Raw genomic sequence first — 57,671 nt, forward strand, 5'->3', positions numbered from 1 at the left:
TTCTCCCCGAAATAGCTTTAGGGCTAGCCTCAGGGGTGAAAAATATGGAGGTAGAGCACTGAATGGACTAGGGGCCAAAAAGGTTACCGAACCCTATCAAACTCCGAATGCCATATTGAGAACCCTGGGAGTCAGACTACGAGTGATAAGATCCGTGGTCAAAAGGGAAACAGCCCAGACCGACAGCTAAGGTCCCAAAGAGCATGTTAAGTGGAAAAGGAAGTAGGATTTCCAAGACAACCAGGATGTTGGCTTAGAAGCAGCCATACATTCAAAGAGTGCGTAATAGCTCACTGGTCGAGAAATCCCGCGCCGAAAATAAACGGGGCTAAAACATGCCACCGAAGCTACGGATTCATAATGAATGGTAGGGGAGCGTACTGTACAGGGAGAAGGATAAGCGAAAGCGAATCTGGACAGTACAGTAGAGAGAATGCCGGTATAAGTAACGAGAGTAAGGCGAGAAACCTTACCGTCGAAAGCCTAAGGATTCCTGGGGAAGGATAATCCGCCCAGGGTAAGTCGGGACCTAAGCCGAGGCGAAAGCGTAGGCGATGGAGAACCGGTAATAAATCCGGTACCACCGAAATCCGCTAAAAGAGAAGCAAGGACGCAGCGAGATAAGAAAAGCGTGCGGTTGGTAGAGCACGTCCAAGCAGCGACGAAAAGAGCTTTGAGTGAAGTACCAAAGCTCATAAGAGCTGTGAAGGGGAGCCGAAAGGCGAAGTTTCGAAGGGGCTGCCAAGAAAAGTTGCTATCGAGGATAGAGGTGCCCGTACCAGAAACCGACACAGGTAGGCGAGGAGAGAATCCAAAGACGAGCGGGAGAACCCTCATTAAGGAACTCGGCAAAAAGACTCCGTAACTTCGGGAGAAGGAGTGCCGAAAGGCCGCAGAGAAGAGGCCCAAGCGACTGTTTACCAAAAACACAGGTTTCTGCTAAGTCGAAAGACGAAGTATAGGAGCTGACGCCTGCCCGGTGCTGGAAGGTTAAGGGGAAGGTCAGGAGGAAATCCAAAGCTCTGAACTTAAGCCCCAGTAAACGGCGGCCGTAACTATAACGGTCCTAAGGTAGCGAAATTCCTTGTCGGGTAAGTTCCGACCTGCACGAAAGGCGTAACGACTTGGGCGCTGTCTTGATGGGGGACCCGGTGAAATTGTAGTACTCGTGAAGATGCGAGTTACCCGCGACAGGACAGAAAGACCCCATGGAGCTTTACTGCAGCTTGTCACTGAATTTTAGTAATATCTGTACAGGATAGGTGGGAGGCGGAGAAAGATGGGCGCAAGCCTATCTGGAGCCGACGTTGGGATACCACCCTGATATTACCGAAATTCTAACATAGGAGCCGTAAGCCGGCATATGGACACTGACAGGCGGGCAGTTTGACTGGGGCGGTCGCCTCCCAAAGAGTAACGGAGGCGTCCAAAGGTTACCTCAGCGCGGAAGGAAATCGCGCGTAAGAGTGCAAAGGCAGAAGGTAGCCTAACTGCGAGAAAGACAATTCGAGCAGGGACGAAAGTCGGGCTTAGTGATCCGGCGGTAGAGAATGGGATTGCCGTCGCTCAACGGATAAAAGCTACCCTGGGGATAACAGGCTGATCTCCCCCAAGAGTCCACATCGACGGGGAGGTTTGGCACCTCGATGTCGGCTCATCGCATCCTGGGGCTGAAGTAGGTCCCAAGGGTTGGGCTGTTCGCCCATTAAAGCGGTACGCGAGCTGGGTTCAGAACGTCGTGAGACAGTTCGGTCCCTATCCGTCGCGGGCGTAGGAAATTTGAGAGGAACTGCCCTTAGTACGAGAGGACCGGGGTGGACAAACCGATGGTGTACCAGTTGCGAAGCCATTCGCACAGCTGGGTAGCCAAGTTTGGAAGGGATAAACGCTGAAAGCATCTAAGCGTGAAACCCACCTCAAGATAAGATTTCCCATCTGGCACTCAACTATACTTACTGAAGGAAAAAAGCACTATGTACAAATGTTAGGGAATGAAATAAAATAGATTACAGTAGGTAGAGTTGAGTGCCAGAGTAAGACACCTTGGAGAAGACGAGGTAGATAGGCCGGAGGTGTAAGAGTAGAAATACTTTGAGCTGACCGGTACTAATAAGTCGAGGACTTGACCAAAGAAGCATTGTGCAGTATTCAAAGTTCATTAAAAAAAGCATATAGCGAAAAATATTATCACCGTTCACAAATTGTGTTTTCTATATACTAACGGCTCACTACGTTAGTTCGGCTAAAGCCGTCTATGCGTTGTGACGGCTTTTAACGCCTCACTGCACTGCGTTCGCCGAGTATATAACGAAAACGCAATTAATAGTTCACTTGTGATAATATTTTTCGAAAAAAGTATTTATTAGATAAGATTTTTCGAAAGATGTAAAAGGACAAATGAACAAAAGATTTCCGGTGGCAATAGCGGAGGTTAAAAACCCGTTCCCATTCCGAACACGGTCCCAAATCGGGGTCCCCCGAAAAGCCGCAAGACTTTTTGGGGTGATAGTGAAGCCCTCCAGCGCCGATGGTACTGATTACTCGGGAGAGTAGGTCGCTGCCGGTAAAAATTTATAAAAGAGGTAGTCTGTTTTAAATGGACTATCTCTTTTTTGTTTATAATTTTTATAAGCAATAAAATAATAGACACATATATTGTATAAAAGAGTTATAATGATAATTAAAGATTATATATTTTATGGTGATGAAATGATTATGAAAATTAAAGAAGACTTTGTAAATAAGATGAGATTTCTGTTAAAAGATGATTTCGAGAAGTTTATGATGGAATATGAAAAAGAGCCTTATAGGGGACTTAGAGTCAATACGCTAAAGATTTCTGTTGATGAGTTTTTAAGGATTTCTCCATTTAGATTGATATCTGTACCATGGTGTGATACAGGATTTTACTATGATCAAAATGATAAACCAGGAAAGCATTATTACCACGATGCTGGTTTATTTTATATTCAGGAACCGAGCGCTATGGCGGTAGTAGAAGCATTGAATCCTGTGCCAGGGGATATCGTATTAGATTTAAGTGCGGCGCCAGGAGGTAAATCTACACACATAGCTTCAAAGCTCAATGGGGAAGGCTTATTAGTATCAAATGAGATTAATTCCAAGAGAGTAAAAGTTCTTGCAGAAAACATTGAAAGGATTGGTATAAGAAATGCTGTTATTTTAAATGAGTCACCAGAAAAACTTGAAAAGACATTTAAAGATTATTTTGATAAAATACTTGTTGATGCCCCATGTTCTGGCGAAGGAATGTTCAGAAAAGATGAAACGGCAAGAGATGAATGGTCTTTGGAAAATGTGTTAAGCTGTGCCTATCGCCAGAAAAAGATATTGGATAGTGCATCATGCATGTTAAAGCCTGGCGGAATAATGGTATATTCAACGTGTACATTTTCTCCGGAAGAAAATGAAGGTGTAATCGACCATTTTCTAAAAAATCACAGCGACTTTGAATTAATAGAAATTTATAAGCATGAGGGATTTGATAATGGACATTCAGAATGGGTCAATGGGTGCAGTGACTTAAGAAAATGTGTAAGGCTTTGGCCACACTTATTAAAAGGTGAAGGTCATTTTATAGCTAAACTCAGAAAAAATGGCATCTATGATAAGAGCAGCAATAGCAAAGTAAAATTTAAACAAAGAAAGGGCTTTGTTGACAAACTTTTTTACGATTTTATTGACAATTATCTCAATATAGATGTGGAAAAATTGAATTTACAAAAGATAGGTGATCATGTTTATCATATTCCTGAAGAAACGATGGACTTATCTGGAATAAAAGTGTATAGATGTGGATTTGATCTGGGACAGTTAAAAAAAGGAAGGTTTGAGCCATCTCATTGGCTGGCAATGGCTTTAAAAAAAGATGAGACCAAGAGAATTTATAATTTGAGAGCTAATGAAATAGAATCATATATTCATGGTGAAACATTAAATATCGATATCGATGATGGATGGATACTTCTTTTAATTGATGGCTATTCAATTGGTTGGGGAAGAGCAGTTAAAGGAGTATTAAAAAACTATTATCCTAAAGGCTTAAGAAAATAAAATAAATTTTTAAAACAAGGTACATAATAATATTTACCTTGTTTTTATTTTTATGAGAAAAAAATAATAGGAAATTGGGAATAATAATTTTGTCACTATATTTTGGGATAAAGGAGATGTGTTTTTCTTGGAGTTTACTACATTTGTACATATATTAATAGGAGCTTTATTGATATTATTTTTGTTAATGATTTTCAATAGGTATTTAAAAAAGAATAATTATGAAGAAAGGGATTTACATGATGTTTTGCTGAATCATGATGAACTAATGAAACATGCTCAAGATTTAGCGCAGAACCATTATGTAATGAAAGACACTAAGCTAAATTATATGCTTATACCACGTATGAACAAAAGCTATAGCTACATAAAATCTGTTTACAGAAACATTAACATGGCTGGAGAAACACAATCAATATCACAAGATGCTGAATGGCTTTTAGATAATTTCTATATCATTGAAGAACAGGTAAAAGAGATTAGAAAAAGCCTATCGAAAGGTTATTATTCAGGGCTTCCAGGACTTAAAAACAGCATATTAAAAGGTTACCCAAGGGTATATGCTATTGCGTTGGAACTAGTGTCACATACAGACGGAAGAATTGATGAGGATACAATCGTAGATTTCATTAATGCTTACCAGTCGAAGTCGCTTTTGTCAAGTGGTGAACTGTGGGCACTGGGCTTGATGATAAGAATTGCATTGATTGAAAATATTAAGAGAAGCTCAGAAAAAATAGTTATTACACAGAAACAGTGGAATAAAGCCGATGAAGTTGCAAATATCATATTTGCAAATAAGAACATGACGTTTGATGATGTTAAAAAATTAATACACGATAAAGTGCTGACTGTAGGAAGAATACCTACATCCTTTTTTGAGAGATTGCTGCAAAGAATAAGGATGGAAGGTGATGATTCAACAATACTAGTACAATATATAGATAGAATTCTCCAAGAATACGATACGAATATATCCGATATAGTCGAGCTAGACCATCAAATATTAGCTGCAAGACAGGTGGCAATCGGCAATGCTATAACCAGCCTTAAATATGTTTCAACATTAGATTGGGCGCAGATATTCGAAAAGCTTAGCAACGTAGAGCAGATATTGAGGCAGGATCCTGACGGTACATATGAGATGATGGATTTTGAATCGCGGGATTATTACAGACATGAAATTGAAGAGATAGCGAAAAGATACAATACGTCAGAGACATATGTTGCCAGAAAAGCTTTGGAGTGTGCAAAGGAGGTATTAAATGACAACAACAAGCCAGGATACATAAATCATGTAGGATTTTATATAATAGGCAAGGGTAGAAGCATATTAGAAAGCAAAATAGGACATAAGAAAAACAATTTGAAATTAAATCGTATCGTAAAAAAACACATAGCCGTCTTTTATATATCATCTATCATTGCATTGACAATATTGATTGCAGCTGCTTTGTCAGTTCTTTTAATCATGAAAGGTGCAAATGTCGCTTATGCTGCTACTATAGCAGCTATATCTATAATACCTGTAAGCGAGATTGTTGTACAGGCAGTTAATTGGGTGATAATACATGTTAAAAAGCCTACAATAATACCAAAGATAGAACTTAAAAACGGTATACCTGAAGAATCTGCGACTATGGTAATTATACCAACACTGCTAACAAGCGTTAAAAGGGTTAAAGAGTTATTGTCGCAGTTGGAAGTAATATATATATCAAATAAAGAAGATAATCTTTACTTTGCTGTTGTTGGAGACTTTAAAGATACTAAAAAAGAAAAATTAGATGACGATGAGGAGATAATAAACAGTGCTCTTCAAGGCATAAGAGAGCTTAACGAAAAATACTCCAAAGGGAAAGATATATTTTTCTATTTCCATAGAAAGCGAGTATTTTGCGAAATGCAAAATGCGTATATGGGCTGGGAAAGAAAAAGAGGTGCCATAATCGAGTTTAATGAACTTTTAAATGGTTCAAAAGAGACAAGTTTCTACATAAAAAGTGTAAATGTTGAAGATTTGCCAAGTATAAAATACGTCATTACACTTGATGCAGATACAAATTTAATAATGGATACTGCTAAAAAACTTATTGGGACAATGATGCATCCACTTAATAAAGCAGTGATTGACAGAGAAAGAAATATAGTAGTTGAAGGATATGGACTTCTTCAACCGAGGATTGGGGTGGACATTGTCTCTTCCAGTTCGTCTATTTTTTCTACGATATTCGCAGGATATGGCGGTATTGATCCTTATACGACTGCAGTTTCTGATGTTTATCAGGATCTCTTTGGAGAAGGCATTTTTACAGGGAAAGGAATATACGATGTTGCGGTATTTAGAAATATTCTTAAAGATTTGATACCTGATAATTCAGTGCTAAGCCATGATTTGCTTGAAGGTTCTTTTGTGAGAACAGGGCTTGTGACAGATATTTTGTTAATTGATGGTTTTCCGTCAAAGTACAATTCGTATATGATGAGATTACATAGGTGGGTAAGAGGTGACTGGCAGCTTTTACCATGGCTCGCAAAAAGGATTAGAACAAGAAATGGCGATTACATAGAAAATCCTTTGTCGATAATCTCAAAGTGGAAAATAATCGACAATTTGAGAAGAAGCCTTGTAGCGCCATTTACTCTGCTTCTGTTGTTTATTGGTATTTTGTTGCCAATAAACAGCATGTTAACATACTTACTGGCGCTATTAGTCATGTTTGCACCTTTTATCGCTGGTGTGATTGATATATTGGTAGGAAAGATTAGATCAAGGTCAAACAACCGCGACAATTTACTTACAAACAGCATTAAAAATACATTTTATACAGGCGCACTGCAGTTTGCGTTTTTGCCATATCAAAGTTATATGATGATGGATGCGATAATTAGGACTCTATACAGAGTCTATATATCAAAGAAAAATCTTTTAGAATGGATAACAGCGGCAGATATGGAAAGGCGGCTTAAAAATGATTTTTTGAGTTTTTTAAACAAAATGTGGATATCGATATTAGTAGGGTTCATTTTTATTCTATCGAGCGCATATTTTAAACCGGGTATGCTGTATTATTCTGTAATTACAGCATTAATATGGATTGTATCGCCTTTCATTGCATATAAGATAAGCTGTCCTATAGTAGAACACGAATCAACTTTGGAAGAATCAGATATTAAAGAGCTAAGGAGATTAGCGAGAAAAACCTGGAGGTATTTTGAGGATTTTGCAACGGAGCAGGATAATTATTTGCCTCCTGATAATTTCCAACTAGATCCTTATGCAGGAGTAGCAAGGAGGACTTCTCCAACAAATATTGGTTTGTATCTTTCATCTACAATATCAGCTAGAGATTTTGGATATATTACTACTTCTGAGATGGTAGACAGAATCGAAAAGACGGTATCCACCATAGAGAAAATGGAAAAGTGGCATGGACATCTTTACAATTGGTATAAAACAGATAGTCTAGAGCCACTTAAACCATACTATGTCTCTACAGTTGACAGCGGAAATCTTGTTGGATATATGATAGTACTTAAAGAAGGATTAAAAGAGGTCTTAGACAAGCCTTTAACTGAAAATTTACGGGATGGATTGTTAGACTTGATAAACATATTAAATGAAGGCGTAAAAAACAAAAAAATAAAATTTGAGATGCCTAACAGAGATTATACTGTCTGCGATTGGTATCAACACCTTAAGCGGCTAAAAAGTGAATTGGATGGTATAAAATTGGATGACGAGGATGGATGGTACCCAAAAACTGTAGAAACTGTCGATTCATTCATTAAAGAATTGGAAGATTTATTGCCAATTGTCAAGAAAGAAAATGAATACGAAAAATTGTTTGATTTAAATAATGATATTTCATTAAATAGTTTAAAAGTCAGTTATAAAGAAATTATAGATTCACACGCATCTATGGAGGCAGAAGAATTTATAGAGCCATATAAAAAAATTACATCTTTGATAGACAGGGTACACGATTTGATAGGCAGATTAAGCAATCTTGTTGAAAAGACAGAGTTTAGACCTTTATTTGATACAAGAAGGCAGCTTTTTTCTATAGGCTACAATATTGAAGATGAAAAATTGACAAAGTCCTATTATGATTTGTTTGCATCAGAGGCAAGGCAGGCTAGTTTTATAGCTATAGCAAAAAAAGAAATTGATGTGAAACATTGGTTTAGAATGGGAAGGATGGTAACAGTAGAAAATTATTTAAGGGGCTTAGTTTCTTGGTCAGGAACCATGTTTGAATATTTTATGCCTCTTTTGATAATGAAGAACTACAAAAATACGCTTTTAGACCAGACATATAAGTTTGTCATCATGATGCAGAAAAAATATGCCCAAAAGTATGACATACCCTGGGGGATATCTGAATCAGGTTTTTACTCTTTTGATATCAAGCTTAATTATCAGTATAAGGCGTTTGGAGTGCCTTGGATGGGCCTTAAAAGAGGACTATCCCATGACATTGTGATAGCACCGTATGGAACAATGCTGGCTTTGCAGATAGATCCTCAATCTGTTGTGAAAAACATAAAAAAATTAAAAGAACTGGGAATGGAAGGCAAGTATGGTTTTTACGAGGCGATTGATTTTACGCCAGAAAGGATGCCTTATGGGAAAAAATATGCTATAGTTAAAAGCTTTATGTCGCACCACCTGGGTATGAGCATGTTAGCTTTAAATAACTTCATAAATAAAAATGTGATGCAGAAAAGATTTCATTCAGATCCTTATATAAAATCAGTTGAAATATTGCTACAAGAGAGAGTACCAGATGGTACAATGCTGCTTAAAGAAGAAATAGAGGCACAAAGGGAATTTGAAGAGCCAAAGAGGGAAGAAGTAAAGACAGTGAGAGTGATAGAGGAATTAGATAGCTTTCTTCCACAAGTCCATATTCTCTCAAATGGAGATTACTCTGTGCTTTTAACAGATAGAGGTACTGGTTACAGCAAAAAAGAAGGAACAAATATAACAAGGTGGAAAAATAGCCTGGATGAGATTCACGGAACATTTATATTTGTGCAAAACATAAACTCAAATACTACTTGGTCTACAACGTATGCTCCATTTTATGCAAAAGATGAAAAGTACAAAGTAGTATTTAAGCAAGACATGGCCAAGTTCATAAAGAAGGTTGGTAATATTGATACTGAGACAGAGGTGATTGTTTCTCCTGAGGATAATGTGGAGATAAGGCGTGTCACATTGAAAAATCATAGTAGTAATTCAAGGACACTGGAGGTGACAAGCTATTTTGAACCAGTTTTAAGCGATATTAATGCTGATATAGCCCATCCGGCTTTTAATAAGTTGTTTATAAAAACAGAGATTTTGCTTGACAGTGATATGATAGTTGCTAACAGAAGACCTAGAGATTTGGGAAAATCATCTTTGTGGGCTGCTCACGCTGTTTCTGTTGAAGGCGGTGAGACAATAGGTGATACACAGTTTGAGACAGACAGAACAAAGTTTATAGGTAGAGGCAGGACTCTTAGGAATCCCAGGGCTCTTGTAGCAGACAGACCATTATCGAATTCAGACGGTCCTGTCCTTGATCCTGTCATGTCTTTGAGAAAAAGAATAAAATTGGAACCAAATCAGACAGCTAAAGTAATTTTCATTACTGCTGTGGCAGAATCGAAATCTGAGGTTGTAAAACTGGCAAACAAGTATAAAAATGCCGGAGCTACCGAAAGGGCATTTGAAATGTCAGTATCCCGCGGTAAAGTGGAGTTAGACTATCTCAACTTAAAGTCAGACGAGTTAGGTCTTTTTCAGCAGATGCTGCCCCACATAATATATTTAAGTCCTGTTAGGATGAAAAAGGCAGATTACTTATTGAAAAATAGAAAAGGCCAGTCTGGACTGTGGGCGTACGGTATATCTGGCGATATTCCAATAGTGCTTTTAGAAATCAGCAAAAAAGAGGAGATACCAATATTGAAGCAACTGCTGAAGGCTCATGAGTATTGGAGGATGAAAGGATTATATGTAGATTTGGTGATTTTAAATAATGATAAAGGCGGTTACATTGATGCATTAGGCGACAAGATTAAGGATGTAATAAGCGGCAGTTTTGCATACAACATAATAGGAGAATATGGTGGTGTATTTCTGCTTAATAAAAGCAATTTAAAAGATGAAGATTACATTTTATTAAATACTGTTGCAAGGCTTTCGCTTACAGCTGGCATGCCTATTGAAAAGCAACTTGAATATGATGCTGGTGAAAAAGATAGTAAATCCAAATTGCTTGATATAAAAAATGAAGAAAAAAATTACCCTGTTTCGCTGCCAGAAAATATACCACTGTATTACAGCAATGGATATGGTGGGTTTTCTATGGATGGACATAAATACGTGATAGATTTGGATGGTGACAAGGAGACGCCTATGCCGTGGTTAAACGTAATTTCAAACTACAAATTTGGCTTTCAAGTTTCTGAATCAGGCAGTGGCTACACCTGGTCAGAGAACAGTAGAGAATACAAGATTACACCATGGTCAAATGATCCTGTTTTAGATGAAAGCGGGGAAATCTTATATATCAGGGATGATTTAACAGGTGCATTTTGGACGATTACAGCTAAACCCATAAGAGATGGTGGACAGTATATTGCAGAGCATGGATTTGGACATTCATTATTCAAACATGTTTGCTCAGGAATAAGCCATGAAATGTTAGAGTTTGTACCAATGAATGATACCGTGAAAATATCGCTTGTAAAACTTAAAAATATTAGCGGCGAAAAAAGGATGTTAAGTCTATACTATTATGTAAAACCTGTATTGGGTGTCTTTGAAAATTTAACGTCCCCTTATATAGTGACGGAAATGAACAAAGATATGAATGCGCTGCTTATGAGAAACGTATTTAATGAGGATTTTCTTGGCAGAATATCTTTTGTAAGTGCGTCTCATAAAATACAGTCATATACAGGAAATCTGTCGGAATTTCTGGGACCTGATTTTGACACCAAGCGACCCGAATCATTAAAAAGAGAATCTCTATCGAATAATGTTGGAGTTGGGTTTAGTCCATGTGCTGCAGTACAAATTAATGTCGATTTAGAAGAAAATGAGGAAAAAGAGCTGGTGTTTTTGCTGGGAACAGGCATGTCGACAGATGATGTCAATCGCATAATAAATTATTACAAAAATCTGGATAATGTGAAAGAAGCTTTGAGTTATGTGGATACGTTTTGGAACAATTTTGTTGGAACAATACAGGTAAACACGCCTGATAAGTCTATGGACTTACTATTAAACGGATGGCTCCTTTATCAGACCATATCCTGCAGAATATGGGCAAGATCTGCATTTTATCAGTCAGGAGGTGCATATGGTTTTAGAGATCAGCTGCAGGATACTATGAATGTGGTATATGTGGCACCGGAACTTACGAGGGCTCAAATATTAAATGCCTGTGCACATCAATTCAAAGAAGGAGATGTTCTCCACTGGTGGCATCCGGGGACAGATAGAGGCATAAGGACAAAATATTCAGACGATCTTCTCTGGTTGCCATATGCTGTAGCGGATTACGTAAGCGTGACAGGTGACACGGAAATACTAAATGTTAAAATGCCTTTTTTGGACGAAGAACCACTAAAGGATGAAGAAGACGAAAGGTATGGCAAACCAGTAGTATCAGATGAAGTTGCGACAGTTTATGAGCATTGCATAAGAGCCATAGAACATTCATTGAAATTTGGTCAGCATGGAATACCACTGATGGGTTCTGGCGACTGGAATGATGGAATGAACATGGTGGGCAACAAAGGAAAAGGCGAGAGCATATGGCTTGGGTGGTTTATGTATGTTACACTTAAAAAGTTTATACAAGTTTGTATTGAAAATAACGACTACGAGAGGGTTGAAAAATACAAAAAGGTTGCCGATGATATTATCGAATCAATTGAAAAACATGGATGGGACGGAAGCTGGTATAGAAGGGCATACTTTGACAGCGGAATTCCGCTTGGTTCTAGTCAAAACAATGAATGCAAAATAGATTCAATAGCACAATCTTGGGCAGCAATATCTGGTGCAGCCAAATGGGAGAGGGTAAAAGAAGCGCTTGATGCATTGGAAAATTACTTGATCGACTATGACAATGCTATCATAAAGCTTTTGTCCCCACCTTTTGACAAAGGTGATCTAAACCCCGGCTACATTAAAGGATATGTACCTGGTGTTAGAGAAAATGGCGGTCAGTATACACATGCAGCAATATGGGCTATAATGGCATATGCTGTAGTTGGCGATGGGGATAAAGCGTATAGGCTTTATTCCATGATAAATCCAATAAATCATTCCAGGACGCCTATTGAAAACTCCAAGTATAAAGTTGAGCCTTATGTCATGGCTGCCGACGTCTACGCAGTAGAGCCAAATACAGGCAGAGGCGGCTGGACATGGTACACTGGTTCTTCTGGATGGATGTACAGAGTAGCAATTGAACACATATTAGGATTTAAGAAAGAAAAAAATATGCTTATTATAGATCCATGCGTGCCAAAGGATTGGACGAAGTACAAAATAGAATATATATACAAAAATAATACTAAATATATCATCCAGGTAGAAAACCCTGAAAGGATAAACAGAGGTGTACAGGAAGTCAATGTGGATGGAAAGATAGTGGATGGCAATAAAATTGCTCTCAAGGATGACGGACAGATACATCAAGTATCTGTGATGATGGGAACGAAAATATCAGTTAAAGCGTAAACAAAATTAGCAGATGAATAAGCTACATCTGCTAATCTTTTATTTAAAGTGGAGAATGGCATTGACTTTATGTGATATCTGTTATATTATATATATTACAAATATCACATAGGAGGTGAAGTTTAATATTGCTATTAAGAATAGAATTTGAGTCAGATATACCTATATATATGCAAATAAAAAATCAGATAATAGAAGGGATAGCGTTGGGGATGCTTAAAGAAGGTGATGAATTGCCTTCTATACGACAGTTGGCAAGTGATTTTGGAATAAATCTTCATACGGTAAAAAAAGCCTATGACATTTTGAAAGATGAAGGATTTTTAAATGTTCACAGGAGGAAAGGGTACGTTGTAACTAAAAATGCTACTGCCGATGATAATTTTATTGAAAGCTTAAAGAAAGAGATTCACCCTATACTGGCAAATGCATACTGCAGAGGCATGACGCAGGATGAGATATTAAGAATATGTAAAGAAATTTTAGAGCAGTTTAAAAATAAAGTATAGGAGGTTTGCTGAAATGAATACTCTATATTATATTAATCTTCTAATACCATATGTCATATTAATTGTAATAGGATCTATTACACCGTTTATTACGCGAAGAACTATTATATTTGGCGTTTACGTGCCTAAAGAATTCTCATCTGATAGAGAGATACAAAAAATAAAAAGAGCGTATTTAGTTAATTTTCTAGTTACAAGTATAGTTTTTTTAGCATTTATATTGTCCAAAATCAACAATATAAATATTGCAATTGGAGGAATTTTTATTGAAATAATACTGATGCTTATGATGTATATGAGGGCACATTTGCAGGTAGCTGCTTTAAAGTCTGAAAAAGAGTGGAGTAAAGGGAAAAAAGAAATTGCGGTTGTAGACATGGATTTTAGGAAAGAAAAGGTAGTTGTATCGCCTTTATGGTTTTTATTGCCGATAGCAATAATTATTTTAACTGTAGCTGTAGGAGTTTACAGATATCCCAACATGTCATCTAGGATACCTATTCACTTTGATTTACAAGGAATACCGGATTCGTATGCATCAAAAACAATTGCTTCAGTTTTTTCACTCAGTATTGTACAGGTGATTATGACGATTTTGATGTTTGTTTCATATAAAATGATAGAATTAGCAAAACAACAGATAGATCCATCAAATCCAGAAATATCGAAAGAAAAAAATCTTAAGTTTAGAAGAATATGGTCTGGTTTTGTTGTGTTTATTTCTATCTTAATAAATGTCATTTTAATGGGCACAGCATTTATTGTTTATGGAGCAATAAAAGACTGGCAAAGCAAAATAGCTATTTTTTCTATATTGCCGGGGCTAATTATAGCAATTGCTGCAATAGTTGTATCTGTAATGACTGGTCAAGGAGGTGAAAGGATCAAGATAGATAGAGAAAATAATAAGCCGAGTTCGGTCGATAGAGATGATGACAGGTATTGGAAAGGAGGCTTGATTTATTATAATCCGGACGATCCGGCATTATTTGTTGAGAAGAGGTTTGGCGTAGGCTGGACTGTCAATTTTGCAAGGCCGTCTATATGGGTCGGTATAATAGTTTTGATATTGATAATCATGTCAATAAGTATGATAAACGTAAATGTGATGAAATAAAATTGTGAGGGAGAAATTTATTATGGTTAATGGTTTAAAAATAGCTTTTATTATTATTTCAATAATCTTCTCGATCTTGATTCCTGTCTTTGCTGTTGCTTACTCATATAAAAGGTTTAAAATTTCATTTAAGGCTTTGTTTACAGGTGCTTTGATTTTTATTGTATTTGCTTTGATTTTAGAATCAACACTTCACTCTTTTATATTCAAATATACTGCCATAATACATCATCCTTATGCGTATGCATTTTATGGTGCATGTGCTGCTGCTATATTTGAGGAATTTGGAAGGTTAATAGGTTTTAAGACTATACTTAAGAAGTATCGAAATTGGAAAGACGGTTTAAGTTATGGCTTAGGACATGGCGGAACAGAGGCTATCATTATCGGTGGAATCAGCAATATCAATAATTTAATATATTCATTCATGATAAATTCTGGTTCACTTGAAGCCCTAAAAGCAAAATTACCGTTTGGAACAGTTGATCAAATAAAGAATGCAATAATTAATACACCTTCATACATGTTTTTAATCAGCGGTTTTGAAAGATTGTTTGCTTTTACACTGCAAATAGCACTCTCGATTTTAGTTCTTTATAGCGTAAAAAGTGGCAGATATAAGTATTTTATATATGCACTGTTACTGCATTTCATAACGGATATATTTGCTGCATTATATCAAGCAAAAGTTCTTAAAAGTATTTTTGTTGTAGAGATTATTGTCTTTGTGATAGCTGTATTTTCATTTGTGTTTATTGTCAAATCAAAAAAGATTGTAGAGAAAATTTCGTAGAAAAATTAATACTTTATTTACAATTTGTTCCATATGAAACAATTTATTAAAATAGCTTTTCAATAAAAATTAATACAAAATTTATATTTTAGTGCTTGAAATTGAAAATTAAATGGTTAATATTAGAATTAGAGATAATATCAAGAAAGGAGATGCATAAATATGGATGCATCGGTAATTTCAATCCTAAGTACGGTTTTTATAGTTGTATTTGCCATTGAGGCTATATGGTGGATTGTGTGGATGGCAATATCTGTAACCAGAAAGATTTTCGCTAACTTCTATTTCATGCTTGTAACATTTATAATTTGGGGTGTTATAGGGATAGTAACAATCATAAGAATGAATCCTAATAATGCAATAATTGATGTCATATTGGCTATCGTACCATTCATTATACTTCCAGGTATGGTAAAGATTATCACAGAATATCAAAGAGGTGTTTTATTTCGTTTTGGTAAATTATCTGGCTTGCTGGGACCCGGTTTTAACGTGATATTTCCATTTGGTATAGATAAGGTAATAAAAGTTGATTTAAGGACATTTACAATCGATGTTGCAAAGCAAGAAGTCATTACAAAGGATAATGTTCCTGTAAATGTTGATGCTGTCGTGTACTTTAATGTTTTAGATCCTATCCTTGCCATAACAAAGGTTGCGAATTATACACAAAGTACGACGCTTCTAGGTCAAACTATATTGAGATCAATTCTTGGTCAACATGAACTTGATGAAATGTTGGCAAAGCGAGCTGAACTGAATGAAAAGCTCAGAGAATTGCTGGATGAAGCGACGGACCCTTGGGGTATCAAGGTTACAGCAGTTGAGATAAAGAGCATTGAGCTTCCAGATACGATGAAAAGGGCAATGGCAAAACAGGCAGAAGCAGAGAGAGAAAGGCGAGCAAAAGTCATATTTGCAGATGGCGAATTTCAAGCATCGCAAAAACTTAAAGAAGCGGCTGCTGTCATATCGGCAGAACCTGCTGCACTGCAGTTAAGGTACCTTCAGACACTCCCTGAAATAGCAGCAGAAAAGAATTCTACGATTCTGTTTCCAATACCTATAGAGCTTTTTAATATTTTTACTAAACTGACAGAAAGCAAAAAAGACGAATAAAATAGATAAAACTTTATGGGATCTTAATTAAAAGGTCCCGTTTTTGTTTTACATAATTTAGCATATAATAAATGAGAATATAAATTGAAAATGAAGGGATTTTTATGATATTAACTATTATGACTTATAATATTCACGGTGGAAAAGATATCGATGACAATTTGACCATATACGGCATTTCAAACTTTATAAAACAATCAAAAGCCGATGTAATAGGTTTGCAAGAAGTCGACACATATTTGGGGCGCTCATATTTTTTAAACGAAATAAAATATTTAGCTAAAAGGCTTAAGATGTATTACGCATTTGGACCAAATATAAAAATTGGCTTAGGTTCATTTGGCAATGGAATATTGTCGCGATATCCCATTGTAAAGAAAAATAATTATCACCTGACTTCTACTGGCGAAAGAAGAGGTGTATTGTCAGTACTGATAGAATTAGATAGTTATAGAAAAATATGGTTTCTAACAACTCATTTGGGGCTTAATAGCAAAGAAAGAGTAATTCAATCACAGGAGATATTAAAGATTATTAAAAGATTAGATTATCCTGTGATTTTAACAGGTGACTTTAATGAAACACCTGAGAATGAAGCATATTCAATAATTAATCATGTACTTGTTGATGGAGCATTTAGTGCTAATTCTGATTATTATTCATATTTAGATGGTGATGAGCCTGTTAGAATAGACTATATAATGCATTCTAAGGATATAAGCGTTGAATCTATAAAGGCAGTTGATTGCAATCTATCAGATCATTTTCCTGTAATAGCTTCTGTCAGGTGCAATTTTGATTAAAGTACTTGACACATGGACAAAAATAAATTATTATGTAAATAACAAGTCATTACTTTATCACTCTACAAAGATAAAGTAATTTAGATGGTTAGCGAGGTGCTTTGATGAAAAATTTACCTGATGGAGTACAGGATTTTTTGCCTGAGGAATTAAGATTTAAGCACAGTATAGAAAATATATTGAGAAAAACATTTGAATCGTCTGGATATGAAGAAATAATGCCTCCCACATTTGAATACATGGAAAATTTCAGTAATACTTCAGGCATTTTTTTTGACGAAAATAATCTTTATAGATTTTTTGATAAGAAAGGAGATCTTCTTGCATTAAGACCCGATGTTACAACACAAGTTGCAAGGATAGCATCTACAAAATACAATGAATATCCTCTTAAATTTTGCTACATCGCTAATGTGTACAGATATGACAATCCACAAGTTGGCAGGATGAGGGAGTACACGCAAGCGGGAATAGAGCTTATTGGGAAAAATCATGAGTATTCTGATGCGGAATGTATATCTGTCGCGGTAGAAGCGCTGAAAAACATAGGCATAAAAGATTTTAAAGTTGACATAGGTCAGGCAGAGTTTTTTAAATCATTGCTGGATGATTTAGGATTAGCTCGGAATGAAGAACAGGTTTTAAAAGAATTGCTAGAGCAGAAAAATCAATCGGAGATAGAGTATTTTCTCAAAAACAATAATATAACGGGCCATAATTATGAATTAATAGTTAATCTGCCTCTGTTTTTTGGAGATATAGAGATAATAAAAAAAGCAAAAGATGTATATAAATTTGAAAAAGCTAATAGGACTTTAAATTATTTGGAAAGAGTCTATGATATTTTGAAAGACTTTGGGATGGACAAATATATAACATTTGATTTGGGCATGGTTCAAAGCATCGATTATTATACAGGACTCATATTCAGAATATTTGTAAAAGATTTGGGATACGCAATTTGCGCAGGAGGCAGGTACGATAATTTGCTTAAAAATTATGGGAAAGATTTGCCTGCAACTGGTTTTGCTATCAGCGTAGAGAGAGCTATGCTGGCGGTGCAAAATCAAAGCGAGAAATTCACTAAGAAGCCAAAAAGTGTAGCGGTACTTTGCAATGATAGTAGCAGAAAAGAAGCCTACCATATAGCATTGAAATTGAGAAATGAGGGGAATATAGCAGAGCTTGTAATCAAGGGTAATGAAGATTATCTAAAGAAAAAAAGATTTGATGAGATTATTAAGGTAGGTGTACAAGATGGATAGCATAACAGTTGCGCTGCCGAAAGGAAGAATGGCAGATAAATCTTTCGAAATTTTTGCGTCATGTGGTATATCAGAAAATATTCAAAATGAAATGTCGCGAAAGCTTTTTATATGTGATATTGAGAGAAATTTAAAGTTTATACTTGTTAAACCTACAGATGTGCCGACATATGTTGAACATGGAGCAGCTGATATAGGCGTTTGCGGAAAAGATGTGCTTTTAGAGCTTAAAAGGGATTGCTATGAAGTGCTTGATTTAGGATTTGGAAAGTGTAAAATGGTGGTCGCTGGTCCCACCAATAAGAAGAATACTTTTTTAAGCAACAAAAGAGTTGCAACGAAATTTCCTTCAATAGCTGAAGAATTTTATAAGAAAAAAGGAGAAAATGTAGAAATCATAAAGCTAAATGGCTCTGTCGAATTAGCTCCATTGGTAGGGTTATCTGAAGTGATTGTGGACATTGTAGAAACGGGTACAACGCTTAGAGAAAATGGGCTTACTGTATATGAAGAAATATTTCCATCAAGTGCAAGGCTTATTGTGAATAAAGCCAGCATGAAGACAAAAAGCGATAGAATAAAAGAGATAATATATAAATTAAAACAAGCTACAGAAAACAGTTAGATGAAGAGTCATAATAAGAGCACAAAAGCTACGGAATTATATGTTTGAAGGGATTGATGCTAAATGATAAAAATCTACGATTTTAGCAATTCGATTGATAATACAGTCATTAAAAATTTGACCAATAGATCAAAGCTTGAGAATAAAGATGTAGAGTCGACTGTGCCTGAAATAATTTATAATGTCAAGATGCATGGAGACAGAGCTTTATTTGATTATACATTAAAATACGATGGTATAGGAATAGATGATAAAAACATAATGGTTGAAAAAAGAGAGATAGATGATGCTTACAGCAAAGTAGATAAGGAATTTATAAGTGCTTTAAGGAATGCCATTAAAAATATTACAGAATATCATGAAAATCAAAGGCAAAAAACATGGTTAGATTTTAAAGGCGGTATAGTATACGGCCAAAAGATAAGGCCTTTAGAAAAAGTAGGCATATATGTGCCTGGTGGTACTGCTTCGTATCCTTCGTCTGTTTTGATGAATAGCATTCCTGCAAAAGTGGCAGGTGTTGATGAGATAGTAATGGTTACGCCAGTGAAAGCTGGATTAAATCCATTTGTGATTGTGGCAGCTAATGAAGTTGGAATCAACAAGATCTACAAAATAGGTGGTGCACAGGCAATTGCAGCATTAGCATTTGGTACCGAATCAATACCTAAAGTAGATAAAATAGTTGGGCCGGGAAATATATTTGTTGCCATGGCTAAAAGAGCTGTGTATGGGTATGTAGATATCGATATGGTGGCTGGGCCCAGCGAGGTTCTTATCGTGGCGGATGAAAGCGGAAATCCGACGTATTTAGCAGCGGATCTATTGTCGCAGGCTGAACATGATGCTATGGCGTCTGCTGTTCTCATTACTACTTCAAAGAGTATAGCAGAAAAAGTAGCAGAAGAGGTAAGTAGACAGACTTTATACCTTGAGAGAAAAGATATAATCAATAAATCGCTAGAAGATTATGGAGCAATAATCATTGTTAATAATTTGGAAGATGCTTTAAATATTGCAAATGAGATAGCGCCTGAGCATCTAGAGCTTGATATAAAGAATCCATTTGAGATGATTGGAATGGTGAAAAACGCAGGAGCTATCTTTCTAGGAGAGAATTCGCCGGAGCCTCTTGGAGATTATATTGCAGGTCCCAATCATGTGCTGCCTACAAGCGGGACATCAAGATTTTTCTCACCACTGTCTGTGGATGATTTCATAAAGAAGATGAGCATTTTATATTATGATGAAAATTCGCTAAAGAATGTATCAGATGATATTGTAAGATTGGCGGAAGCAGAAGGACTTACAGCACATGCCAACTCTATAAAAGTGAGGTTTAAAAGATGATCTATGATTTGTTGAGAGATGAGATAAAAGGATTTAAAAATTATGAAGTTTCAAATATCGAATGTAAATATAAAATGGATGCAAATGAAGTTCCATTCAGCCTTCCTGAATCCACGTTGGAAAACCTTCAAGAAATAGTGAAAAGCGCAAATGTCAATAGATATCCAGACCCTGTAAGCATAAAATTAAGAGATAAATTAGCAGAAAAATGCAGCGCATCAAAAGACAATATCTTAGTTGGAAACGGATCTGATGAAATTATACATATTATAATGAATGCATTTGTTTCTCCAGATGATTTTGTCGTATATCCAGTGCCTTCTTTCAGCATGTACAGAGTATATTCAGAGATAGCAGGTGCAAATAAAGTAGAAGTAAGTTTAGGCGAAGATTATCACTACGATGTAGGCGAATTTATAAAATCAATTAAGGAATATGATCCAAAGTTAGTGATTTTATGCAATCCTAATAATCCGACAGGTACTACAATTAGTAGGGATGATATAATAAAGATACTGGAAGTGAACAGAGGCATTACTGTTGTTGATGAGGCATACTATGAGTTTTTTGGAGAAACTGTAATTGATTTAATTAATAAATATAAGAATATGATAGTTTTAAGGACGCTTTCTAAAGCATACGGTCTTGCTGGACTGAGAGTGGGCTATGCAGTTTCAAATCCTGAGATGATAGGATGTCTCAATTTGGTCAAATCTCCGTATAATGTAAATAGCATTTCACAAGCAATTGCTTTAAGCGTGTTGGAAGCGGATACTGTGAAGGATAGAGTTGAATATATCAAAAATGAGAGAAAGTTTTTGATGGACGGATTAAGTAAAATAGATGGCTTGAAAGTTTACAATTCACAAGCTAACTTTCTACTCTTAAAGTTTGACGATGCTGATTATGTATATAATAAGCTTTTAGAAAAGGGCATACTTGTAAGAGATTTTTCAGGTGATAATGAGTTAAGCGGTACGCTTCGCGTGACTATTGGTACAAGAGAAGCAAACAGTTATTTTATAAAATGTATTAAGGAGATATTATCATGAGAGAAGCAGAAGTCAATAGGAAGACGGCGGAGACAGAAGTATACGTAAAGATTAATATCGACGGAGCTGGGAAATCTCATATCAATACAGGAATAGGATTTTTAGATCATATGTTAAATTTGTTTTCAAAGCATGGACTTTTTGATCTGCAGGTAGAAGCGAAGGGGGATTTATATGTAGACTCCCATCATACAGTGGAGGACATAGGGATAACATTAGGACAGGCATTTTTAAAAGCTCTTGGTGATAAAAAGTCCATTAAGCGTTACGGTTTGTCGTATGTTCCAATGGATGAGGCACTTATTAGAGCAGTTGTGGACATAAGTGGAAGGCCATACTTGTACTATGATTTGGAGCTTAAAATGCAGGTTTTGGGGAATTTTGAGACAGAAACAGTTGAAGATTTCTTTAGGGCATTTGCATATAATTCATATATTACCCTTCATATAGAACAACTTCATGGGAAAAATACCCATCATATAATAGAAGCAGCATTTAAGGCTCTTGGTCGCAGCTTAGATGAAGCAACTAAAATCGACGATAGAATTGAAGGCGTACCTTCTACAAAAGGCGTATTATGATTTAAAAGGTGGTGTAATTTTGATAGGCATTATAGATTACGGAATGGGCAACTTAAGGAGTGTTGAAAAGGCATTTCAGTATTTAGGATGTGAAGCAAAAATAATTGATGAAGTAAAAATGATAAGAGATGCTGATGCGCTTGTACTGCCAGGAGTAGGAGCTTTTCCAGATGCAATGGAATTATTAAATAAAAAAGGATTTTCAAACGCAATTAAAGAAGAAGTTAAAAAGGGAAAGCTTATCTTGGGTATATGTCTTGGCATGCAGCTTTTGTTTGATAAAAGCTATGAAGTAAAAGAAGTTGACGGTTTACATCTTCTAAAAGGAGAGATTAAAGAGATTAAGACGAATTTGAAAGTTCCGCATATAGGCTGGAATTCTCTTATAATAAGGAAAAATGTGCCTCTTTTGAAGAAAATAAAAAATGGGGATAATGTCTATTTTGTTCATTCTTATTACCTAACAAATGGGGATGAAGAAGATATTTGTGCTATAACTGAATATGGAATAGAAATACCTGCTGTTGTATGTAAAGACAATATATTTTCGTGCCAGTTCCACCCGGAAAAAAGCGGTGATGTTGGACTTCAAATATTAAAGAATTTTGCGGAATTGATCTAATTTATTGTGGAGGGATTTGATGATAATAATACCTGCTATAGATATTATTGACGGGAAATGTGTTAGGCTTACAATGGGTGATTATGAGACTAGTACAGTATATTTTCAAAATCCAGAAGATGCGGCAAAAATTTGGGGTGACTATGGAGCCAAAAGAATTCATGTTGTCGATTTGGACGGTGCTAAAGAAGGGCGCCTTGTAAATTCAAAATCTATAGAAAACATAAGAAAGTCTTTTTCCGGTGAAATTGAAGTCGGTGGCGGAATAAGGAATCTTGAAACAGCTAAACATCTATTTAATTTGGGTATAGACTATATAATACTAGGCAGCATAGCTGTTTATAATAAGAATTTTGTTAAAAGTCTTGTACTAGAGTATGGAGATAAGATAATTGTAGGAATTGATGCAAAGGATGGATATGTTGCTACGAAAGGCTGGCTTAGTAGAAGCAATATAAGGGATGATGCACTTGCATCAGACATGAAGGAAATAGGTATTGGTACGGTTATATATACCGATATTAGGAAAGACGGAATGATGGAAGGGCCAAACTTTGATTCCATCAAAAAAATTATTGAAACTCCTATAAATGTTATAGCATCTGGAGGTATTACAACTTTAGAAGATATATTAAAATTAAAAGAGATTGGAGCATATGGCGCAATAATCGGAAAGGCTCTGTATACAAATAAAATAGATCTAAAAGAAGTGTTGGAGGTTTTATAATGCTATCGAAGAGAATTATACCATGCCTCGATGTTAAAGACGGAAGAGTTGTAAAGGGCGTAAACTTTGTAAACCTCAAAGATGCTGGCGATCCTGTCGATGTGGCAGAGGAATACAACAGGGCAGGGGCTGATGAGATAGTTTTTCTTGATATAACAGCATCGTATGAGAAAAGAGATATAATGGTTGATGTTGTCAAAAGGACTTCAGAGAAGGTATTTATACCGCTAACTGTCGGGGGCGGTATACGCACTGTAGATGATTTTAGAAGGATATTGAGAGCCGGTGCAGACAAGATATCCATAAATTCCGAGGCGGTTAAAAATCCTGATTTAATTAAAGATGCGTCAAAAAAGTTTGGAAGCCAGTGTGTTGTGGTGGCGATAGATGCAAAGAGAAGAGATGATAATACAGGTTTTGATGTTTATATAAATGGTGGGCGTGTTAATACAGGATACGATGTCTTGGAATGGGCGAAAAAGGTGGAGAGCTTGGGAGCAGGTGAGATTTTGCTGACAAGCATGGATGCCGATGGCACAAAAAACGGTTATGATATAGAATTAACCCGTATGGTAGCTGAGAAGGTAAATATACCTGTAATTGCATCTGGTGGTGCAGGCAATAAAGAACACTTTAAAGAAGTATTGACAGAGGCAAAAGCAGATGCAGCATTGGCAGCATCCCTATTTCACTACGGAGAGCTTAAGATAAGTGAGCTTAAAAGTTATCTGAAAGAGAATCATGTACCCGTCAGAATAATAAAATGAAAGGAATTGTGTGTATGAATATAGATGATTTAAAATTCGATGAAAAGGGCCTCATACCTGCTATAGTACAGGATCATAAGACTAAAGAAGTTCTTATGATGGCCTATATGAATAGGGAAAGCCTTGAAAAAAGCTTGGAAAACAAAGAGACGTATTTTTTTTCAAGAAGCAGACAAAGCTTGTGGCACAAAGGGGAGACATCAGGCAATGTGCAGCACATTAAAGCCATTAAGTACGACTGTGATGGTGATACGCTTCTGGTAGAGGTGGAACCTGAAGGGCCTGCATGTCATACTGGTAACAACAGCTGTTTTTATAGAGATATTATAAATGATTATGATGAGAATGAAGAAAGGGAGTCAATTCTTAGTAACCTCTACAGAAGAATAGAAAGCAGAAAAGAAAATCCAGTAACAGGATCCTATACAAATTATCTTTTTGAAAAAGGGTTAAATAAAATTTTGAAAAAGATAGGAGAAGAAAATGCTGAAATAATAATTGCTTCAAAAGAAGACTCAAAAGAAGAAGTTGTATATGAAATTGCAGATTACATCTATCACCTGATGGTTTTAATGGTAGAAAAAGGAATAAATCTTAATGACGTATATAAAGAAATTTCAAAAAGATATTATAAAACGGAAGAATTCAGGGAACAGCATAAAAAGCGAAAAGAGACAAAGTAAGTAAAAAAATAGCAAGAAGACCTTGCTATTTTTTCTCAAGTTTATACATATTCCACGGTATTTTATCTATCAATCTATTTTTATATATTGAATCGGCACCCATAAATATATAATTTAGGTTTTGAGTATTCGGTATATTCATTTTTATCCATACTATATTTTTATTAAATATTGGATTTGAAATTGGAATGTTATAGATGGAATTTTTTGCTTTTTTGTACTCGTACAGTTTACCTCCTACCAATCCAATATCTATTCTTTTTATACTACCTTTGTAAAATAATCTCATCTCTAAATGATATATTACTTTTTTTGATATTGGTGCCAGAGATTGCATTCCTACATACAGCTCATTGCCTTTATAACAAAATGCGGCCAATTCTGTAAGATCAGCACTTCTATAAATTTCCTGGTTTAATATGCCGCCGGCAGGTATCTTTATCAATGTGTATGGCAGTCCTTGTTGCTTAAAATCAGGCAGCGCCTCAACGTTTGGTATTATCAATACAGGCTTAGTTCCAAAAAGTTCATTTTCCCGAATAAATCCCATTAAAAATGGCTCCATTACAGCTATTTGTGTCTTATACTTTCTAATAGCAAGCTCCTTTTTTTGGATTTCGCTTGATCTTAGCTTAAATATTTGCCATTTCGTATTACTGTCGGCCATGTCGACTGGTGGAAGCAATGGTTTGCTGGGTTCTAAAAGCCACGGAACGGGCCATTGAGGATGATGTACTAAGAACATGTGCTGTCTCACATTTAGGTTCATTGCAGTTATTGCATATCTTACAAAATTGCTGACAGCCCAATGGTCTGGGTGAATATCATCAGCTAGTGGATAGTATATATCTGTGGGATTAAAAGATTTTATGATTTCTTGTATGGAATTTTCTAAATTGCTTCCTGTGTATGCAATACCGGGTTTATACACATTTTTGTATGGAGAGTATGCTGCCTGAGTACCGCCGCTTACTCTAGGACGCGTATTATCCCAGAAGTCGCTCCATAGAAATCTTGTGCTGCCGTCAGCAAAGCCAAGGAAAATCACGTCGCTTTTCGGCAGACCCAATTCAGACATTGCAGCGATGCTTTCGCTTTGTCTTTGGATTCCCAACTTATAAAAATCTGCTGGTGTTGGATTGACGTGTCCTGTATACACTGCAGCAGCCTTTTTGTAGCTGTCCCCGTTTGTTACAATTACTACTTTGACAGGAATCTTTTGGCTTATAGCTCTTTGAATCACGCCGGCCATTCCCAAAGATTCATCGTCTGGGTGTGGTACGATCACAAGTATTCGCTGGCCAGGGTTGTCAAATTCGGGTTCTGGTTTTTTTTCAGTAAGGTTTGCAAAAGTTGCTTTTAAATTCATTACATATGATACCAATAATGCCAATATAATTATAAAAGCTATAAAAAATTTCTTCCTTTTCATTGTTTTACCCCTCCAATTATGTCATAATTGTAGCATATATTTATTAATAATTTGTTACAAAATAAAAATTTAATGTAATATATTTTATGTAATGTATAACCAATAGCGTAAAATATTAATTAGGTAAAGTTTATTAAAGGAGGTAAATTTATGATTGTTGATTTTCACTGTGATACGCTTTATTTGATACAAAAGGACAATAGAGACATAACAAAGAAAAATGATAAAGGTCATATAGATTTGATTAGACTAGATGAAGGAATGGTACATCTTCAAGTTTTTGCCACATTTATTGAGCCTGAATACGTGAGAAAAGATGCGGCAACTAAAACATTAAAAATGATTGACAAACTATATCAATTGATGGAGAAAACAGATAAGATTAAATTGATCTTAAGTGGAAAGGATGTGGAAGAAGCAAAAAATGAAAGCAAGATAGGTGCGTTGTTGTCAATAGAGGGTGGTGAAGCATTAGAAGGAGATTTAGCGCTTTTAAGGATGTTTTATAAGCTTGGAGTAAGAGCTATGACCCTTACGTGGAGTTTAAGAAATGATTTAGGCGACGGCATTTTAGGAAGCAGCGATTATGGACTTACATCATTTGGAAAAGATGTTATAAAGGAAATGAATAGATTAGGCATGATTGTAGATGTCTCCCATCTCAATGAAAGAGGATTTTGGGATGCTATAAATATATGCGAGAAGCCTCTTATTGCATCACACTCAGACTGCAAAGCACTTTGTCGCCATCCTAGAAACTTAAGCGATGAGCAGATAAAAGCGATAGCTGATAAAGGTGGTGTTATCGGCATAAACTTTTGTCCAAACTTTCTAAGAGACGATGATAATGCATCAATAGAGGATGTCTTGGATCACATAGAGCATATTGTTAATTTGGTAGGTATAAACCATGTTGGGTTTGGATCAGACTTTGATGGAATCGAAAAGACGCCTCTTGGCCTCGATGATGTGGCAAGCTTTCCTAAGATTTTAGATGGCTTAAAGAAAAGAGGTTTTAGCGATGATGAGATAAACTCCATATCACATGATAACTTTGAGAGGATTATAAAAGAAATTTTATCGTAATAATTCATATATTTTATTGAAATTTGGCATAAAAAATAGCCCCGATAATTTAATTGGGGCTTGCATATGTTAAAGGGGGAGTCATTGTTTTGACCAAGAATACATTATACATTTAATTCAAATAAAAATCAAGAGCATATTAAAAAATTATTTAACATGTGAAATTTATCCATTAAATAAATTTTTAGTATAATGAATTGGTTATAAATTTAAAACTTGTGTCAACTTTTATACATTTTTGTTGAAGAATTTGATTTCAATATTTATAATAAAAATATAGTACTTTATTGTAGTAGAGTGAAAATAAAAAACTGGAGGTAAGGTAATGAATATCGATGTTATAAGAGAGACTGATCCAGAAATAGCCGATGCTATTGTAAAGGAGATTGAAAGGCAGAAAAATAAAATTGAGCTGATAGCTTCTGAAAACTTCGTAAGCGAGGCAGTTATGGAAGCCATGGGCTCACCCCTAACAAACAAGTACGCTGAAGGTTATCCTGGTAAGCGTTATTATGGTGGCTGTGAATTTGTGGATGTTGTAGAGGACTTGGCAAGAGAAAGGCTTAAGAAGTTATTCGGTGCAGAACATGCCAACGTGCAGCCGCATTCAGGTGCTCAGGCCAACATGGCGGCGTATTTTGCATTGATAAAACCGGGTGATACAATATTAGGCATGAATTTAGCCCACGGCGGTCATTTGACCCATGGCAGCAAGGTAAACTTTTCTGGCAAACTTTACAATATAATACCATATGGTGTGAGAGAAGACACAGGATTTATAGATTATGAGGAGCTCGAAAGGCTTGCTAAAGAGTACAGGCCAAAGCTTATTGTTGCCGGTGCAAGTGCATATCCAAGGATAATAGATTTTAAAAAGTTTAAAGAAATTGCAGATTCAGTAGGAGCGTATCTTATGGTGGATATGGCTCATATAGCTGGGCTTGTTGCGGCAGGTCTTCATCCAAATCCTGTTGATTATTCAGATGTTGTTACATCGACTACACATAAGACATTGCGCGGTCCCAGAGGCGGAATAATACTGTCAAAAGAAGTTCATGCTAAAGCAATCGATAAATCGGTTTTTCCTGGTGTACAGGGAGGACCACTTATGCACGTTATTGCTGCGAAGGCTGTATGCTTTAATGAAGCATTGAAACCTGAGTTTAAAGAATATCAAAAGAGGATAGTAAAGAATGCCAAGGCATTGGCAGAAGGTTTGTTGGATAGAAAGGTAAATTTAGTCTCAGGCGGCACAGACAATCATCTGATGCTTCTTGACCTAAGAGGTACAGGTGTTACTGGTAAAGACTTGGAAAGGCGCCTTGATTACGTCGGCATAACAGCCAATAAAAATGCCATACCAAATGATCCATTAGGTCCTAATGTTACATCAGGTTTAAGGCTTGGTACTCCTGCAGTTACTACAAGAGGTATGAACGAAAATGATATGGATGAAATTGCTGATATAATATATAATGTGTTAAAAGATGAAAATTATGTTGATACTGCTAAAAGCAGAGTCAAGAAGCTACTTGACAAATATCCTCTTTATGAATAAGCCTGCATTTGTAGGCTTTTTTTGTTATTGTTGTTTTTGAGGCTTTTTTATAAATGATAATATTAATACTATAAGCGGAATGATTATCTGCAGAGGAACGTGTATGTATACTGTAGTCAATTTAAGCCCTATCAATATATGTAGAGGGTACGAATCGGCTATTATAATGGATAAGGCGTATATGATAGTGCCGACAGGTAAAAGCAAAAATTTATATTCTTTTAAATCAAATATTGATTGTAGTGTCTTTATTGCGGCATATGTAAAGACTGTGATTTTTACGACGCCGCCTATTACGATTTCTACAGCGTAAAAAGGATCTAGATTTCTAAAAGAGCCAAACTTCATAATTAATACCAATTGATAAAAAGGGAAATTTGACCTTGCGGCTTCTGCAACTCCAAGTGATGTTATGATTTCCACTGTATTTATCGTAAGCCAAAGCCCTGTAGCAGCAACCAGAGCCATACAGTATTTGTTTAGATCTTTTTTTAAATGTATCTCAGGAAAAATCATCATAAAAGTGATGAGTTCGCCGTATGGGAATGTAAGTATTTGTGGGAATGCTGCTTTAATAACAGGTGCTAAGCCATTGTTCAATATCGGCATTAATTTTTTGATGCTTATGCCAGTCACGTTAAATACGCCAAAAAATTGTATAATAGCTAAGAATATAAAAGTTGGCAGCAGTATATGAGCAGATTTTATTGTAACGCTGATGTCAAACATAAGGTAATACAGCACAACAATTAATATTGCTATTGAAATAGCGGATATAGGTGTTTCTTTGTATATTGTGCCGACGTTCAGCTCATCAAAATCCCTTGTAACACGGGCAGCAATATATAAAAAGTATATAGCGTAGATTGCTGAAAGAGCTTTACCTAAAATCTTGCCAAATGCTGCTTCAAGTATTTGTGGAAGATTTGCATTGTACTTTTTAAATAAAACAACATACATGTACACGAGTGGAAATGCAGCTATTGTAGCAATTATCATGGCTATCCATGCATCTTGTTTTGCTGATATACCTAATACGAACAATATTGCACTCCCTAATTCAAACACTAACATAGCAGAAAAAAGTTCTGTGTATGTTATTTTCTTCATTTGTTTCACATCCTGGCATACAATTCTTATTATTATATTATGGATATTTTAATATTTTAGTCATTTAGCGTCATTTCCTATTAATATTTCAATGAATGAAAATAAATATTTCATTATGGGTAGTACTAATATTGTGGAGATGATATTAAAAAACATATGGCCATTTGCAATTTGGCGCGAGACATTATTTGGTGTTATATATTTCAAAATGGCATAGTAATAGGGTGTCAAAGGTACAAAAATCATAGTTCCTATGATGTTGAAGAGTATATTATAAATGGCGATTTTTTTACCTTCTCTATTTGTTGCCAAGCTCATTAAAAAGGCTTCGGAGCATGTTCCTATATTGAGACCGTAAATTATAAAAAGGGTATTGCAAACCGGCATAATTTTTGCTGTTGCCAAAACTTGCAGCATGGCAATGCAGAAAGTGCTTGACTGCATTATAAGCGCCATGACTATTCCGATGAAAATGCCGTAAACGGGATTTTCAGTAATTGACACAAAATTGTTTATCTCAGAGAAATTCCTTAATGGAGATACTGCCATGTCTATAATTTTTAGTCCTGCGAAGATAATGCCGAGACCTAAAAGTATATTGCCTATAAATTTAAGCAGCTTCTTTTTTTGAAATCGTAAAATTGAACCGAAAAAAATTGCATAAGGTATTAGGCTATAAAGGTCAAAAGCGTAAAGCTGGACGGCAACGGTAGTACCGATATTTGCTCCCATTGTTATACCTGCTGCGGTGTACAAATTTAAAAGACCTGCGTCCGCCATGCTTACAGCTACTATTGTAGTCATGCTGCTACTTTGCATTATTATAGACAATATAAATCCTATAAATATCGATAGATAGATATTTCCTGTATATTTATCAATTAATATTTTGACTCTTTCTTTTGAAATAATCTTAAGCGATGTTGTCAATAATACTAATCCCAATATAAAAATTCCAATGCCTAAGGATACGAAAATGATTATGTTAAACATGTTAACCTCCTATGCTTAATACATATTTATTTTGATTTAGAAATATTACTACTGAATCTTGTGCTGAATAAAATGATTTTTTTTCTGGATACTAATTAATAGTTGAATATTCATAGAAGGTGATGTTATGAAAGCGATAATAATGGCTGGTGGTGAAGGAAGCAGGTTAAGGCCGCTTACATGCGGGATCCCTAAACCTATGGTTCCTATAGCTGGAAAGCCGGCTATTTGGCATATTATAAATCATATAGGAAGATATGGGATAAATGATTTAGGCGTTACGCTTTTTTATTTGCCTGATAAGATAAAAAACTATTTGTATGAGCAGTACGGTGATAAAATAAAATACTATGTAGAAGATAAACCACTTGGAACAGCGGGAAGTGTAAAAAATGCTGTTGATTTTCTTGATGAGACATTTGTAGTTATGAGCGGCGATGTTATAACAGATATAGATTTAAGAAAAGCACATGACTTCCATAAAAATTCTGGTTCCAAGGTTACGCTCGTGCTGACAAGAGTTGATATACCGTTGGAGTATGGCGTAGTGATAACAGATGAAAATGGCAGGATTTTCAAATTTCTTGAAAAACCATCGTGGGGAGAAGTATTTAGCGATACTGTAAATACGGGTATCTATATCATTGAACCTGAAATTTTAGATTTGATTCCTGAAGACAAGCAATTTGATTTCAGCAAAGATTTATTTCCGATGCTTCTTGAGAAGAAAATTCCTATGTATGGTTTTGTAAGCGATAACTATTGGTGCGATATAGGTAGTGGCGTACAATATCTAAAGAGCCATCTTGATCTTTTGAGGGGATATGTCGATCTGGGGTTTAAAGAAAAAGTTAATAAAGATGGGATTATCTACGGCAAAAATGTAATTGTGTCAGAGAATGCAAAACTCGTGCCGCCTTTGATAATTGGCGATAATACTGTGATAGATGATAATGTCGTAATTGGTCCATATGCCATAATAGGAAATGGAAATTACATCGGCCATGGGACAACTTTAAAAAACAGTATACTGTGGGACGATGTAAAAATTGGTGCAAATAACGAAATAAGAGGGACAATTTTTTGTAGTGGAGCAATAACAGAAAATAATGTTAGAACATTTGATAATTCCATAATAGGTGAAAAATCGAAACTACAATCATTTAGCGAGGTTAAACCAAATACAAAAATATGGCCTAATAGAGTTATCACAACCGGCAATGTTGTTGAAAAAGATGTAGTGTGGGGCAGCAATGATGATACATCGCTATTTGGTGAAAGAGGAATAAAGGGAAATCTCTATGACAATCTAATGCCGGACAACCTGGTGAAAATTGGTGAAGTTATAGGAAATGTGTTTGAAGGAGACATATTGGTTGGGTGCGTTGATGAGGCTAAATCGAAATTAGCTTACGACCTTATAAAAGATGGTATTAAGGCATCCGGTAGGAAAGTATATGCAGCTTTCTCTACAATATTACCGGCCATGAGGTACTCTATTAAAAAGAATGGATATAAGGCAGGCGTCTTTATAAGAAACGTAGATAGAGATACAATAAATATAATTATAATGGATGAAAATGGGTGCGATATAGATAAAAATATAGAAAAGAAGATTGCTAACAAATACAAAATCAATGATTACAAAATATCCCGTGTAATAAATGACGAAGTTCCAAAGGATATAAATAAAGAATATGCTGAGTTTTTATCGCTGCACCGAGAATCATTCGGAAATCTAAACATAAAATATATGAATCAAACAACAAAAAATATTTTGACTATACTAAATCAAAGATATATTGAGGACTCGGCTGCAGCAAATTACGACATTGGCATAAAAATCTCTGATGATGGAGAAAATGTAGAGCTGTACGACGACGAGGGGCACATGTTTGATGAGGATGAATTGAATTATTTAAGAATATTGATAGGCAAGGAAAACGGAAAAAATAAGTTTGTCATTCCTTTTAATAGCTCACAATTTTTAAATGAAGTATCAGAAGAGCTTAACATCGAAACGAAATTCAGCAAAATATCGCCGCCGGAAAAGATGAAAAAGATGTTTGAAATTGAAAAAGACAAAAATGATCGAAGCTCGCAATTTAATTTAAGCTTTGATGGAATAAATTTTACGCTTAAGCTGATTGAGTATTTAAACAAAAATAAGCTAAAACTGTCAGATATAAAAAAGTCGATACCAAAAAGGATAAAATTAAACAAAGTGGTAAATTGCGATTGGAAGGATAAAGGATTGATAATAAGAAAATTTTATGAAGATAAAGATGAAACGGAATCAGAGTTTTTAGACGGAATAAGATTTAATTATGGTGATGCATGGGTTTTGTTAGTTCCAGACTCTGAGCTGCCGGCATGTAGAATATATTCTGAAGCCCCAACAAGAGAACAGGCAGAATCACTGTTAAACGAGTATGCTGAGTACGTAAACAGGATAATTGAATCGAAAGGTTAATAAAAAATTAATCTACAAAACATTGCAGATGTACTTAAAAATTGATATAGTTAATATTGTAGAATAATCTGCAATGTTTTTTATTATACACATGAAATTGGTGATAATATGTCAAACAAGTACATTTCGGCTTCTGAAATAAATCAATATTTGTATTGCCCTTATCAGTGGTACTATGAGAAAAAGTACGGACATAAATATATAAATGAGTTGCGGGAGAAAAGTGGAGTGAAATCGGAGCTTAGCAATTTCAAAAAGGGTATAGAATATCATGAGAGGTATTACAAAGATATTGTGCATTTAAGATACAAGAAGATTGCTTTGGTGATATTTATCATTTTGGCTTTAATAGCCATTGGAATAGGGTTGCTAAAATGATAATATTAAATGTGATTTTTACAATACTTATATTTTATATTATAGCAAAAGAGATTTTAGAGAAAAGGCCTCCTTATAAAGAGATGAAAAGGACTATAGGATTTAAGAGAGGGAAATTGATATACATAGATAAACAAGAGGAAGTAAAAAAAGATGGCATTGTCTACAGTAAACTTTTAAAGTCTGATAAATATGGTATAAGCGGTAAGCCTGATTACATTTATGATATTGGAAATGAGTTAATACCACTGGAATTAAAAAGTTCTAAAGTCGATGGGCATTCTCCTCTATTAAAGGATGTCATGCAATTAACTGCTTATTTTTTAATAATAGAAGAAGAATTTGGAAAAAAGGTTCGAAGAGGGCGAATTGTATATCAGAATACGATGTTTGAAGTGTACAACACTGCAGGATTAAGAAGAGAGCTGCTTAAAATAATTAAGGAGATGAGGCTTTTAGAAGCTGAAAAGTTTTTCCCTGATGAAAAAGGTGATTTTTTAAAGTGTAGATTCTGCCCTTGCAGAGATACGGTATGTGAGATATATAAAGGAAGCAAAGTAAAAATCTGATAAGAATACAAAGGTTTTTATTGCAAAAAATACAGAGGAAGATATTTTTTGAAATGAGGATGGTAATATGCTAAAGAAGATAGGTATTTTATTTTTTATTTCAATACTTGTGTTTTCGACTGCATCTTGCAGTTTTATAAAGACGAAAAAGCCTTTAAACGATGAAAAAAAGTCTGTTCAAAAGCCTAATGTCAATGTAAAAACCAGCAGTAGCGATGTAAGTAAAGATGCGAAAGACAAATCAGCGGAAAGTGAGGCTAAAGATACAACTGCAAACAAAGGTACAGTAAATAACACAGTAAATAATGATGTCTACAATCCTCAGATAAATACAGATGGGCTTGATAATACCCTATATGGATGGGGTATGAGGGTATTGCCCGACCACAAGACGCCTGAAATTACATCAAAAGCCATGAGCCTCATAAAAAAGTATGATGGCATATTTACAGGTGATACCACAAAAAAATACGTATACCTGACATTTGATGAAGGATATGAAAACGGCTATACTCCCAAAATCCTGGATATATTGAAGGCAAATAATGTAAAGGCAGCTTTTTTTGTAACTGGACCGTATATTAAGGAGCATGGAGATCTAGTGAAGAGAATGGTAGCTGAAGGTCACATAGTGGGGAATCACACTGTAAACCATCCGAGCCTTCCAAAGATTTCCGATGAAAAAGTTAAAAGTGAAATAACTGGACTTGCTGAGATGTTTAAGGAACTTACAGGAAAAGATATGCATTATTTAAGGCCTCCTATGGGAGAGTACAGTGAAAGAACATTGTATATAACAAAATCACTTGGTTATAAAACTGTATTTTGGAGTCTTGCTCTTGCTGACTGGCAGCCACTGCCTGGAGGTCCTGATGAAAGTTATAACACGGTAATGAATCGAATTCACCCGGGAGCTGTCATTTTGCTGCATGCTGTTTCGAAAGATGATACGATGGCTCTTGATAGAATACTGAAAGATATAAAAGCGCAGGGATATGTATTCAAGACGCTGGACGATTTAAGCAAATAAAGTGAGGGGATTATTTTGAATCATATACTGGAAAGGAAGAATTTCTACATGATGGCCATTGCGTTCATTTTAAGCTTTGGCGCAATAGCCATCATTATGAAATTTTCAGGTTATCAAGGATTAAAAGATGTTATGAATATAAATCCCATATATATCGGAATCATGCTTCTTTTTATTTTTTTAAGTTTACTGGTAGATACTTACAGAATCAGGGATTTACTTTTTGCACTTGGAGAGGATTTAAGTGTAGGTTATCTATTTAAATTCAATTTGGCGACTTTTTTCTTCAGCTATATAACACCATTTGGCTCAGGTGCACTACCTATTACCATATATCTTTTAAATAAGAAAAAAATTCCACCAAATAAAAGCTTAATGATTTTTACGGCAAAGATTTTGTTTTCAGGCATTTTTTTTGGGACAATTCCGCCGATACTTTTGATTTTTTTTAGTAAACAGTTAGAGCTTACACATGCGCTGTCAATATTTGCAATATTAGTATCGTTTATACTTCTTTTTTTATTAATAAGCCTTGTCTATATTATATTAAGGCCGGGTTTTATAATCGCTTTAGTGAATCTGATTGCTAATTTAAGGTTTTTTTCCGGTGAAAGGTATAAAAGATTTTTTGAAAATACAAAAACTGAAATTGTTGAATACAATCGTAGGTTTAATGAGCTTTTCATGGTAAGTTCTGGAGGTAAGCTGCTTATATCACAGCTTTTATATGCAATGCTTTTTTGGACATTATTTTACAGCATAGCTCCTATTTTAATGATAGCAATGAACATAAAATTCAACCTTTTAGCTGTTATTTCAAGGCAAATAATATTTTACGACGTTTTAGCCTACAACGTAATACCTAGTGGCGCAGGATTTGTTGAAGTAGGCTTTGCCAGCATATTTTCAAATATTATACCACATCATTTGTTGGGAGTATTTATAGGTATATGGAGATTTTTCACATACTACGTATATTTGATCGCATCGGGAATTGGATTCTTCTTAATTATGAAAAAAGATACAGAGAAGCCTGTGAATGGCTAAATGACTTTGATTTAACTGATGCCTTTAAAAAGAGGCTTTTGTATTGATAATATTCGGAAAATCGAATATAATAAACTGGAAAGGATGATAGTATGATAACAATGGAATTGTACGATAAGACTGCAGAATATTTTAAAGCCTTATCACATCCTACTAGAATCAAGATTATTGAGCTTTTAAGTAAAAATGAAATGTGCGTATGTGAAATGATGGCTGTTTTGAATTTAGATCAATCTCATATTTCCAGGCATCTTATGGTCTTAAGGGCAAATGGGATAGTAAAAGATTCAAGGGAAGGAACTAAAATTTATTACAGTCTTGTAGATAAAGCTATTGTTAAGATTATTGATGAAGTTAAAAACATCTTAACAGGTAAATAAGCAATATTTTATTCAATATATTCGTAAAACCGAATAAAGCAATATATTCCCTAATATATTTTTATAGTTAGATTAGTTATTTATTTTGTCTATTTAATTCGAAAAACCGAATAAAAGAATAAAAATTAGCGACGTGAAAGGAGGTGAAATAGATGGCAAAAAATTGGTATCCAATTATTGACCACGATAAATGCATACAGTGTTATCAATGTGTTAATTTCTGCAAACATGATGTTTACACAATTGGCGATGGCGGCTATCCACTTGTAATAAACCCACTTAGCTGTGTTGAATTCTGCAGAGGTTGTCAGAAGATATGCGATAACGATGCTATATCGTACTTTGGTGACAACAAGTAGACTGAATTTATAATTCTGCTTAATGATTTAGAAAAAATGATAAATTTTTATTGAAAGGAATGATAGTGATGAGTAAAAAAGGATTGCTTTTATGCGTGTGCCAAGGTACATGTCCATCATTTCAGGAGATGGACACATTTGAAGTTTTAAACACATTGAGAAGAGAGAATATATTTGAATGGGTAGGACTCCATCCACAGCTTTGTGCAGAAGATGGTGACAGGTATTTACGGGAATTGCTGAAAGGTGCAGACATAGATGAGTTATATGTTGCTGCATGCGACCCGGTAATGCAGAGAAAAATGTACAGAGATGCTTTTGATACTGTGGGATTCGACAGAGAAAAGCACATCGGCATAGAAATAAGAAACATGAATACAGAGCAAGTAATAAACGAGATAAAAAAAGCTGTTAATGAAAAAGAACAATCAGAAGAATAATTTTATATAATCAAGCAAACATATATACTTATTATTTTAACAAGAAGTTTTAACGAAGGCTTGAAAGAAGTCTCCCATCCTCTATAGGTGGGAGATGAATTTCTATTGTTTTCCATAACATTATATGCTATAATATTATCAGGAGTAAAAAGTAAAGACAATTAGGCATAACAGCCTAAGAGTAATATTTTTGTAGGGAAGGTTCCTCCCGAAATTACGCCTATGGAGATTGTGTAAGACCTGCTGTGAATAACAGTAGGCAACGGTCTATGAAGTAGGAAGCTTCATCCTCTATGGGATGGAGTAGGTTCACAAAAGTCTCCCATCCTCTATAGATGGGGGATTAATTTCTATTGTTTGTTATATAATTATATGTCATAATAGTATTAAGAAAGAAAAGCATTATTTTTGTTTTGTTTATTGAATAAAATTATTATGAAGAATGCTTTAAAATCTTCCCTATATACTCGAATCCCTTAAAAAACAAACGTATTTGCCGTATGAAGTGATTGTGGTTGACGATTTTTCGTTGGATAAAACCGCTGAAATCGCCAAAAGTTACGGCGTAAAAGTGCTCAAAAATACAGAGCCACCTGAAGGATGGACAGGAAAGACGCCTTTTTAGGATATGTCACGTGGAAGGGGAGAAAAATTAAAGTTTAAAGGGGGAAAATGAATTGATAGCTTTTTACGCTTTAATTGAATTTATATGTGGTTCTATGATGTTTTCATATTGGTTAGGTCTTCTTGCTGAAAAAGATTTGCATATGTATGGTGATGGAAATCCGGGTGCATTTAATCTGTGGCACGCTGCGGGATATAAACTGGGGATTTTAGGAGTAGCCCTTGACTTTTTAAAAGGGTATTTTCCACTTTCTATACTGATATTAAAAGGATATATTAGCGGTGTTGAGATAGTTCCTGTTGCTGTTGCAGCTATATTAGGACACGTTTTTTCACCATTTTTAAAGTGGCGCGGTGGGAAAGGAATAGCAGTGACATTTGGCGTATGGAGTGCTGTGACAAGGTTTAATGTGTCTATTGCATACGCTATTATACTGGCAATACTGTATATATTAGCAATAATTTTAAATAAAGGTAAATCTACTTCATCAGAAGTTGATGGATTTATGGTTGTTGTAGGAATGTTGACATTGGTATTATATTTGTATTATAAATCATTTCCTATGTACATTTACGATATATGGTTTGCTAATCTTATGATTATCACATACACAAATAGAGAAAAACTTTATAAACTGTACAAAGATGCTTATGAGAAACATCATGAAAATAATGCTGTTATGCATTAAACCAGCAGCTAAAAGCTGCTGGTTTAAAAAAGAAGGGTATTGTGGTTATACATCAGTTTAAGTTAATTTCATTGTTTTTTACTCTTTTGATTAACTCTTTTACTTTTGACTCGATTATATCTCTCGTTTTCCTAAATTCATCTAATGGCTTACCGTCAGGATCATCTAAACCCCAGTCTTCTTTTAATTTGCACGGTATATATGGGCATTCTACGTTACAGCCCATTGTAATTAGTATATCTACTTTTTGTGGTATTTCATCTAATAATTTTGGGCGATGACTGCTTATGTCGATGCCAACCTCCTTCATAACTTCTACTGCATTTGGATTTACCTTCTCAGTAAGTTTTGTTCCAGCGCTGTATACTTCAAATACATCGGATCCATAGTGTTTTGCAAAACCTTCTGCCATCTGACTTCTACATGAATTTGCTACACAAATAAATGCTACTTTAACTTTCATAATCTAATTCTCCTTTTATTTTTTAATATGGCAAATAATTGCTTTTAGATGGATTTTTACATGATTGCTCCCTGTTTTTATATTTTTCAAAATTTTCGTTGTCTGTAATGAACTGTGGAATATTGTTAAATGAATTTATAAGATACTCATAGAGCATTTTATGCTTATTGACAAAATTATTATCAATGCTGTAATAAACCCACTGTGATTTTTTTTCGCTGCTTATTATCCCGACATTTTTTAGTTTATTGAGATGCCTTGAAACGTTGGACTGAGTCATCATTAAAATTGCTTCTATGTCACATACGCATAGTTTTCCTTTAGATAGTAGATTAATTATCCTTAATCGGTTTTCATCACCTAAAGCCTTGAAAATATCATTAATATTCATATGCTAATGCATTTCCACCACGCTTATATCATTATATTTGATTATACTCATATTATAATTTATAATATTTAATATGTCAAATAGCACCGTAATAATTAAAGATATGCTTGATATATATTACCATGATAATTAATAAAGTTGATAAAATATATCAATTGTTTATTTTATGCTTTAAAAAGTGCTTATCTTTTCTGTTAAAATAATAGGAGAATAATTGGCATATAATTTGCATTTATAAAATGATAGGAGGAATTGATGTGGATAATTACATTATAGAAAAGATTAGGAGTTTTCCGATTATTGCGGCCGTTAGAAGTATTGATGATTTATCTGATGTTTACAGTTCAAATTCTGAAGTAATATTTTTGCTGACAAGTAATATATTGATATTAAAAGATACAATAGATGATATAAAACAACATAATAAAATGGTCTTTATTCATTTCGATTTGGTGGAAGGTCTTGGAAAGGATTATAAAGCTGTAGAATATTTAAAAGAAGTAGTCAAGCCTGATGGTATTATTTCTACACGCAATAATATTCTTACATATGCTAAAGATCTAGGAATGCCATGCATTGAGCGCATTTTTCTACTGGATACTCAAGCACTTAAAACAGGTTTAAATTCAATAAAGCAAATTGAACCAACAGCAATAGAGGTGATGCCAGGGGTTGCTCATAATGTAACTAGAGAGCTTGCTACGGAGGTGTATCATCCAATTATTGCTGGTGGTTTGGTTAAAACAAAAGAAGACGTTATAAATGCTCTTTCTTCTGGCGCTGTGGCAGTCTCCACAAGTGAAAAAAGTCTTTGGTTTATAGATTGAAAGGAGGCGAAATGATATTTAAAGAGATTTAAACTTGAATTAGAAGCACAAAGAAAAATTTAATGGAGGGGTTTTTATGGAAATATCATTGTTTGGCAAGATTTTGTCAGAGTTTTTTGGTACCATGATACTTATTCTCCTTGGTGATGGCGTTGTTGCAAACGTTGTACTAAACAAGACGAAAGGGCAGAACAGTGGATGGATTGTCATAACAACTGGCTGGGCCTTTGCCGTTGCTGTACCTGCTTATATTACAGGATGGATAGGTGGAGCTCATTTTAATCCAGCAGTGACAATAGGTCTGGCTGCTATAGGAAAATTTCCATGGGCACAGGTGCCTGGTTACATCATAGCTCAATTTCTAGGCGCATTTGTAGGGGCTTTGCTTGTATATGTGGCATATAGAGATCACTTTCATGCCACAGAAGACAAGGATTCAAAACTTGGTGTATTTTGCACAATTCCAGCTATCAGAAATCTATTTTACAATTTCTTGACGGAGGCTATAGGAACTGCGATGTTGCTAGTTGGAATATTAGGTATAACAAATGAGCACAATCAAGTTGGGGCATTAGGTGCGTTTTTAGTAGGTATTTTAATTTGGGTTATAGGTCTTACACTTGGTGGACCAACAGGATACGCTATCAATCCAGCGAGGGATTTAGGACCTAGGTTAGCACATACTGTACTGCCGATACCAAACAAGAGAGATTCAGATTGGGGCTATGGACTTATAGTTCCATTGTTTGGACCTATTGTAGGAGGATTACTAGGAGCATTGATTTATCAAGGATTTATTAATATGCTATAAAGTTGTAAGAAGGATGAAATTTTAATAAATATAGGGGGGAACAAATATGGCAAAATATATAATGGCATTAGATCAGGGAACAACAAGTTCAAGGGCAATAATCTTCGATCACAGCGGAAACATTGTATCGTCTATAAATAAGGAGTTTACACAGATTTATCCAAATCCGGGTTGGGTAGAGCATGACCCTATGGAGATTTTAGATTCACAGATAGAAGTAGCAAAAGCGGTACTTGAAAAAACCGGCATAAAAGCAGAAGACATTGCAGCAATAGGCATAACTAATCAAAGAGAAACAACCGTCGTATGGGACAAAAACACTGGTAAACCTGTATACAATGCGATAGTGTGGCAGTGCAGGAGGACTGCACCTATATGCGATGAAATCAAGAACAACGGGTTTGACAAAGAGATTTTAAAAAAGACAGGACTCATAGTTGATGCATATTTTTCAGGGACAAAAATCAAATGGATACTGGATAACGTAGAAGGTGCAAGAGAAAGAGCAGAAAATGGGGATCTCTATTTTGGCAATATAGATAGCTGGCTTATATGGAATCTAACCGGCGGCAAAGCCCACGTGACTGACTATTCCAATGCATCACGTACGATGCTTTTTAATATATATGAATTGAAGTGGGATAAAGATATATTAGAATATCTAGGCATTCCAGAGTCGATGCTGCCAGATGTCAAACCTTCTAGCTACGTATACGGATATACGGACAAGAGCATATTTGGCGTTGAAATCCCTATAGCAGGTGACGCAGGGGACCAGCAGGCAGCACTGTTTGGGCAGACTTGTTATGACAAAGGCATGGCTAAAAACACTTATGGAACAGGATGCTTTATGCTGATGAATACAGGTGAAAAAGCTGTTCCATCTAAAAACGGACTGCTTACAACAATAGCATGGGGAATTGAGGATAAAGTAGAATATGCACTAGAAGGAAGCATATTCATAGCCGGAGCCGCTATACAATGGCTGAGAGATGAGCTTAAGATAATAGAAAATTCGCCGCAGAGCGAGGAGTATGCACTAAAAGTTAGTGATACAAACGGCGTATATGTAGTGCCTGCGTTTGTTGGATTGGGTGCTCCTTACTGGGATATGTATGCAAGAGGTGCGATTTTAGGAATAACCAGAGGAGTAAAAAGAGAGCATATTATAAGGGCTACGCTGGAGTCTTTAGCGTATCAGACGAGAGACGTTCTAGAAGCAATGCAGGAAGATTCAGGGATAAAATTGAGTGCATTAAAAGTTGACGGCGGTGCGTCTACAAACAATTTCTTGATGCAGTTCCAGTCAGATATATTGGGTGTACCAGTGGATAGACCTACTGTTATAGAGACAACTGCTCTTGGTGCATCATATCTTGCAGGTATTGCTACAGGCTTTTGGAACGGCAGAGAAGAAGTTGCTAAAAACTGGGGCGTTGACAGGCATTTTGAGCCCAATATGGATATAAAGACAAGAGAAAAACTATATGCAGGATGGAAGAAAGCAGTAGAAAGGTCTAAGAATTGGGCAGAGTAAAAAGATTACAAAAATAAGTCAAGAATTTCTTGATACAAAACTTAAAATTTGTAGTATAATAGATTAAGGAACATAAGATAGAATTGAATATTAGTATGGCGGAGAATAGGAGAGCCATATATAACCGGATTGAACCGGCTATATATGGCTTTGTCTTTTTTTTAAATCTTAATTGTTGAAAGGGATGGTAAAATGTACGATGTCTTAATAATAGGTGGAGGTGTAATAGGCACATCTATTGCCAGGGAATTATCAAAATACGATATTAAAGTTGCACTTATTGAAAAAGAAGATGACGTTGCATCAGGTGGTGCATCAAAGGCAAACAGTGCAATACTTCATGCAGGATATGATCCAGTGCCAGGCACATTAAAAGCGAAGCTAAATGTGAGAGGCAATGAGATGTTTGATGAACTATGCAAAGATTTAGATGTTCCAATGAAAAGAGTAGGTTCATTAGTTGCTGCATTTTCAAAAGATGAGGTTGAAAGTCTTTATAAGCTTTATGATAGAGGTCTTAAAAACGGTGTGAAGAAAATGTCTATAATTTCGGGGGACATGGTTAAAGAAATAGAGCCTAATATCAACGATACAATCGTTGCTGCTCTATATGCGAAAACAGCAGGCATCATCTGTCCTTATGGTTTTGTGATAGCGCTAGCGGAAAATGCAGCGCAAAATGGTGTTGAGTTTATATTCAACCAGGAAGTGGTATCTATAAAAAAAGAAGAAGATGGTTTTATAGTCAAAACTCAAAACAACGAGTATTTTAGTAAATATGTGGTAAATGCTGCCGGGCTGTATTCTGATGTTATCAATGATATGGTTGGTGGCAAGCACTTTACAGTGCACCCAAGGAAAGGTGAGTATCTAATACTTGACAAAGAAGAAGGATATCTGGCAAATACTGTGATATTCCAGGTTCCTACAAAGATGGGGAAAGGAATACTTGTATCTCCTACAGTCGATGGAAATCTTTTAATAGGGCCTACGTCTGAAGACATAAACAATAAGGAGTTTCGGAAGACGACAGCTAAAGGTCTAGAAAAAGCCATAAAAGGAGCTAAAAAAAGCGTTGAAAAATTCAATGAGAGAAAAACGATAACACAGTTTACCGGAGTAAGAGCTGTACCAGATGTGGAAGGAGAGGACTTTATAATAGGTGAATCAGATGTTAAAGGATTTATAAACGTGGCGGGTATAGAATCGCCTGGCTTTACATCATCACCTGCAATCGCAGAGATGGTAGGACAAATTCTTAGAGATTCTGGGCTTAAAATGGTAGAAAAAGATGATTTTAATCCTAAGAGAAAACCTGTAATACGCTTTAATGAATTGACAGATGAAGAGAGAAATGAGCTTATAAAAAAGAATCCAGCATACGGAAAAATTATTTGCAGATGCGAAACAGTAACAGAAGGTGAAATAATTGATGCAATAAGAAGACCAGTTGGAGCAAAAAGTATTGATGGTGTAAAGAGGCGCGTCAGAGCCGGAATGGGCAGATGTCAAGGAGGTTTCTGCAGCCCAAGGGTGGTTGAAATACTTTCAAAAGAACTAAACATAGATCCGCTTGATGTTACAAAATTTGGCGGAAAATCAAACGTTTTAACGGCAAAAGCGAAAGAATATGTTATTAACTCTTGTAAAGAAATATTAAAAAGTGGGGTGTAAAAGATGATGGAACACGATATAGTAATAGTTGGTGCAGGGCCTGCAGGTCTTGGAGCAGCGGTTGAAGCGTATGAAAAAGGTGTAAAAGACATTTTGATAATTGAAAGAGATAGTCATCCAGGCGGCATCCTTCAACAGTGTATACACAATGGCTTCGGATTGATTGAATTCAAAGAAGAACTGTCAGGGCCAGAATATGCAGAAAGATTCATAGAAAAAGTCAAAAGATATGGGATCAAAATAATGCTTGATACAATGGTACTGGACATAACTAGTGATAAGATAGTTAAAGCAGTGAATCAGAAAAATGGTGTGATGGAGATTAAAGCTAAAGCAGTAATACTTGCCATGGGTTGCAGAGAAAGACCTAGAGGAGCAATCAGCATACCCGGTACAAGGCCTGCAGGAATATTTACAGCAGGAACAGCTCAAAGATATGTCAATATGGAAGGCTATATGCCAGGCAAAGAGATTGTAATCCTTGGATCTGGTGATATTGGGCTTATAATGGCTAGAAGATTCACGCTAGAAGGTGCTAAGGTAAAAGCGGTTGTTGAGCTTATGCCATATTCAAGCGGATTGACGAGGAACATAGTTCAATGTCTAGAAGACTTTGGGATACCATTGCTTTTAAGCCACACTGTAATAGAAATACACGGTAAAGACCGCGTTGAGGGCGTAACGATAGCCCAAGTGGATGCGAATAGGAAGCCTATTTTAAAAACTGCTAAATATATAAGCTGCGATACTTTGATATTATCAGTAGGTCTAATTCCTGAAAATGAACTTTCTAAAAGTGCGGGTGTAGTGCTGGATCCCGTTACTGGAGGACCAATTGTAAATGAAAGCATGGAAACTAACATTCCAGGAATATTTGCCTGCGGCAACGTATTGCAAGTTCACGATCTTGTCGATAATGTTACAAAGGAGTCCAGACTTGCTGCAGATTCAGCAGTAAAATATATTAAAGGATTGTTAAAGCAAGAAGGTAAATTTATAAATGCAAAAGCAGGTTCAGGAATTAGATATGTTGTACCACAAAAAGTAAATTATGAGAATATAGATGATAAAGTTAAGTTTCACATGAGACCAACAGATGTATTCAAAAATGCTTATATAAATGTAAAATCAGGTGGCAGAGAGATAATGAGAAGAAAAATGCAGAGATTAACTCCAGGAGAGATGATTTTAATAGAGATTAAGAAGGATAAATTTTTAGATAATGACCTACATCCTGTAGACGATATAACATTTGAAGTAGAGGTGGTTTAAGATGGAAAAGCGGGAATTAACATGTATTGTCTGCCCCAATGGATGTCATTTGGTTGTAGAGGTAGAGGGGAAAGAAATCGTCAATATCTCAGGATATGAATGTAAAAGAGGCTTAAAATATGCAGAAGATGAAATAATCATGCCGAAAAGGACCCTTACCACGACAGTAAAAGCTGAAGGTGGGCATCTGCCAGTAGTATCTGTCAGGACGAAAGAACCAATTCCTAAAGAACTTTTAAATAAAGCTGTTTATGAGTTGTCAAGAATTACAGTTAAGCCTCCAATCAATGTAGGAGATGTCATAGTGAAAAATATCTTAGATACCGGTGTTGATGTGATTGCTACAAGGTCTTTGTACGGCAAATAGAAAGTGCAAATTACTAGATCTATAATTATGAAATTTGAATAACCAAGTATGTGCAAGTATACATGTTTGTTTGTCTATTATGTTAAAGGAAGGAATGCAAAATATGGAGAAAATTTGTAGAAAATAAAGTCTCCGATTAATATACATTCGCAAATATCAGCAATGATAGTCAGAAAAGTAAATGATGTTTGCAGGAAAGACAATGTAAAGGTGATGCTTAGGAAGTCAGGAAGCGTAAGGCTTGTACCTGCAAACAGCATGCTTTCCATGATAACATTTTTTGCATCGGAAGGCGATGAAATTGAGATAATTGTTGAAGGAGATAGCTGCATTTCTTCGATGGAAGAGATTAAAAAAATATTTTTAGAGGATTTAAAGCAGATAAATGATGAAAGCGGCACGTATGAGCTTTTAAAAAATACATCTATTGCATACGAAGAGATATTTAATTCCATTGCGGTTGGGATTATTGCAACAGATGAAAACGGAATTATCACTATATTTAATAAAGCTTCAGAGAGAATTACAGGTTTTAGTCTTGATAAGGCAATCGGGAAAAATATAAATGAAGTTATGACAGATATAGATGTAAGTCAAGTCTTAAGATTTGGCAGCGAATTTTTAAACAAGAAATATGTTATAGGTGAAAAAACTCTGTTTATTAATATTACTCCAATCTATGCTGGTGGCAGGATAACGGGATCTTTGGTGGTCTTTCAGGACTTTCCACAGATTGAGTACCTAGAAGGTGAACTTAAAAGAAGCAGAAAGCTTGATAAAGCTTTTGACATCATCGTTGGCAACAGTGGTAAATTGAAGGATGCCTTGACGGTTGCATCAAAAGCTGCTGAGACAGATTCAACTGTCATAATAAGAGGGGAAAGCGGTACAGGTAAGGAATTAGTTGCAAATGCGATACATTATTCAAGCAAAAGGCGTGACAAACCTTTCATAAGAGTAAATTGTGCCGCTATTCCAAGCGCATTGCTGGAAAGTGAATTGTTTGGACATGAAAAAGGAGCATTTACAGGTGCCATAACGCAAAAAATAGGCAAGTTTGAGTTGGCTGATGGAGGAAGTATCTTTTTAGATGAAATAGGAGATATTCCAATCGAAATTCAGGTTAAGCTTTTAAGGGTTTTGCAGGATAAGGAGTTTGAAAGAGTTGGAGGAATTAGGACTATAAAAGTAGATGTCAGAATAATAGCGGCAACTAATAAGAATTTGGAAGAGGCCATGAAAAATGGAACTTTTAGAGAAGATCTTTATTACAGGTTAAATGTGATTCCTATATTTTTGCCATCACTAAGGGATAGAAAAGAGGATATTCCAGTTTTGGTGGAGCATTTTATTAAGAAGTTGAACAAGAAACTTGGGAAAAATGTCCAGTTTGTTACTAATAAAGCGATAAAAGCCTTGATAAAATATGATTGGCCGGGAAATATAAGGGAACTTGAAAATTTGATTGAGAGATGCATCACATTAAGCGATAAAGAGTATATTGATTTTGACGATTTGCCGTCATATATTAAGAATGTTAAAGACAGCAAAGATGATGAAGTTATATATTTGGGAGATAATTATGACATTGAAAAGATGGAAAATTATGAGTATAAGATAATTAAAGCGGCATTGTCCAGATACAAAAGCTTTAATAAAGCTGGAAAAGCTCTGGGGTTGACGCATAAAACCGTTGCAGCAAAAGCAAGGAAATTTCACCTTGTTGAAAATTAGTACCACAAATTATATTCAAGCTTGATAATTATTACCAAGCTTGAAATATATTATTTCTCATCTGAGATACAATAAAGTGACGGTATGCGAATATTTACTTCTGCATACCCTATTTTTTGCGTTGGCACAAAATTTGCATTAAATATTATAGAAATTTAAAATATGGGGGTTAATATTATGAAAAAGCTTATCAATAATCCTGACGAAGTCGTAAAGGAAATGATATCTGGTCTTCTTTACGCATATCCATCTTACTTGAGAAAGCTTGATAATGTGGACGTTGTGGTAAGAAAAGCATCTCCTATCGAGGGGAAAGTTGGACTTGTAAGTGGAGGAGGTAGCGGTCATGAGCCTGCACATGCAGGATATGTAGGGACAGGTATGCTTGATGCTGCATGCTGTGGTGCGATATTTACGTCTCCTACTCCAGATCAAGTTTATGAAGCTATAAAGGCCGTAGATGGTGGTAAAGGCGTTTTATTGATCATTAAGAATTATACAGGAGATGTCATGAATTTTGAGATGGCTAAAGAAATGGCCGAAATGGATGGCATTAAGGTTTCAGAAGTAATTGTAAATGATGATGTTGCAGTTGAAAACAGCACTTATACGCAAGGAAGAAGAGGGATTGCCGGTACGATTTTTGTTCATAAGATAGCTGGTGCAAAAGCTGAGGAAGGAGCAGAGCTTGAAGAAGTAAAAGAAGTTGCAGAAAGGGTGATAAACAACCTTCGATCGATGGGTATGGCTTTTACACCATGTACAGTGCCTGCAGCCGGGAAGCCGAGCTTTACACTTGAAGAAAATGAAATCGAAATAGGAATTGGAATACATGGCGAGCCCGGAACACATAGAGAGAAAATAAAAGGTGCTAAGGAAATTGTTGCGGAGTTGATGGATAGGATTGTAAGCGATTTGCCGTATGAAAAAGACGATGAAGTTGCATTGATGATTAATGGACTGGGTTCAACACCGCTTTCTGAGCTGTTTATAGCCAATAAAGAAGCAAATGAATACCTTATGGGAAAAAATATCAATGTCTATAAAACTTATGTTGGAGAATACATGACATCTTTGGAAATGAGTGGATTCTCGATATCGCTTTTAAAACTTGATGATGAGCTTAAATCATTGCTGGATGCTTCAGCAGATACACCAGCATTTAGACAATTCAAATAGATTTTATTGGTGGGAAAGGATGATAAAGTTGATACTTACAATAAACGACGTAGCAAAGATAATAAGCAATATAGCAGAAGTCATCGAAGAGAATAAGCAGTATCTTACAGATCTCGATGCTGCAATTGGCGATGCTGACCATGGAATCAACCTTGACAGAGGGTTTAAAGCTGTTAAAGAGAAGATACCTCAATTTTTAGATAAGGATATAGGTGCTATACTTAAAAACGTTGGAATGGTGCTGGTTTCTACTGTAGGTGGAGCTTCTGGTCCACTCTATGGCACATTTTTTATGAGAATGGGTAGCATTGCATTAGGGAAAAAGGCGATAGGTGATAATGACATAGTTGCAATGTTTGAAGCTGGTCTTTCAGGAATAAAAGAAAGAGGAAAAGCGCAAGCTGGGGACAAAACTATGATTGATGCAATTGAGCCTGCATTAAATGAATTAAAAAAGTCTCTGGAAGATGGACTTAAATTTAATGAAGCTTTAAGTATAGCGGTAAATGCGTCATACAGTGGTGTTGAGATGACTAAAAAGATTGCAGCCCGTAGAGGAAGAGCCAGCTACCTTGGCGATAGAAGCATAGGACATCAGGATCCAGGTGCCACATCAGCGTATTTGATGATAAAAACTGTTGCTAATTATGTAGATAAGTTGCAACAATGAAGAAAGGATTGGATGGCTTTGGTAGGCATAGTTATTGTCTCGCATTCAAAAAAGGTAGCAGACGGGTTATACGAATTAATTGACCAGATGACTGGAGGAAAAATTAATATAGGAAAATCGGGTGGTACTAAAGATGGACGGTTAGGTACTAATATAGATGAGATAATCGAAGAAATAAAAAGATGCGAAAGCGGAGATGGCGTTTTAGTTTTAGTTGATTTAGGAAGTTCTGTTATGAGTGCTCAAATGGCTTTAGAATTTCTTGGAGAAGATTATGAGAATAAAGTAAAAATTGCAGATGCGCCACTTGTTGAAGGAGCTATTGCTGCCAGTGTTGAAGCTTCAATAGGTAGCGATATATTAAAAGTTAAGGCGGTGGCAGAAGCTGCTAAAAACCTTTTAAAGATTTAATGGCCTGGACAAAAACCAGGCTTATTTTTTGTGTAGAAATTTTTATAAAAAAATATTAAAATATAATATATATAGAGGGGGTGAGACCAATTTATGATGATATAATTTTTGAATATGATAACAAATTTAAAAAGTATTTTGAAGAAGGGAGGTACATGGATGCGTATAAATATATTTTTAAACAGAAAAATCTTGTAAGTGACCTTGATAGAGATATTTATTCATATCTTATATTGTGGCAGATAAAAGTTGAAATATATTTGGATATTATTGATGATGCGAAAGAGCATTTTTTAAATATATTTGATAATATAACTTTATCTTACAATAATATAATTTTATTTATTGAATGTGTGATTTTACTAGATGAGTTTGAAATGTCGTTAAAAAAAGAAGGAATTTACAACCAATTGATGAATTATGATGGAGAAAACATCTGGATAAATTTATATATTTTTATGTTAAGTTTGAAAAATAAAAGAAGGAATTATTCAATTAAGGACGAACTACTATATATGATAGAAAAAAATACTGATAGATACTTTCTGTCATTGCTACATACCATATTGGCAGAGATATACAAAGATGAAGGAGACGAAAGATGGAAAAGTGAATTGAAGAAAGCAAAAGAGTTGAATCATCACAATTTAAGAATGACTAGACTGGAGATACAGTGGGGTATTAAAAATGATGATGATTTAAAGAAAGGTAAGTACTACAGATTCTATCCAGACAATAAAGATATTTTAAAGAAGTACTATGAAATATATAAAAATGAAATCCAGCAAAATAATGATTTTAAGTTGTTTAAATTTAATTTATTGGAAGGAGGAAGTACAGGTGGTAGCAGTTACTTAATAACGTACGATGACGTTAACATATTATTAGATTGTGGTATTAATCTTAAAGATGGTAGATTGTATTACAATGACTTTAAAAAACTCGGTTTGGACATCAAAGATATTGACTTGCTGGTTGTTACTCATTGCCATTTAGATCACTGTGGAGGCATTGTAAACCTTATAAAAAATGGATTAAATTGCCCTATAATCATGTCGTATGAGACGAAGTATATATTAAATGGCTTTTTTTCAAAGAACAGCAATATGCAGGACTTAAATATAAATGTAGAGGATTATAAGTTATTAAATATAATCAATGATAAGACTTTAACTGATTATTGCTACGATGCTGTAATAAAAGATAAAAAAGTTTCTTTGAACCTTATTCCATCTGGTCATATTTTGGGAGCTTGTGGAGTGTATATCGACATAGATGGATTTTCTGTATTCTATACAGGCGATTTTACAGTAAAAGATGTGGAAACAAATGTTGGGCTTTGTATTCCTGATGGCATGAATGCAGATGTATTAATAACAGAAGCCACTTTTGGATATACATCTAGTTTCAGTGTATACGATAAAAAAATTCAAGATCAATTGATTTTAGAAATGTTGTCGGATTTGACTGATCATGGCGTGGCATTTGTACCTGCGTTTGCTGTAGGAAAAGCTCAAGATTTATTGTTGCTTTTAAGAAGGACTTTTAATTATACGCCATATAATGTCTATGTTGATGGAGCATTGTCATATATAACGATGCTGTATGAAAAAGTGAAAGGAGCTATTTACGGCAATGGCATCTTAAATGCAAATGACATAAAATTGTATGACAGCAAAAGGGAATTTATAAAAAAAGAGATAGCGCTGGGAAATTGTTTGGTAATGACTAGTTCGGATAATCTTACAGAAGGCAGTACTTCCTTTATCTACGGCAGAGAATTGATGTCTTTAGACAATGCGATTTTATTAAATATAAGCAACAATATAAAAAAACCGATATCCATGATACAGGAGAATATCCCAATTATTAATCATGGGATAATACAAGACATTATTGAAGTATTTTTGAAACTTGCACCAAAAAAAGTTTACATCGTTCACAGAGGTGCTAAATCAAATAAATCATTTAACATAGAAGAGGTATTGAGTTGGTTTGAAGGTGTAGATGTGGCGGCGCCGTAGGTATTATTTTTCATGCTAATTATTGTTTTTTGTCTGTTTATAGCTTAGAAATTTGATTTTATTCTGTCAGGGAGTTAGGGAGGAAAAATGAAACCATACATTGGCATTGATCTTGGAACTACTAACACGGTAGTGGCAGGTGCAAATTTAACAGAGAATGGCAAATTTGAAATAGATATTTTAGACATGGAACAAATCAGTGATAATGCAGGACGCTTAACATCAAAAAAAACGTTGCCATCCTGCCTATATGTTGATGACTTTGGAAAAGAGTATTTGGGCGAATTAGCTAAAAAAATGAAAACTTTGAGATATGATCGCGTAATATACAATAGCAAAAATTATATTGGTAATCGAAATCATGTATGGCAGATAGGTGGTAAGAAATATACTCCGGAAGATGTTGCCGGAAAGATTTTAACGGTTGTAAAAAAGAACGTTGAAAGGATTTATAATACGGCGGTAGATGGAGCAGTCATAACTGTTCCTGCTTCTTTTAACCATGATCAAATTGAATCAACGAAAAATGCTGCTAAATTAGCTGGATTTATAGAAGATAAGCTTATCTTTATATCAGAGCCGACAGCGGCTTTGTTGGAGCTTATATACGAAGAAAAATTAATTGAGCAAAGTCAAAAAAAATACGATTTTTCAACGCCAAAAAAAGTACTTGTGTTTGATCTTGGTGGTGGGACATGTGATGTTTCAATCATGAATGTAGAAATTTTAGATGATGATTATAAAGTAGAAGAGCTGGCTATTTCGCCTCATATACAGCTTGGCGGTGTCGATTTCGATATATGTGGTGTTTTATATTTATTGCACAAATATTCGATTTTAAATAATATTGATTATAATTTGATTTCATCAGATGTAGATGCCAAAAGATATATATTTAGTATATTATCACTGGAAATTGAAAAAGCAAAGATGATGTTTTCATCTGAAACAAGTAGTTTAATTGACAAAGATAATGAGGATATAGTGTATAAAAATTCCATTGAAAATTTTTATAATGGCAAAACATTTGATTTTGAAATCAGCAAAAAGGAATATGATGAATGCATAAAGCCATTGTTAACAAAAGGTGGAAATTTAGGCTTTAATATTATAGATCCGATAATTGATACTCTTAATAAAGCGAATTTAAACAAGGAAGACATTGATGAGGTATTTTTAGTTGGAGGAATGACTGCATACAGTACTGTAAGAAGAGCAGTCGAAAGTTTTTTTGAAAAGAAGTCCATTAATTACCTTGACCCTATGTATTCAGTGGCAAAAGGTGCGGCTTTATACAATTATTATAGTGCAAATAGAAAGAGAAACGAAAAAGGTAAAATCATAATATATCCAGTAGTGGCTGAGAATATTTACTTGGATGTAAAAAATGATTTGCCTGTTTTACTGGTAAGTCAGGGCACAAAAGCGCCTTACGAAAGAGTCTATGATAATATTGTTAAAGTAGATAATGCAACGGGAATAAAACTCGATATTTTATCTGGGAAGAGTATTTATGATCCGAAGATGAAAAGGCTTAAATCTATGCAATTGACGTTTACTGACATTATAAAGCCTGGTACACCTATATCTATAAAAGTGACTTTTGATAAGAATAGGATTTTGCATTTAGAAGCATGGGTAACTGGCAATGACAAACAAAGAATAGATGTCACATTCGATAAAGAGGTGTTATATGATGGCTGTTAATTGGAGAAGTTTACTTCAGGAAAACAGAGATTTGTTTTTTAATATACACAATGACGATATTAAAGAAGGAAAAGGTTTTTTGGGTGCTGCCGCTAATACAGACAAAACGGAAATGGTTAAAGAGCACGTTTTTGAATATTATATATCTGATATAAATGCGCAACTAGTTTATGAAAAAACTCTTAAATTGAAGATAGTAAATGAAGAAGATCTTAATCTGATGGAAGTAGAAATAATAGACCTATTAAAAAGCATACTAGAGGAAGGACAAAATCCCATCGAGATGTTTTTGTACTGCACAAAAGCACTGAATTTAAGTGATAAAAATGTGTATCAATCGATTTTAAGGATTTTAGTTTCTGTATGTAATCTAAGCAAAGCCGGGAGAGATGCGCTTGTAAGTGTGCTGAAAAATTGGACATGGGATTTACAGATGAAGATTGCGATAGAAGCAATAAGGACAATCAAAGAGAAATCTGCTTTTGATGTACTTTTAATGCTTCTCAACAATGAAAGCCTTAAAGTTTTAGCAGCAGATTGCTTAATAGATATTGGAGATGAAAGATGTATAAGACCTGTTTTGAACATGGTCAATACATTTAATGGGTTCAGCATAAATGAAAGAAATGTAGCATTTAGACTGATAGATAAACTTTCTCGCTTTGGTGAGGAAGCTCTGTCAGAAATAATAAAATGCTATATGAACAATGAGAATAAAAGCCTTAATACAGTGTATTCAAATGTCATATCTCGTTCAAAGGATATGGCAATTGAAAGTTTATCAAAGATGCTATACAATGAAGACTACAATCAAAAAGCAGCTATAACATTGGGGAAAATGAGAATTGGTAGTGCTACCGACCGTCTTATTGAGGCGTTAAATTCCCCATTAATAGAAAATAAGATGAATATCATAATAGGATTAGGATATACAAAAGACCAAAAGGCAATAAAATACTTAGTAAATATGCTAGAGAATGGAAATTTGAGCAATGAAATTAAAGCATGCATAATTACTTCTCTTGCGAATTTAGAAGCTTTTGAGGCAAAGGATATAGTAAAAAAGTATATAGATGATAAGGAATTAAGAATAAATACTATGTCCGCTTTGGTGCAACTTGGTGAAATGAAGTACTTAGGAGGGTTATTTGAATACTTGATATCCTCTAATAAATCTTACAGTGAAACATCATGTGCTATAAAGGAGCTAAAAAGGCTTAAAGGGTTTAAAGACAGCAGGATAAGCAGAGAGATAACAAATGGTATAAAATACTTAATTAGAAATAATGATGGTTATGCATGCTTAAACGCATTAAGGATTTTAGATACAAATATTGATGATGGCATGGCTGAAGAGTTGATTCTGAAACTAAAGACGACCAAGAAAGAAGAAATACAATACACTATTTATAAGATATTGGGTAAAAATACAGGTATACTGAGTAATATCATAAATGAAAGGATTTTTATTGATGCATCTTTAAATGATAGCACAAGAATTAGATATTTGGCGCAGAAGATTATTGAGAAAAATTATAAGGGCAGAGATAAACTTATAAAGGCATGAAGGGAAGAGGTATTTTGTTGAACAAAAAAGGTATAGATATTACAAAATGCTTAGATATATTTTTACACACATTACCGTATAGCGTATTAATTAAACCTTTTAAGACAGATAAAAACCTTCAGAAAAAACTTGCTGGTTTTAGATTGAATGAAAAATCAAGTCCACCTACGAAAATTGTGCCTATATTGAGGCAGGAGATATTAAAAGGAAATTTTAACTATGAGGACTTTGTAAAAGAATGGAAGGTGTTACATGGGGACCTGTATGAAAAGATATGCAGCATGGAATCCAAAGAAATAGACAAACGAATTGATGAACTTTGTGATGAGTATGGAAATGATAATGTTGTTTCTGCTCTTCTTATTGACAACAGGGAGGATCTAGGTGATATAATAAATAAAGCCATAAAGCCAGAAGATGTACAAAAGCAAGATAGTGGCAAAAGAAGTCCTCAAAAAGAAGATGATGATATTTATAAAAAGCTTAAAAAGCTTGAAAAAGAAGTAGAAAAATTGCATGATAAATTGATAAAAGAGGAAAAAAAGAATATAATTGAGGTGGACAATTTAAAAAAAGCATTGGAAAATAAGGAAAAGGAAATAGTCTCTTTAAACAAAAAATTAGAAGATTTAAAGCAGGAAAAAAAGCGCTTGGAGATGCTTTTAGAGCACATTGGCTTGGAATTTGATAAGCATATTATAAAGCTTATTAACGAAAATGTGTCAAAAGACAAGAAAAATGAAAATTTAAAGTTATCTTTGAATAAGACATTAATGGATTTGCATCAAGATAACCAGGAGATTAAGAAGTATTTTTTAGAAGTAAAGGAAATCTTAAGCCAGTTAGAAAAGAAAATTGCGATTGTTGATGTGGGCGTTCTTGATGAACAATCAGCAGTAAGCTTGGAAAATGATGACTATTCACTGTTGGATGATTTATCTAAGATGTTAAAAAATTCATAATTGCGAGGTGTAAAAATGCATCATGACGAAATTCAAAAAATTAAAAAAATTTTAGCTGAAGATAGCAATGATGATGCAAATATTTCTAATGCTCTTAAAGAAATATTTAGAAAACAAAAGAACATTATTATGACTATTTGCGTCTTAGAACTTATTTACGAATCAGTTTATCTTTATGATATTATTTTAAAACGAAATGGTGTTTTAAAGTTTATGAAGTCTTTAAATGATGACTTATATGATACTATTGAAAGTTTCAGAGATGTAGTTGGTAGGATTAGATATTATAAGCAAATTGATTTAAAAATAAGAGAAAATATTATAAAAATGCTTGAAGATAAAAAGGAAAATTTAGAATCAGATTTAGAAGTTTTGTATGGGTATTTTGTGGAAGCTAGATATTGCAGTGATGTATTTAATGATAAGCTTAAGACTTTTAACCAGGACAATTTTGATGTTAGCATTGAGGAATTCTACAATAATATCAAAGAGTTTGTATTTGAAAATGAAGAAGAAAAATTTGAAAGGATTCAGGAAGTAATATCTTCAATTCCTTTTGCACTGTCTAGAAAAAGATTTTTTGATTACATGAAAAGTGGTTTGATTCATGAATACAATGGTTATGACAAGCTTATACAAAATATTTTTGAGATTGAGGAAAATTTTTACGGGAAATTGGTAGAAGGTTATGGTGAAAAATTTGCTGAAATTGCCAATAAAATAGAAGAGCTTCAAACAATAGACTTGAAAAATACTACAAAAGACGATTTAGAGCTGTATTTAAAGGAAACAATTGTGCTTTTAGGCAAGATACAGGATATAAGGGAAATAGTTTATTCTCTAATAAGAATCGTAAATAGGCTATTGATATTTTATAAATCAGATAGAAAAATAGAAGATACCCTGCAGGAAGAGCCTAAAATAAAAATTTTTTTAGATGTATATGGTAGTATATACTCAGAAAAATATACAAAGAAAAAGGTAAAAGATTTTTTAAGAACATTAAATGAGTATATTTCTAATTGGTATTTTGAATTGTACAATTACAATAGATTGTTGAATGACATG

At 34.9% G+C, this 57,671-nt stretch carries 48 protein-coding genes and 2 rRNA genes (2 of these 50 only partly in view); 45 read left to right on the forward strand and 5 right to left on the reverse strand.

Annotated elements, in window-relative coordinates; translation table 11 throughout:
• The 18 genes from TTHE_RS02795 to hisIE all read left to right on the forward strand — a co-directional run.
• Positions 1 to 2,130, forward strand: a 23S ribosomal RNA gene (locus tag TTHE_RS02795) (it extends 893 nt beyond the left edge of the window).
• 281 nt (positions 2,131 to 2,411) lie between these two features.
• Positions 2,412 to 2,566 (forward strand): 5S ribosomal RNA (rrf, locus tag TTHE_RS13700).
• Positions 2,567 to 2,709: 143 nt separating this feature from the next.
• A complete protein-coding gene (locus TTHE_RS02800) occupies positions 2,710 to 4,074 on the forward strand; it encodes an RsmF rRNA methyltransferase first C-terminal domain-containing protein (protein ID WP_041587522.1) in 1,365 nt (454 codons plus the stop codon).
• Positions 4,075 to 4,261: 187 nt separating this feature from the next.
• The gene (locus tag TTHE_RS02805) at positions 4,262 to 12,826 is read left to right on the forward strand and encodes a glycoside hydrolase family 94 protein (RefSeq protein ID WP_231292708.1); all 8,565 of its coding nucleotides are present in this window, start codon (positions 4,262 to 4,264) and stop codon (positions 12,824 to 12,826) included.
• A 128-nt stretch (positions 12,827 to 12,954) separates the two neighbouring features.
• Positions 12,955 to 13,335 carry a GntR family transcriptional regulator gene (locus TTHE_RS02810; RefSeq protein ID WP_013297090.1) on the forward strand — a complete coding sequence of 127 codons (381 nt, stop codon included), beginning with the start codon at positions 12,955 to 12,957 and terminating at the stop codon, positions 13,333 to 13,335.
• 13 nt (positions 13,336 to 13,348) lie between these two features.
• Positions 13,349 to 14,452, forward strand: coding sequence for a DUF1648 domain-containing protein (locus TTHE_RS02815; RefSeq protein WP_013297091.1), 1,104 nt, complete (start codon positions 13,349 to 13,351; stop codon positions 14,450 to 14,452).
• A gap of 22 nt (positions 14,453 to 14,474) precedes the next feature.
• Positions 14,475 to 15,245 (forward strand): YhfC family intramembrane metalloprotease, encoded by a 771-nt coding sequence (locus TTHE_RS02820; protein ID WP_013297092.1) that lies wholly within the window; start codon positions 14,475 to 14,477, stop codon positions 15,243 to 15,245.
• Between the two features lie 162 nt (positions 15,246 to 15,407).
• A complete protein-coding gene (locus TTHE_RS02825) occupies positions 15,408 to 16,364 on the forward strand; it encodes a slipin family protein (protein ID WP_013297093.1) in 957 nt (318 codons plus the stop codon).
• A gap of 119 nt (positions 16,365 to 16,483) precedes the next feature.
• Positions 16,484 to 17,167 (forward strand): endonuclease/exonuclease/phosphatase family protein, encoded by a 684-nt coding sequence (locus TTHE_RS02830; protein WP_231292709.1) that lies wholly within the window; start codon positions 16,484 to 16,486, stop codon positions 17,165 to 17,167.
• A 104-nt stretch (positions 17,168 to 17,271) separates the two neighbouring features.
• On the forward strand, positions 17,272 to 18,432 hold the full coding sequence (gene hisZ / locus TTHE_RS02835) for an ATP phosphoribosyltransferase regulatory subunit (RefSeq protein WP_013297095.1): 1,161 nt from the start codon (positions 17,272 to 17,274) through the stop codon (positions 18,430 to 18,432).
• The gene (hisG, locus tag TTHE_RS02840) at positions 18,425 to 19,057 is read left to right on the forward strand and encodes an ATP phosphoribosyltransferase (protein WP_013297096.1); all 633 of its coding nucleotides are present in this window, start codon (positions 18,425 to 18,427) and stop codon (positions 19,055 to 19,057) included. Before hisZ ends, hisG begins: the two co-directional genes overlap by 8 nt.
• Positions 19,058 to 19,120: 63 nt before the next feature.
• Entirely contained in the window at positions 19,121 to 20,407 is a 1,287-nt protein-coding gene (hisD, locus tag TTHE_RS02845) for a histidinol dehydrogenase (protein WP_013297097.1), read from the forward strand.
• Positions 20,404 to 21,459: a histidinol-phosphate transaminase gene (hisC, locus tag TTHE_RS02850; RefSeq protein ID WP_013297098.1), complete on the forward strand. Its 1,056-nt coding sequence runs from the start codon at positions 20,404 to 20,406 to the stop codon at positions 21,457 to 21,459. The genes hisD and hisC overlap by 4 nt, the downstream gene beginning before the upstream one ends.
• Positions 21,456 to 22,040, forward strand: coding sequence for an imidazoleglycerol-phosphate dehydratase HisB (gene hisB / locus TTHE_RS02855; protein WP_013297099.1), 585 nt, complete (start codon positions 21,456 to 21,458; stop codon positions 22,038 to 22,040). Before hisC ends, hisB begins: the two co-directional genes overlap by 4 nt.
• A 19-nt stretch (positions 22,041 to 22,059) precedes the next feature.
• The gene (hisH, locus tag TTHE_RS02860) at positions 22,060 to 22,662 is read left to right on the forward strand and encodes an imidazole glycerol phosphate synthase subunit HisH (RefSeq protein ID WP_013297100.1); all 603 of its coding nucleotides are present in this window, start codon (positions 22,060 to 22,062) and stop codon (positions 22,660 to 22,662) included.
• Positions 22,663 to 22,681: 19 nt separating this feature from the next.
• A complete protein-coding gene (gene hisA / locus TTHE_RS02865; RefSeq protein WP_013297101.1) occupies positions 22,682 to 23,389 on the forward strand; it encodes a 1-(5-phosphoribosyl)-5-[(5-phosphoribosylamino)methylideneamino]imidazole-4-carboxamide isomerase in 708 nt (235 codons plus the stop codon).
• Entirely contained in the window at positions 23,389 to 24,156 is a 768-nt protein-coding gene (gene hisF, locus TTHE_RS02870; protein ID WP_013297102.1) for an imidazole glycerol phosphate synthase subunit HisF, read from the forward strand. The genes hisA and hisF overlap by 1 nt, the downstream gene beginning before the upstream one ends.
• Positions 24,157 to 24,170: 14 nt before the next feature.
• Positions 24,171 to 24,839: a bifunctional phosphoribosyl-AMP cyclohydrolase/phosphoribosyl-ATP diphosphatase HisIE gene (gene hisIE / locus TTHE_RS02875; RefSeq protein WP_013297103.1), complete on the forward strand. Its 669-nt coding sequence runs from the start codon at positions 24,171 to 24,173 to the stop codon at positions 24,837 to 24,839.
• Positions 24,840 to 24,864: 25 nt separating this feature from the next.
• Here hisIE and TTHE_RS02880 read toward each other — a convergent pair whose 3' ends face one another.
• Entirely contained in the window at positions 24,865 to 26,271 is a 1,407-nt protein-coding gene (locus tag TTHE_RS02880; RefSeq protein WP_013297104.1) for a PIG-L deacetylase family protein, read from the reverse strand.
• A gap of 150 nt (positions 26,272 to 26,421) precedes the next feature.
• Between TTHE_RS02880 and TTHE_RS02885 the strand changes: the two genes are divergently transcribed.
• Both TTHE_RS02885 and TTHE_RS02890 read left to right on the forward strand, forming a co-directional pair.
• On the forward strand, positions 26,422 to 27,357 hold the full coding sequence (locus tag TTHE_RS02885; protein WP_013297105.1) for a dipeptidase: 936 nt from the start codon (positions 26,422 to 26,424) through the stop codon (positions 27,355 to 27,357).
• A 325-nt stretch (positions 27,358 to 27,682) separates the two neighbouring features.
• Entirely contained in the window at positions 27,683 to 28,915 is a 1,233-nt protein-coding gene (locus tag TTHE_RS02890) for a serine hydroxymethyltransferase (protein WP_013297106.1), read from the forward strand.
• A 24-nt stretch (positions 28,916 to 28,939) separates the two neighbouring features.
• Here the strand turns inward: TTHE_RS02890 and TTHE_RS02895 are convergent, their stop codons facing one another.
• Together TTHE_RS02895 and TTHE_RS02900 are read right to left on the reverse strand one after the other, a co-directional pair.
• Positions 28,940 to 30,025 (reverse strand): GerAB/ArcD/ProY family transporter, encoded by a 1,086-nt coding sequence (locus TTHE_RS02895; RefSeq protein WP_013297107.1) that lies wholly within the window; start codon positions 30,023 to 30,025, stop codon positions 28,940 to 28,942.
• 60 nt (positions 30,026 to 30,085) lie between these two features.
• Complete coding sequence (locus TTHE_RS02900; RefSeq protein WP_013297108.1) at positions 30,086 to 31,018, reverse strand: Na/Pi cotransporter family protein; 933 nt, start codon at positions 31,016 to 31,018, stop codon at positions 30,086 to 30,088.
• A 127-nt stretch (positions 31,019 to 31,145) separates the two neighbouring features.
• Here TTHE_RS02900 and TTHE_RS02905 point away from each other — a divergent pair, with 127 nt between their 5' ends.
• The 10 genes from TTHE_RS02905 to TTHE_RS02945 all read left to right on the forward strand — a co-directional run bounded on the left by TTHE_RS02905 (position 31,146) and on the right by TTHE_RS02945 (position 39,007).
• Complete coding sequence (locus TTHE_RS02905; protein WP_013297109.1) at positions 31,146 to 33,491, forward strand: sugar phosphate nucleotidyltransferase; 2,346 nt, start codon at positions 31,146 to 31,148, stop codon at positions 33,489 to 33,491.
• Positions 33,492 to 33,599: 108 nt separating this feature from the next.
• Complete coding sequence (locus TTHE_RS02910; protein ID WP_013297110.1) at positions 33,600 to 33,869, forward strand: hypothetical protein; 270 nt, start codon at positions 33,600 to 33,602, stop codon at positions 33,867 to 33,869.
• On the forward strand, positions 33,866 to 34,438 hold the full coding sequence (cas4, locus tag TTHE_RS02915; protein ID WP_013297111.1) for a CRISPR-associated protein Cas4: 573 nt from the start codon (positions 33,866 to 33,868) through the stop codon (positions 34,436 to 34,438). The genes TTHE_RS02910 and cas4 overlap by 4 nt, the downstream gene beginning before the upstream one ends.
• 67 nt (positions 34,439 to 34,505) lie before the next feature.
• Positions 34,506 to 35,468: a delta-lactam-biosynthetic de-N-acetylase gene (pdaA, locus tag TTHE_RS02920; RefSeq protein ID WP_013297112.1), complete on the forward strand. Its 963-nt coding sequence runs from the start codon at positions 34,506 to 34,508 to the stop codon at positions 35,466 to 35,468.
• Between the two features lie 15 nt (positions 35,469 to 35,483).
• A complete protein-coding gene (locus tag TTHE_RS02925) occupies positions 35,484 to 36,515 on the forward strand; it encodes a lysylphosphatidylglycerol synthase transmembrane domain-containing protein (RefSeq protein WP_231292710.1) in 1,032 nt (343 codons plus the stop codon).
• Between the two features lie 92 nt (positions 36,516 to 36,607).
• Positions 36,608 to 36,895 carry an ArsR/SmtB family transcription factor gene (locus tag TTHE_RS02930; RefSeq protein WP_013297114.1) on the forward strand — a complete coding sequence of 96 codons (288 nt, stop codon included), beginning with the start codon at positions 36,608 to 36,610 and terminating at the stop codon, positions 36,893 to 36,895.
• A gap of 152 nt (positions 36,896 to 37,047) precedes the next feature.
• Positions 37,048 to 37,254, forward strand: a complete 207-nt coding sequence (locus TTHE_RS02935) for a 4Fe-4S dicluster domain-containing protein (protein ID WP_013297115.1) — start codon at positions 37,048 to 37,050, stop codon at positions 37,252 to 37,254.
• 68 nt (positions 37,255 to 37,322) lie between these two features.
• On the forward strand, positions 37,323 to 37,694 hold the full coding sequence (locus TTHE_RS02940) for a hypothetical protein (RefSeq protein ID WP_013297116.1): 372 nt from the start codon (positions 37,323 to 37,325) through the stop codon (positions 37,692 to 37,694).
• Between the two features lie 463 nt (positions 37,695 to 38,157).
• The gene (locus tag TTHE_RS13895; RefSeq protein ID WP_257875778.1) at positions 38,158 to 38,319 is read left to right on the forward strand and encodes a glycosyltransferase; all 162 of its coding nucleotides are present in this window, start codon (positions 38,158 to 38,160) and stop codon (positions 38,317 to 38,319) included.
• Positions 38,320 to 38,371: 52 nt separating this feature from the next.
• Complete coding sequence (locus tag TTHE_RS02945; protein ID WP_013297117.1) at positions 38,372 to 39,007, forward strand: glycerol-3-phosphate acyltransferase; 636 nt, start codon at positions 38,372 to 38,374, stop codon at positions 39,005 to 39,007.
• 52 nt (positions 39,008 to 39,059) lie between these two features.
• Here the strand turns inward: TTHE_RS02945 and TTHE_RS02950 are convergent, their stop codons facing one another.
• Together TTHE_RS02950 and TTHE_RS02955 are read right to left on the reverse strand one after the other, a co-directional pair.
• Positions 39,060 to 39,470 (reverse strand): arsenate reductase ArsC, encoded by a 411-nt coding sequence (locus TTHE_RS02950; protein ID WP_013297118.1) that lies wholly within the window; start codon positions 39,468 to 39,470, stop codon positions 39,060 to 39,062.
• A 22-nt stretch (positions 39,471 to 39,492) separates the two neighbouring features.
• Positions 39,493 to 39,861, reverse strand: coding sequence for an ArsR/SmtB family transcription factor (locus tag TTHE_RS02955; protein WP_013297119.1), 369 nt, complete (start codon positions 39,859 to 39,861; stop codon positions 39,493 to 39,495).
• A 257-nt stretch (positions 39,862 to 40,118) separates the two neighbouring features.
• Here TTHE_RS02955 and TTHE_RS02960 point away from each other — a divergent pair, with 257 nt between their 5' ends.
• The 15 genes from TTHE_RS02960 to TTHE_RS03030 all read left to right on the forward strand — a co-directional run.
• The gene (locus TTHE_RS02960) at positions 40,119 to 40,688 is read left to right on the forward strand and encodes a glycerol-3-phosphate responsive antiterminator (RefSeq protein ID WP_013297120.1); all 570 of its coding nucleotides are present in this window, start codon (positions 40,119 to 40,121) and stop codon (positions 40,686 to 40,688) included.
• Positions 40,689 to 40,764: 76 nt separating this feature from the next.
• Positions 40,765 to 41,499, forward strand: coding sequence for an MIP/aquaporin family protein (locus TTHE_RS02965; protein WP_013297121.1), 735 nt, complete (start codon positions 40,765 to 40,767; stop codon positions 41,497 to 41,499).
• Between the two features lie 46 nt (positions 41,500 to 41,545).
• Positions 41,546 to 43,036 (forward strand): glycerol kinase GlpK, encoded by a 1,491-nt coding sequence (glpK, locus tag TTHE_RS02970; RefSeq protein ID WP_013297122.1) that lies wholly within the window; start codon positions 41,546 to 41,548, stop codon positions 43,034 to 43,036.
• A 192-nt stretch (positions 43,037 to 43,228) separates the two neighbouring features.
• Positions 43,229 to 44,710, forward strand: coding sequence for an NAD(P)/FAD-dependent oxidoreductase (locus TTHE_RS02975; protein ID WP_013297123.1), 1,482 nt, complete (start codon positions 43,229 to 43,231; stop codon positions 44,708 to 44,710).
• A 3-nt stretch (positions 44,711 to 44,713) separates the two neighbouring features.
• Positions 44,714 to 45,982, forward strand: coding sequence for an NAD(P)/FAD-dependent oxidoreductase (locus TTHE_RS02980; RefSeq protein ID WP_013297124.1), 1,269 nt, complete (start codon positions 44,714 to 44,716; stop codon positions 45,980 to 45,982).
• Position 45,983: 1 nt separating this feature from the next.
• Positions 45,984 to 46,349, forward strand: a complete 366-nt coding sequence (locus TTHE_RS02985; RefSeq protein ID WP_013297125.1) for a DUF1667 domain-containing protein — start codon at positions 45,984 to 45,986, stop codon at positions 46,347 to 46,349.
• Between the two features lie 162 nt (positions 46,350 to 46,511).
• The gene (locus TTHE_RS02990) at positions 46,512 to 48,083 is read left to right on the forward strand and encodes a sigma 54-interacting transcriptional regulator (RefSeq protein WP_013297126.1); all 1,572 of its coding nucleotides are present in this window, start codon (positions 46,512 to 46,514) and stop codon (positions 48,081 to 48,083) included.
• 177 nt (positions 48,084 to 48,260) lie between these two features.
• Positions 48,261 to 49,262 (forward strand): dihydroxyacetone kinase subunit DhaK, encoded by a 1,002-nt coding sequence (dhaK, locus tag TTHE_RS02995; RefSeq protein WP_013297127.1) that lies wholly within the window; start codon positions 48,261 to 48,263, stop codon positions 49,260 to 49,262.
• 28 nt (positions 49,263 to 49,290) lie between these two features.
• Positions 49,291 to 49,932, forward strand: a complete 642-nt coding sequence (gene dhaL / locus TTHE_RS03000) for a dihydroxyacetone kinase subunit DhaL (RefSeq protein WP_041587524.1) — start codon at positions 49,291 to 49,293, stop codon at positions 49,930 to 49,932.
• Positions 49,933 to 49,950: 18 nt separating this feature from the next.
• The gene (gene dhaM, locus TTHE_RS03005) at positions 49,951 to 50,343 is read left to right on the forward strand and encodes a dihydroxyacetone kinase phosphoryl donor subunit DhaM (RefSeq protein WP_015311026.1); all 393 of its coding nucleotides are present in this window, start codon (positions 49,951 to 49,953) and stop codon (positions 50,341 to 50,343) included.
• A 155-nt stretch (positions 50,344 to 50,498) separates the two neighbouring features.
• Positions 50,499 to 52,367: an MBL fold metallo-hydrolase gene (locus TTHE_RS03010; protein ID WP_013297130.1), complete on the forward strand. Its 1,869-nt coding sequence runs from the start codon at positions 50,499 to 50,501 to the stop codon at positions 52,365 to 52,367.
• Between the two features lie 87 nt (positions 52,368 to 52,454).
• Positions 52,455 to 54,074: an Hsp70 family protein gene (locus TTHE_RS03015; RefSeq protein ID WP_013297131.1), complete on the forward strand. Its 1,620-nt coding sequence runs from the start codon at positions 52,455 to 52,457 to the stop codon at positions 54,072 to 54,074.
• Positions 54,061 to 55,641, forward strand: coding sequence for a HEAT repeat domain-containing protein (locus tag TTHE_RS03020; protein ID WP_013297132.1), 1,581 nt, complete (start codon positions 54,061 to 54,063; stop codon positions 55,639 to 55,641). Before TTHE_RS03015 ends, TTHE_RS03020 begins: the two co-directional genes overlap by 14 nt.
• Before the next feature lie 17 nt (positions 55,642 to 55,658).
• Complete coding sequence (locus tag TTHE_RS03025; protein ID WP_231292712.1) at positions 55,659 to 56,603, forward strand: hypothetical protein; 945 nt, start codon at positions 55,659 to 55,661, stop codon at positions 56,601 to 56,603.
• Positions 56,604 to 56,618: 15 nt separating this feature from the next.
• A protein-coding gene (locus tag TTHE_RS03030; protein WP_013297134.1) for a hypothetical protein crosses the window boundary here: on the forward strand, positions 56,619 to 57,671 show its 5' portion. It continues 438 nt past the right edge of the window; the window shows 1,053 of its 1,491 coding nt (coding positions 1-1,053); the start codon lies at positions 56,619 to 56,621; the stop codon falls past the right edge of the window.

The organism is Thermoanaerobacterium thermosaccharolyticum DSM 571, from assembly GCF_000145615.1.
GTDB classification, from domain to species: domain Bacteria; phylum Bacillota; class Thermoanaerobacteria; order Thermoanaerobacterales; family Thermoanaerobacteraceae; genus Thermoanaerobacterium; species Thermoanaerobacterium thermosaccharolyticum.

What these genes read in the sequence shown, in the direction of transcription:
- TTHE_RS03020 (WP_013297132.1), top strand. Translation starts at nt 54,061, where the DNA reads ATGATGGCTGTTAATTGGAGAAGTTTACTTCAGGAAAACAGAGATTTG.
- TTHE_RS02935 (WP_013297115.1), top strand. Translation starts at nt 37,048, where the DNA reads ATGGCAAAAAATTGGTATCCAATTATTGACCACGATAAATGCATACAG.
- TTHE_RS02930 (WP_013297114.1), top strand. Translation starts at nt 36,608, where the DNA reads ATGATAACAATGGAATTGTACGATAAGACTGCAGAATATTTTAAAGCC.
- hisB (WP_013297099.1), top strand. Translation starts at nt 21,456, where the DNA reads ATGAGAGAAGCAGAAGTCAATAGGAAGACGGCGGAGACAGAAGTATAC.
- cas4 (WP_013297111.1), top strand. Translation starts at nt 33,866, where the DNA reads ATGATAATATTAAATGTGATTTTTACAATACTTATATTTTATATTATA.
- TTHE_RS02805 (WP_231292708.1), top strand. Translation starts at nt 4,262, where the DNA reads ATGATTTTCAATAGGTATTTAAAAAAGAATAATTATGAAGAAAGGGAT.
- TTHE_RS02800 (WP_041587522.1), top strand. Translation starts at nt 2,710, where the DNA reads ATGATTATGAAAATTAAAGAAGACTTTGTAAATAAGATGAGATTTCTG.
- TTHE_RS02825 (WP_013297093.1), top strand. Translation starts at nt 15,408, where the DNA reads ATGGATGCATCGGTAATTTCAATCCTAAGTACGGTTTTTATAGTTGTA.
- TTHE_RS02905 (WP_013297109.1), top strand. Translation starts at nt 31,146, where the DNA reads ATGAAAGCGATAATAATGGCTGGTGGTGAAGGAAGCAGGTTAAGGCCG.
- hisA (WP_013297101.1), top strand. Translation starts at nt 22,682, where the DNA reads ATGATAATAATACCTGCTATAGATATTATTGACGGGAAATGTGTTAGG.
- hisZ (WP_013297095.1), top strand. Translation starts at nt 17,272, where the DNA reads ATGAAAAATTTACCTGATGGAGTACAGGATTTTTTGCCTGAGGAATTA.
- TTHE_RS02965 (WP_013297121.1), top strand. Translation starts at nt 40,765, where the DNA reads ATGGAAATATCATTGTTTGGCAAGATTTTGTCAGAGTTTTTTGGTACC.
- TTHE_RS02890 (WP_013297106.1), top strand. Translation starts at nt 27,683, where the DNA reads ATGAATATCGATGTTATAAGAGAGACTGATCCAGAAATAGCCGATGCT.
- TTHE_RS02910 (WP_013297110.1), top strand. Translation starts at nt 33,600, where the DNA reads ATGTCAAACAAGTACATTTCGGCTTCTGAAATAAATCAATATTTGTAT.
- TTHE_RS02975 (WP_013297123.1), top strand. Translation starts at nt 43,229, where the DNA reads ATGTACGATGTCTTAATAATAGGTGGAGGTGTAATAGGCACATCTATT.
- TTHE_RS02980 (WP_013297124.1), top strand. Translation starts at nt 44,714, where the DNA reads ATGATGGAACACGATATAGTAATAGTTGGTGCAGGGCCTGCAGGTCTT.
- TTHE_RS02895 (WP_013297107.1), bottom strand. Translation starts at nt 30,025, where the DNA reads ATGAAGAAAATAACATACACAGAACTTTTTTCTGCTATGTTAGTGTTT.
- hisIE (WP_013297103.1), top strand. Translation starts at nt 24,171, where the DNA reads ATGAATATAGATGATTTAAAATTCGATGAAAAGGGCCTCATACCTGCT.
- TTHE_RS02900 (WP_013297108.1), bottom strand. Translation starts at nt 31,018, where the DNA reads ATGTTTAACATAATCATTTTCGTATCCTTAGGCATTGGAATTTTTATA.
- TTHE_RS03015 (WP_013297131.1), top strand. Translation starts at nt 52,455, where the DNA reads ATGAAACCATACATTGGCATTGATCTTGGAACTACTAACACGGTAGTG.
- TTHE_RS02830 (WP_231292709.1), top strand. Translation starts at nt 16,484, where the DNA reads ATGACTTATAATATTCACGGTGGAAAAGATATCGATGACAATTTGACC.
- hisF (WP_013297102.1), top strand. Translation starts at nt 23,389, where the DNA reads ATGCTATCGAAGAGAATTATACCATGCCTCGATGTTAAAGACGGAAGA.
- hisG (WP_013297096.1), top strand. Translation starts at nt 18,425, where the DNA reads ATGGATAGCATAACAGTTGCGCTGCCGAAAGGAAGAATGGCAGATAAA.
- TTHE_RS02940 (WP_013297116.1), top strand. Translation starts at nt 37,323, where the DNA reads ATGAGTAAAAAAGGATTGCTTTTATGCGTGTGCCAAGGTACATGTCCA.
- TTHE_RS02955 (WP_013297119.1), bottom strand. Translation starts at nt 39,861, where the DNA reads ATGAATATTAATGATATTTTCAAGGCTTTAGGTGATGAAAACCGATTA.
- TTHE_RS02990 (WP_013297126.1), top strand. Translation starts at nt 46,512, where the DNA reads ATGATAGTCAGAAAAGTAAATGATGTTTGCAGGAAAGACAATGTAAAG.
- TTHE_RS02880 (WP_013297104.1), bottom strand. Translation starts at nt 26,271, where the DNA reads ATGAAAAGGAAGAAATTTTTTATAGCTTTTATAATTATATTGGCATTA.
- TTHE_RS02820 (WP_013297092.1), top strand. Translation starts at nt 14,475, where the DNA reads ATGGTTAATGGTTTAAAAATAGCTTTTATTATTATTTCAATAATCTTC.
- hisC (WP_013297098.1), top strand. Translation starts at nt 20,404, where the DNA reads ATGATCTATGATTTGTTGAGAGATGAGATAAAAGGATTTAAAAATTAT.
- TTHE_RS02950 (WP_013297118.1), bottom strand. Translation starts at nt 39,470, where the DNA reads ATGAAAGTTAAAGTAGCATTTATTTGTGTAGCAAATTCATGTAGAAGT.
- TTHE_RS02815 (WP_013297091.1), top strand. Translation starts at nt 13,349, where the DNA reads ATGAATACTCTATATTATATTAATCTTCTAATACCATATGTCATATTA.
- hisD (WP_013297097.1), top strand. Translation starts at nt 19,121, where the DNA reads ATGATAAAAATCTACGATTTTAGCAATTCGATTGATAATACAGTCATT.
- TTHE_RS02985 (WP_013297125.1), top strand. Translation starts at nt 45,984, where the DNA reads ATGGAAAAGCGGGAATTAACATGTATTGTCTGCCCCAATGGATGTCAT.
- pdaA (WP_013297112.1), top strand. Translation starts at nt 34,506, where the DNA reads ATGCTAAAGAAGATAGGTATTTTATTTTTTATTTCAATACTTGTGTTT.
- TTHE_RS02885 (WP_013297105.1), top strand. Translation starts at nt 26,422, where the DNA reads ATGATTGTTGATTTTCACTGTGATACGCTTTATTTGATACAAAAGGAC.
- TTHE_RS03010 (WP_013297130.1), top strand. Translation starts at nt 50,499, where the DNA reads ATGGATGCGTATAAATATATTTTTAAACAGAAAAATCTTGTAAGTGAC.
- dhaK (WP_013297127.1), top strand. Translation starts at nt 48,261, where the DNA reads ATGAAAAAGCTTATCAATAATCCTGACGAAGTCGTAAAGGAAATGATA.
- glpK (WP_013297122.1), top strand. Translation starts at nt 41,546, where the DNA reads ATGGCAAAATATATAATGGCATTAGATCAGGGAACAACAAGTTCAAGG.